The 47,989-nt window shown below is 41.3% G+C and carries 41 protein-coding genes, 1 pseudogene, 1 CRISPR repeat array and 1 other annotated feature; of the genes and pseudogenes, 30 read left to right on the forward strand and 12 right to left on the reverse strand.

Annotation, left to right across the window (positions count from 1 at the left end; translation table 11 throughout):
* The first annotated feature begins 598 nt into the window (after positions 1 to 598).
* The 15 genes from WMO75_RS10265 (at position 599) to WMO75_RS10335 (ending at position 17,640) form a co-directional block, all read left to right on the forward strand.
* Entirely contained in the window at positions 599 to 2,017 is a 1,419-nt protein-coding gene (locus tag WMO75_RS10265) for a GH25 family lysozyme (protein WP_349077983.1), read from the forward strand.
* Positions 2,018 to 2,113: 96 nt separating this feature from the next.
* On the forward strand, positions 2,114 to 2,728 hold the full coding sequence (locus tag WMO75_RS10270) for a metallophosphoesterase (RefSeq protein WP_291519677.1): 615 nt from the start codon (positions 2,114 to 2,116) through the stop codon (positions 2,726 to 2,728).
* The gene (locus WMO75_RS10275) at positions 2,716 to 2,913 is read left to right on the forward strand and encodes a hypothetical protein (protein WP_291580737.1); all 198 of its coding nucleotides are present in this window, start codon (positions 2,716 to 2,718) and stop codon (positions 2,911 to 2,913) included. Before WMO75_RS10270 ends, WMO75_RS10275 begins: the two co-directional genes overlap by 13 nt.
* Positions 2,852 to 3,370, forward strand: a complete 519-nt coding sequence (locus WMO75_RS10280; protein WP_291580740.1) for a PAS domain-containing protein — start codon at positions 2,852 to 2,854, stop codon at positions 3,368 to 3,370. The genes WMO75_RS10275 and WMO75_RS10280 overlap by 62 nt, the downstream gene beginning before the upstream one ends.
* A gap of 131 nt (positions 3,371 to 3,501) precedes the next feature.
* Positions 3,502 to 3,636 carry a hypothetical protein gene (locus tag WMO75_RS10285; protein WP_349077985.1) on the forward strand — a complete coding sequence of 45 codons (135 nt, stop codon included), beginning with the start codon at positions 3,502 to 3,504 and terminating at the stop codon, positions 3,634 to 3,636.
* A gap of 39 nt (positions 3,637 to 3,675) precedes the next feature.
* On the forward strand, positions 3,676 to 4,389 hold the full coding sequence (locus WMO75_RS10290) for a flavodoxin family protein (RefSeq protein WP_349077986.1): 714 nt from the start codon (positions 3,676 to 3,678) through the stop codon (positions 4,387 to 4,389).
* Between the two features lie 290 nt (positions 4,390 to 4,679).
* A complete protein-coding gene (gene cas6 / locus WMO75_RS10295) occupies positions 4,680 to 5,384 on the forward strand; it encodes a CRISPR-associated endoribonuclease Cas6 (RefSeq protein WP_303223746.1) in 705 nt (234 codons plus the stop codon).
* A 22-nt stretch (positions 5,385 to 5,406) separates the two neighbouring features.
* On the forward strand, positions 5,407 to 7,158 hold the full coding sequence (locus WMO75_RS10300) for a CRISPR-associated protein (RefSeq protein ID WP_349077987.1): 1,752 nt from the start codon (positions 5,407 to 5,409) through the stop codon (positions 7,156 to 7,158).
* Positions 7,151 to 8,065 (forward strand): type I CRISPR-associated protein Cas7, encoded by a 915-nt coding sequence (locus WMO75_RS10305; RefSeq protein WP_349077988.1) that lies wholly within the window; start codon positions 7,151 to 7,153, stop codon positions 8,063 to 8,065. The genes WMO75_RS10300 and WMO75_RS10305 overlap by 8 nt, the downstream gene beginning before the upstream one ends.
* Positions 8,066 to 8,068: 3 nt before the next feature.
* Positions 8,069 to 8,809, forward strand: coding sequence for a type I-B CRISPR-associated protein Cas5b (gene cas5b / locus WMO75_RS10310; protein WP_349077989.1), 741 nt, complete (start codon positions 8,069 to 8,071; stop codon positions 8,807 to 8,809).
* Between the two features lie 50 nt (positions 8,810 to 8,859).
* Entirely contained in the window at positions 8,860 to 11,424 is a 2,565-nt protein-coding gene (cas3, locus tag WMO75_RS10315; RefSeq protein WP_349077990.1) for a CRISPR-associated helicase Cas3', read from the forward strand.
* Between the two features lie 37 nt (positions 11,425 to 11,461).
* The gene (cas4, locus tag WMO75_RS10320; RefSeq protein WP_303223739.1) at positions 11,462 to 11,956 is read left to right on the forward strand and encodes a CRISPR-associated protein Cas4; all 495 of its coding nucleotides are present in this window, start codon (positions 11,462 to 11,464) and stop codon (positions 11,954 to 11,956) included.
* Between the two features lie 32 nt (positions 11,957 to 11,988).
* The gene (cas1b, locus tag WMO75_RS10325; protein WP_303223738.1) at positions 11,989 to 12,987 is read left to right on the forward strand and encodes a type I-B CRISPR-associated endonuclease Cas1b; all 999 of its coding nucleotides are present in this window, start codon (positions 11,989 to 11,991) and stop codon (positions 12,985 to 12,987) included.
* Positions 12,988 to 13,012: 25 nt separating this feature from the next.
* On the forward strand, positions 13,013 to 13,303 hold the full coding sequence (gene cas2, locus WMO75_RS10330) for a CRISPR-associated endonuclease Cas2 (protein WP_303223737.1): 291 nt from the start codon (positions 13,013 to 13,015) through the stop codon (positions 13,301 to 13,303).
* A gap of 233 nt (positions 13,304 to 13,536) precedes the next feature.
* A CRISPR array of direct repeats spans positions 13,537 to 17,073; the repeat unit is 30 nt; unit sequence GATAAAGAGTAACATGAGATGTATTGAAAC.
* Between the two features lie 87 nt (positions 17,074 to 17,160).
* Entirely contained in the window at positions 17,161 to 17,640 is a 480-nt protein-coding gene (locus WMO75_RS10335; RefSeq protein WP_173906579.1) for a DNA-deoxyinosine glycosylase, read from the forward strand.
* A gap of 61 nt (positions 17,641 to 17,701) precedes the next feature.
* On the opposite strand, the gene WMO75_RS10340 is transcribed toward WMO75_RS10335, so the two are convergent.
* Entirely contained in the window at positions 17,702 to 19,642 is a 1,941-nt protein-coding gene (locus WMO75_RS10340; protein WP_349077991.1) for a hybrid sensor histidine kinase/response regulator, read from the reverse strand.
* A 179-nt stretch (positions 19,643 to 19,821) separates the two neighbouring features.
* Between WMO75_RS10340 and WMO75_RS10345 the strand changes: the two are divergent.
* Together WMO75_RS10345 and WMO75_RS10350 are read left to right on the forward strand one after the other, a co-directional pair.
* Positions 19,822 to 20,043: pseudogene (locus tag WMO75_RS10345) on the forward strand (hydrolase); the annotation flags it as partial.
* A 197-nt stretch (positions 20,044 to 20,240) separates the two neighbouring features.
* On the forward strand, positions 20,241 to 21,611 hold the full coding sequence (locus tag WMO75_RS10350) for an MATE family efflux transporter (RefSeq protein ID WP_022215571.1): 1,371 nt from the start codon (positions 20,241 to 20,243) through the stop codon (positions 21,609 to 21,611).
* A 17-nt stretch (positions 21,612 to 21,628) separates the two neighbouring features.
* Here WMO75_RS10350 and WMO75_RS10355 read toward each other — a convergent pair whose 3' ends face one another.
* Positions 21,629 to 22,609 (reverse strand): restriction endonuclease, encoded by a 981-nt coding sequence (locus WMO75_RS10355; RefSeq protein ID WP_118698347.1) that lies wholly within the window; start codon positions 22,607 to 22,609, stop codon positions 21,629 to 21,631.
* A gap of 212 nt (positions 22,610 to 22,821) precedes the next feature.
* On the opposite strand from WMO75_RS10355, the gene WMO75_RS10360 reads away from it, so the two are divergent.
* Positions 22,822 to 23,898, forward strand: a complete 1,077-nt coding sequence (locus WMO75_RS10360; RefSeq protein ID WP_349077992.1) for an NAD(P)H-dependent flavin oxidoreductase — start codon at positions 22,822 to 22,824, stop codon at positions 23,896 to 23,898.
* Between the two features lie 92 nt (positions 23,899 to 23,990).
* Here the strand turns inward: WMO75_RS10360 and ilvN are convergent, their stop codons facing one another.
* Positions 23,991 to 24,500 carry an acetolactate synthase small subunit gene (gene ilvN / locus WMO75_RS10365; protein ID WP_022215574.1) on the reverse strand — a complete coding sequence of 170 codons (510 nt, stop codon included), beginning with the start codon at positions 24,498 to 24,500 and terminating at the stop codon, positions 23,991 to 23,993.
* A gap of 13 nt (positions 24,501 to 24,513) precedes the next feature.
* The gene (gene ilvB / locus WMO75_RS10370; RefSeq protein WP_022215575.1) at positions 24,514 to 26,232 is read right to left on the reverse strand and encodes a biosynthetic-type acetolactate synthase large subunit; all 1,719 of its coding nucleotides are present in this window, start codon (positions 26,230 to 26,232) and stop codon (positions 24,514 to 24,516) included.
* A gap of 66 nt (positions 26,233 to 26,298) precedes the next feature.
* Positions 26,299 to 26,544: a binding site (T-box leader), on the reverse strand.
* Between the two features lie 118 nt (positions 26,545 to 26,662).
* Here ilvB and WMO75_RS10375 point away from each other — a divergent pair.
* Entirely contained in the window at positions 26,663 to 27,574 is a 912-nt protein-coding gene (locus WMO75_RS10375) for a radical SAM protein (protein WP_349077993.1), read from the forward strand.
* Positions 27,575 to 28,915: a 23S rRNA (uracil(1939)-C(5))-methyltransferase RlmD gene (gene rlmD, locus WMO75_RS10380; protein WP_349077994.1), complete on the forward strand. Its 1,341-nt coding sequence runs from the start codon at positions 27,575 to 27,577 to the stop codon at positions 28,913 to 28,915. It begins immediately after the preceding gene.
* A 558-nt stretch (positions 28,916 to 29,473) separates the two neighbouring features.
* On the opposite strand, the gene WMO75_RS10385 is transcribed toward rlmD, so the two are convergent.
* The 3 genes from WMO75_RS10385 to WMO75_RS10395 form a co-directional block, all read right to left on the reverse strand.
* Complete coding sequence (locus WMO75_RS10385; protein ID WP_349077995.1) at positions 29,474 to 29,770, reverse strand: hypothetical protein; 297 nt, start codon at positions 29,768 to 29,770, stop codon at positions 29,474 to 29,476.
* 111 nt (positions 29,771 to 29,881) lie between these two features.
* Positions 29,882 to 30,679: a hypothetical protein gene (locus WMO75_RS10390; protein ID WP_349077996.1), complete on the reverse strand. Its 798-nt coding sequence runs from the start codon at positions 30,677 to 30,679 to the stop codon at positions 29,882 to 29,884.
* A 17-nt stretch (positions 30,680 to 30,696) separates the two neighbouring features.
* On the reverse strand, positions 30,697 to 33,459 hold the full coding sequence (locus tag WMO75_RS10395) for a DNA methyltransferase (RefSeq protein ID WP_349077997.1): 2,763 nt from the start codon (positions 33,457 to 33,459) through the stop codon (positions 30,697 to 30,699).
* 177 nt (positions 33,460 to 33,636) lie between these two features.
* Here WMO75_RS10395 and WMO75_RS10400 point away from each other — a divergent pair, with 177 nt between their 5' ends.
* The 5 genes from WMO75_RS10400 to WMO75_RS10420 all read left to right on the forward strand — a co-directional run bounded on the left by WMO75_RS10400 (position 33,637) and on the right by WMO75_RS10420 (position 37,202).
* Complete coding sequence (locus tag WMO75_RS10400; protein WP_349077998.1) at positions 33,637 to 33,909, forward strand: type II toxin-antitoxin system RelB/DinJ family antitoxin; 273 nt, start codon at positions 33,637 to 33,639, stop codon at positions 33,907 to 33,909.
* Positions 33,906 to 34,187, forward strand: coding sequence for a type II toxin-antitoxin system YafQ family toxin (locus tag WMO75_RS10405; protein WP_349078000.1), 282 nt, complete (start codon positions 33,906 to 33,908; stop codon positions 34,185 to 34,187). Before WMO75_RS10400 ends, WMO75_RS10405 begins: the two co-directional genes overlap by 4 nt.
* A gap of 228 nt (positions 34,188 to 34,415) precedes the next feature.
* Positions 34,416 to 35,447: a hypothetical protein gene (locus WMO75_RS10410; RefSeq protein WP_349078001.1), complete on the forward strand. Its 1,032-nt coding sequence runs from the start codon at positions 34,416 to 34,418 to the stop codon at positions 35,445 to 35,447.
* On the forward strand, positions 35,444 to 35,722 hold the full coding sequence (locus tag WMO75_RS10415) for a hypothetical protein (protein ID WP_349078002.1): 279 nt from the start codon (positions 35,444 to 35,446) through the stop codon (positions 35,720 to 35,722). Before WMO75_RS10410 ends, WMO75_RS10415 begins: the two co-directional genes overlap by 4 nt.
* 490 nt (positions 35,723 to 36,212) lie before the next feature.
* Positions 36,213 to 37,202: a RelA/SpoT-related domain-containing protein gene (locus WMO75_RS10420; protein ID WP_349078003.1), complete on the forward strand. Its 990-nt coding sequence runs from the start codon at positions 36,213 to 36,215 to the stop codon at positions 37,200 to 37,202.
* Between the two features lie 159 nt (positions 37,203 to 37,361).
* Here WMO75_RS10420 and WMO75_RS10425 read toward each other — a convergent pair whose 3' ends face one another.
* Positions 37,362 to 38,660, reverse strand: coding sequence for an HlyC/CorC family transporter (locus WMO75_RS10425; RefSeq protein ID WP_349078004.1), 1,299 nt, complete (start codon positions 38,658 to 38,660; stop codon positions 37,362 to 37,364).
* A gap of 163 nt (positions 38,661 to 38,823) precedes the next feature.
* Positions 38,824 to 39,696, reverse strand: a complete 873-nt coding sequence (locus tag WMO75_RS10430) for a phosphoribosylaminoimidazolesuccinocarboxamide synthase (RefSeq protein ID WP_022215580.1) — start codon at positions 39,694 to 39,696, stop codon at positions 38,824 to 38,826.
* A 247-nt stretch (positions 39,697 to 39,943) separates the two neighbouring features.
* On the opposite strand from WMO75_RS10430, the gene WMO75_RS10435 reads away from it, so the two are divergent.
* The 4 genes from WMO75_RS10435 to WMO75_RS10450 are packed head-to-tail and all read left to right on the forward strand — an operon-like array spanning position 39,944 to position 42,806.
* Entirely contained in the window at positions 39,944 to 40,324 is a 381-nt protein-coding gene (locus WMO75_RS10435; RefSeq protein ID WP_118251334.1) for a diacylglycerol kinase family protein, read from the forward strand.
* A gap of 34 nt (positions 40,325 to 40,358) precedes the next feature.
* A complete protein-coding gene (locus WMO75_RS10440) occupies positions 40,359 to 40,745 on the forward strand; it encodes a hypothetical protein (RefSeq protein WP_179978631.1) in 387 nt (128 codons plus the stop codon).
* Between the two features lie 21 nt (positions 40,746 to 40,766).
* A complete protein-coding gene (locus tag WMO75_RS10445; protein WP_349078005.1) occupies positions 40,767 to 42,365 on the forward strand; it encodes an ABC1 kinase family protein in 1,599 nt (532 codons plus the stop codon).
* Between the two features lie 21 nt (positions 42,366 to 42,386).
* Entirely contained in the window at positions 42,387 to 42,806 is a 420-nt protein-coding gene (locus WMO75_RS10450; protein ID WP_118251337.1) for a C-GCAxxG-C-C family protein, read from the forward strand.
* 131 nt (positions 42,807 to 42,937) lie between these two features.
* On the opposite strand, the gene WMO75_RS10455 is transcribed toward WMO75_RS10450, so the two are convergent.
* The gene (locus WMO75_RS10455; protein WP_349078006.1) at positions 42,938 to 44,701 is read right to left on the reverse strand and encodes an ABC transporter ATP-binding protein; all 1,764 of its coding nucleotides are present in this window, start codon (positions 44,699 to 44,701) and stop codon (positions 42,938 to 42,940) included.
* Complete coding sequence (locus WMO75_RS10460; protein WP_349078007.1) at positions 44,698 to 46,479, reverse strand: ABC transporter ATP-binding protein; 1,782 nt, start codon at positions 46,477 to 46,479, stop codon at positions 44,698 to 44,700. The genes WMO75_RS10455 and WMO75_RS10460 overlap by 4 nt, the downstream gene beginning before the upstream one ends.
* Before the next feature lie 116 nt (positions 46,480 to 46,595).
* Between WMO75_RS10460 and WMO75_RS10465 the strand changes: the two genes are divergently transcribed.
* Positions 46,596 to 47,267: a YkgJ family cysteine cluster protein gene (locus WMO75_RS10465; RefSeq protein ID WP_118698339.1), complete on the forward strand. Its 672-nt coding sequence runs from the start codon at positions 46,596 to 46,598 to the stop codon at positions 47,265 to 47,267.
* 26 nt (positions 47,268 to 47,293) lie between these two features.
* Here WMO75_RS10465 and folK read toward each other — a convergent pair.
* The coding region (gene folK / locus WMO75_RS10470; protein WP_349078008.1) for a 2-amino-4-hydroxy-6-hydroxymethyldihydropteridine diphosphokinase at positions 47,294 to 47,989 on the reverse strand (696 nt) is incomplete at its 5' end.

Here is a 47,989-nt window from a genome sequence, read left to right on the forward strand (position 1 = left end):
TAACTGAACCGCCGGATGCGGAACCGCATGTCCGGTGGTGTGAGAGGTCGGCGGCAAAAGCCGTCTCCTACTCGATCGAAATACCAACCATTGATTACGATGTCATCATCTACGATATAGGTCCACACGGTTGACGAAACATAGGTGATATTCGGCACAAGCTCAATGTTCGCCACATTGGTGGTATCAATGCGATACACCTGATAGGCCCAACCGAACCACGAGGTCCCACAGGCCCAGGACATCCGGTATCGCCTTTCATGCCACGAGGTCTGGCAGGTCCCTGTTCTCCTCTTGAACCCTGCTCTCCACGAGGTCCTTCTGGTCCCATAGGTCCGGGAGGACCCTGGATCGTTACGTAAGTGCCACAGGATCCGCTGCAGTTATTACAACAATTTCTGGATTTATTATTTGGACAGTTCATAACAAAATTCCCTGCATAAAATTTGTAGTTGCTTATATATTATGCAGAAGTGCCGCATATGAGAAAAATACAGCGAAATAAATGAAACAGTCTGAGAAGACCAGTAAAATCACAGTTTGGAGACAAATGGAATATGGATATAGAGAGAAGCTTTTGCCATAAGGAGACGCGGCTATGGAAATCAAAAGCATTGATGTATCAAGTTATCAGGGGAAGCCCGACTGGGCGAAAGTAAAGAAGGCGGGCATAAATTTTGCAATTCTTCGAATCCATCAGAAAAACGGACCAGATACAAGTTTTGAACATAATTATAAGGGATGCAGGGCGAATAAGATTGCTGTGGGTGGATACAAATACAGTTATGCTCTGACAGAAGCGCAGGCATTAAAAGAAGCAGAAGAAACACTCGCAGTCCTTGACGGGCGCGAACTGGATCTTCCGGTATTCTATGATCTGGAATGGGAGAAACAGAGAAAACTTGGAAAAGAGGCAGTCGAGAAGATTGCGGTGGTTTTTCTGGATCATATCAAAAAAGCAGGATACAGGGTCGGAATTTATTGTAATGTAGACTGGTATCAGAATGTTCTGAGTACAAAATTGAAATCCTATGACTTGTGGCTTGCCAGATACCCGGCAAATGATGATGGAACTGTGCAGACACGCCTTAAGCCGGAGCAGGGAATCGGCTGGCAGTATTCCAGCAAGGGAAAAGTTGCCGGGATCAGCGGAAACGTGGATATGGATCTGTTTTACAAAGATTATAAAGAAAAAGCAGAAGAGAAGAAAAAAACTACAGGAAATAAGTTGGAGAAACACATAAAACTTGGAAATTATTATGCCAACTATGGCGGTAAGAAACCGTATCTGGAAAAAAAGAGCAATGCATATCTGGATGATTTTACCAGAAATGCCGGTAGCAAAAACTATACGAAATTTGCCCGTGATGTCAATAACTGGGGACAGCCTGGATGCCAGGGGCAGCCGTGGTGTGCAGTTTATCAGTTCTGGAAACTGGTCAAAATATTTGGCCTGGCGAGGGCACTGCAGATCATGGGCGGTGGTTTTTATAACTGTCGGAGTGTGACGCGGCATGCGAAACAAAAAGGAACCTGGCATAGTACGCCGAAGAAGGGTGCGCTGGTCGTGTTCCGAAATGGGGCACATATTGGATCCATTACGAAATATGATGACATTTATATTTATACAAACGAGGGAAATACATCCAGTACACCAGGTGTTGTAGCCAATGGCGGGTCATGCCGCAATAAAAAATACAAACGTACAGATCCGGCGATTGACGGGTATGTATGGATTGATTATGGCACTGCCTCCGACCAGAGATCCACAGAAACAGCAATCCATCTTGACAAGACTCCAAAGTGGGTGGGAATGGTGAATACAGCAGAACTCAATGTGCGCTCCTGGGCAGGTACAGAGTATCCAAGGATCAAGAAGTATCCGCTTCTTGCACAGCACAATCTTGTTGACGTGTGCAATACGATCAAAGCCGACGACGGCACAGCCTGGTATTATGTTCGGATCGTGAACAAATATTATGGTTTCGTGGCGGCCCGTTACATTACAAAAGTGTAAAAAATGAAAGCCCTGAGATAATACTGATAGTAGGCAGAGCAGCTTTTTTCCTGTACAATGGGAAATAACACAGGAAGAAAGAGGGCGATAAGGATTATGAATATGTGGCTTATTTTGATGATCGTCCTGGCAGTTTTGTCTTTTGCAGGGATTTTGTATCTTGCGAACAGGATTGGGAAATTTGCATTTATCAGAAAAATAACAAAAGGCAAAAAAGGATTCAGCACACTGACAGGACTTCTGATTGCTGTAGTTTATACCGCAGTTATCTGGATGGCATGGGGTTCTATGAATGCTATTGTGTGTATTCTGCATCTGATCGTATTCTGGATGGTCAGCGAAGCGATTTTTGCCCTGATCACAAAGATACGCAAAAAGACATTTGCAAAATATTATGCCGGGATCGTGGCGATCGTTTTTACTGTATGTTATCTTGCAGCAGGCTGGTATCAGGCACATCATGTGTGGGAGAAGAAGTATGAGATACAGACAGATAAAGAAGTCAGGAATCTTAAGGTGGCAGTTTTTTCCGATTCACATACAGGAACGACATTTCATGGAGAAGGTTTTGCGGAACATATGAAGACCATTGAAGCACAGAATCCGGATGTTGTACTGATCGTTGGCGATTTTGTGGATGATGATACGACGAAGGAAGACAGGACAAGTCTGAGGATTATGCAGGAGGCCGTGAGACGATGGAAGAACTGACAGCTGATCTGGATCCGGACAAGTTTTCTATCGTTCTGGATCATCAGCCACAGGATTATGAGGCACAGGCAAAGGCGGGCGTTGATCTGGTGCTTTCCGGGCATACCCACGGCGTACAGACTGGTGAGGAAGCAGCTGGATATTATTACTTCTGCGATTCCGGGCGGCATAAAGATCAGCAATGATGATGAGAGTTATTCTTTCAAGTATGTTTCGGAGCAGTATGCAGCGATGCTTGGCTATACTGTGGAGGAATTTATGGAGGCATCGAATGGCTCTGTTGTCGGGATCGCACATCCGGATGATCTGGAAAGCGGCATTGCTGAGGCTCTGGAACAGTACAAAAAAGCAGATCATTATGAGATCACGTATCGAATGAGATGTAAGGATGGTTCCTGGAAATATATTGAAGATCATGACCACAAAGTTTTCGCGCCGGATGGTAAGATCGAGCACCGTAACCTGATTCTTGACAAGAATGAACTGGTGCAGAAGACGATCGAGCTGGAAAGTGAGAAGAAGGCAAATGCGGCCAAAACAGCCTTTCTTTCGAGAATGTCCCATGACATCCGCACACCACTGAATGGGATCATCGGGCTTCTTGAGATCGACCGCAGACAAAATAACTTCGACAGAACATGAACAGAAACGTCCTGAAAAGCAGGTGAACCTTGCAGGGGTCAAGGTGCTTCTGGCAGAGGATAACGAGCTGAACAGAGAAATCGCGAAAGTTCTTCTGGAGGATGAAAAGATGATCGTGACGGAAGTATGCAATGACTGCCAATGCTTTCACCGAGGACCGTCAGCAGACCAGGGAAGCAGGAATGAATGAACATATCGCCAAGCCCCTCGATGCAAAGCTGCTGATGAGGAAGATCATGGAGTATTGTAAGCGCAGGGATGCATAAAGTAGATAGAAGAGATATAACAGGAAAGGAAGCGATACTGTGAAAATTACAGTTATACATGGTCAGAACCATAAGGGGAATACGTATATGATTGCGCATGAACTTGCGGAAAAGATCGGCGGGGAGGTGACGGAATTTTTCCTGCCGCGTGATTTTGATGAACCATGTCTCGGATGCTGGACGTGTTTTAACAAGGACCTGACACATTGCCCGCATTATAAGAAGCTCAAGCCTCTTATGGATGCGATGGATGAGGCGGATGTAGTAATTCTGGCAAGCCCGGTATATGTGTATCATGCGACCGGGCAGATGATGTCCTTTCTGGATCATTTTGGTACGAGATGGATGGTGCACCGGCCGGATGCACGTGCCTTCCAGAAGCAGGGCGTGGCGATTGCGACAGCTGCCGGCGGTGGCATGGCGAGCACGACGAAGGATCTTTACCACAGTATGTTTTTCTGGGGCTATCCGCGGATCTACCGCATGGGATTTGCTGTCAGGGCAGCGAAGCCATCCGAGATCCCGGAAGATATCCAGAAGAAGATCCACCAGGAGACCGACCGGATGGCAGCAAAGATCCGAAAAAATCATGCCCCATTCAAACCAACACTCAAGACCCGCATGTGGTTTTCGATGATACGCTGGATGCACAAAGCATTCTGGAAGTTCGAGCCGGATTATGGCTACTGGGAAGAACATGGATGGCACGGTAAGAACAGGCCGTGGAAGGTGAAACGGAAGAAAAGAGGATAAATAAAAAATCCCTCTAACAGAAATTTAAGGAAGCTATTAGATAGCTGAAAATTTTCTGTTAGAGGGATTTTTTAATTTACATCATATGTTACGCTTAAATTAAAAAAACAAACATTTACATGTTTCAATACATATGAATATGTTACTCTTGATAAAAATTATTTTATTATAAATTGATAAATATTGCAAACAATTTTTGAAGCAATAAAAACCATTTAGCTTGTATAAATTGGAAAAATGGATTATCATATAAACAAACATATACATTGATAGATAATAGGGGGAGGATAATGAAAACAAAATTAAAAGTCTGCGAAATTCGAGTACGGGTGTATTTGCTAAAGGACATTCCTTTTAAAGAATTGCAGAATGTGCTGGCGAATTTTATAGATTCTGCGTTATGTCAGAATGAGAAGTTGATTTCTTTTCATGAAGAAAATAGATATAAATTCTATAGTATTGGGACTTTGTGGCCTGTAGAAAGAGGAATGACATATAAAAAAGATCAGATATATGCATTGACAGTCAGAACAACGGATGCTGAACTTGCGCGATATTTTTCAGATGTGTTGCGAAACCACTATACAAAGATAATAAAAGGTTTAACAGTAGAAAATCGTATTATTCCGAGAAAAAGAATAGGAGAATTGTTTGCGTTAAGCCCGGTTATTATAAAGTCAGATGAGGGGTACTGGAGAAGTCATATGAGTCTTGATGAATATGAAAAGAGACTATTTGCTAATACAGTAAAAAAATATAACTCTTTTACAGGAGAACAAATAGAGGAAGATTTTCCATTGTATACGAACATTACATTTTTAAATAAACATCCGATCGTTTGCGGATATAAAAATATTAGTTTATTGGGAGATAAATTAAGATTGCAAATAGCAGATGATGAAAAAAGCCAGGAACTTGCATATTTCATATTAGGGACCGGGCTTGGTGAAGCTAATAGCCGTGGGGCAGGATTTTGTAATTTTCGATGGATTTAAAGAAGATTAAAGGGGTGATTACGTGCTAAAAGACTGTCTTGAAGTATTTGAAAGACAAATGGAAAAGGTGAGAATAAAAGGCAGAGGAGAAGATTCTTTAATATTAGATTCTTATATTCCGGCAGATGGGTGCTACATTCTGGTAAATTCAAAAGGTGAAATAATCTGCCAGGTGGATTTAAAATTTAATAAAAAAACCAAACAAATGGAAGGAATTTCCGAACGACACTATGATAAATTATGCTTTTTTGATTATCATAGCCGTCTTGTGAGCATGGATAAGCCGGTAGATTCCAAAAAAGTTATCCATTCAAATAATTATCTTTCTTTTTGGGTGAAGCAGGAGAATCTAAGTAATGGTAAATTAAACGAGGAAGCAATCGACCGTTACTTTGATGTGCTGAGTAATCCAGAAAAAAAATATTCAAAATCCAAAGATAGACAAATGTATGAATATATAGCTGATCAACTTGTTGAAATTAATGAAGAAAAACTGGAACGTTGCCGAAACTGGATAAAAAAATATATTTTTAATCTTGAAGAACTGGGAATTTCTTTATCCGGAAAAAATTATTTAAAAATATTTTTCGAAGAAGACAGAGAATGTTATCTTCAGGAAGAACAGAGATATCTGATTACAAAAATTTTTAATAAAAATGATTATAACCAGGAAATTGATAAAAAAATCTGGGGATTGCCAAACGACAATTTGGGGATGAATCAGAAAAAACCATATATGGCACATAAGACAAGGAAAGTAGAATTACCTTATATGGTTACAGCACAAGAGGCAGTTTTGCAGAAAAAATTTTTTGATTATTTATATAATCAGGCAGCAGCTGGAAAAGTAAATATTTATATTGATCCAGAAAAAGGAGAAATCAGAGCTTTTTCCAAAGAAGAAAGAATGCAAATGGATTTCACAGGTTATTATCTGTATATACAAAAAGGAACAGAAGCGCAGATCATGCATCAGGATGTTATTGTGGATTATCGCTATCATTTGCGAAAACGCTTTCACTATATAAATGTATTTTACAGAGAAACAGAAGATGAAATTTATAAAGATTATGGAACAATGGAGCAAGTGGAGAATTTGCTTAACGAAATTTTATTTTCGAAATGGCTGGTTTCTAATTATTTTACTCCGGTGGATGAATTACAGATTTCTGGTGAGATAGCACGGAATTTAATATGTTCAAGAGACGGGATTTTTGCATGGCTCTATAAAAATGAAACACAGAATATATGTACGGTTTTATCTAAAGTGAGTATGAACTTGATAAAGGACTCTATAAGAAATGGTTACATTTCCAAAGCAGTGAAACAATTTAATTTAAAATGTTCACTGGAAGAATATTTTTCGGGAGGAGAGAAAATGAGTACAGATTATGAAGCAATCCAAAAAAAGTTGAGGAGAAAAATTCTAAGCAAAGAAACAGAAGTGATTGTGAGTGATGAAGAATATTATTATGCAGTTGGCCAGCTTGTGAATTATTTCATTTCACTCAGTAAAACAAAGGATAAAAAGCATTCTCTGGCAAATCCTTTTTTTAATATCAAAAATGATCAGGTATTGAAAGAGAAGCTGCGACAGTATTTTATGAAATATAATTATCAGCTAGATTGTGCGGAAACTCGATTTAATAATCTTTATGCAATGATATGCAATTATACAAATGCGGAAAAGATAGATCAAAATTCTATGATCGCGGGCTATATTAATAACAATATTTTACAGAAAAAAGACCAGGAGGAACGTGTAAATGAATAAAAGAGTATACGGAGTATTAGGGATTGTTTCTATTATGGCAAACTGGAACGCGGATTTTTCTGGTTATCCTAAGACGACTTCAGATGGACATGTATTTGGAAGTGACAAGGCACTGAAGTACCCAATGAAAAAAATGTGGGACAATGAGAGAAAAAAAGTTCTGTATATTAAGTCAATGAAGTTCAGTGAAAAAGATTCCTCTCTTGTGCCAAGAGCGCTGGCCGAGCGTTATGAGTATATTTTTGGCGAAAAAGTAGAAAAAGATTCAAAGAAAACGTTGGAAAATTTGTTTTCGGCAGTAGATGTAAAAAATTTTGGCGCGACCTTTGCAGAAGCAAAGAACAATATTTCTATTATGGGTGCAGTTCAATTTGGACAGGGATTTAATAAATATTCAGATACACAAGCAGAAGAACAGAATATATTATCTCCATTCAGAGACGATAAAAAAGATAAAGAGGCAAAAAATTCAACATTAGGAACCAAAATTACGAGTAATGAAGCACACTACTTCTATCCGTTTGTAATTAATCCGCTGGCATATAAAGAATTTCAGGAATTGGGAGTTACAAATGGATATACAGAGGAAGATTATCAGAATTTCAAAAGAACGGCATTGGTATCAGCTACGGCATTTGCTACAAATGCAAAAGAAGGATGCGAAAATGAATTTGCGCTTTTTGTTGAAACAGAATCTGACTTATATCTTCCGAATCTGACAGAATACATTTCTTTTGAGAAGGGAGAAAAAAATAAAATTAATCTGGAACAATGTGCAGAGTTTTTGCAGGAACTCGAGCAAAGGATCGAGAGTATTGAAATTTATTATAATCCTTATACAACGGAACTTGAGGGAGAAATTAAGGGGGCAAAGAAATTTAATATTATTACACAAAAAGAGGTGTGATGTATGCGTGCTTTGAAATTTACTCTCAGTGGAAGGAATGCCTTTTTTAAAAAGCCCGAAGTAAATACATATGGATATTTTACCTATGGTCAGATCCATAAGGTGGCGTTATTGGGGATTCTTGGAGCGATTGTGGGATATAAAGGTTATGGTCATGCTGGGATATATCCGGAGTTTTATGAGAGATTAAAAGACCTGAAAGTTTCTATTGTACCTCGGAATCCACAGGGATATATATCAAAAAAGGTGCAAATGTTTAATAATACGGTAGGATATGCGTCACAGGAACAGGGAGGCAATCTGATCGTAAGAGAGCAGTGGCTGGAAAATCCGATATGGGATATTTATATTTTTATGGACTGCGAAGAAGCAGATAAGATTGCTGAAATGATTCTGGAAAGAAAGTGTGTGTATATCCCTTATCTGGGGAAAAATGATCATTTGGCAGATATTTATAATGCAGAAATTGTAGAGTTGGAAAATGCACAATGTGAAAGCACAGTATTATCGTGTCTTTATCTTAAAAAAGATGGGAAATTTGAAATTGCTGATGAGGACGATGAAGATGACTATGATGACGATGAGGAAACTCCAGAATTTAAATATGAAGAGAAACTTCCGGTTGGAATAGACAGTCATATGAATTTATATGAATATGAAAATTTCTGTTATACAAATATAAAAGTCAGAATCGAAGAAAAGAAGATTTTTAAAACTGAAAATCGTATGCTTATATTTTATTAGACAGAATCCCGCAGGAATTGCGGGATTTTGTTGCAAGGGGGGGGATATTTATGAGTAGTGATTTTATTGATTTAAGAGAAGTGCAAAAGGAAACTGCACATTGCTATGCGCATAGAAAAGAAATAGCAGAACAGAAAGAAACATTAATAGAGCATACCATGTTATGTCAGAAATATTATAAGAAAATAATACAGGATAAACAGATACAAACTATTTTCAAAAAGTTTGAAGAACTATATTTTACGGATATGAGTCAAGAAGGAATCTGCTTTTTTGAAAAGATGAGAGATAATGTTATTTCTTTTCATGATATTGGAAAGATCAATCCGAGATTCCAGGAAAAGAACATGAAGAATTGCATGTTAAAGGGCAAGGCGAGACCACATAATAATGTAGGAAGTAAACACTCGATTTTGTCTGCTGTACTGTATCTGAATTATTTTCTTAATGAAGTTTCTAAGATAGAAAATCTGAAAGAACGAAAAATTTTAAGAGATTTTATTTATATTCATTCATTCCTGATTGCCAGACATCATGGAGTCCTTAACGATTTTCAAATATATTTGGATAGTTTTACAGAAACTGAAGGAAGCGCATTGGGATGGTATGCACAGCAATGGTTAAAAAAATGGATGGAAGAAGATGAAGGACAGAAAATAAAGAAAGTATATTTGAAAAAAGAGCAGAAGGGGCGTATGTTTGAACGACTTGCAGAGGACGACAGTTCTCAGCAGGTGTATTTATTTGGATATACGAGGTTATTATTTTCGCTTTTGGTAGCGGCTGATTATTATTCAACATCAGAATATATGAACAATGTGCAATTAAAAAAGTCTGGGCAGTTGAATGATATATCCAATATTATAGAAGCATATGAAAAAACAAAAATACAATTAAGTATTCGCAGCTATGAGAAAACAAAATATCCACAGAAAAAAGAAGTATTGATGAAAAGAAAAAAATCGGAGGTGATTAATGATTTAAGAACGGAAATGTTTTTAGATGCGGAAAAGACATTAAAAGAGCATATGAATGACCATCTTTTTTATTTGGAGGAGCCGACAGGAGCTGGAAAAAGTAATACTGCATTGAATTTGAGCTTTCAGATTGTAAAGTCAGGGAGGGACATTAATAAAATTTTTTATATTTATCCGTTTAATACTCTTGTGGATCAGAATATTGAAAGCATGAAAAAAATCTTTGGAGACAGAGAGGATATTATGGATCAGATTGCAGTGGTCAATTCACTGGTTCCTATGAAAGAAGAAAAGGATGAATATGAGGAAGGTGCCAAGAAACGATATCAAAAAATTCTTTTGGACAGGCAATTTCTGAACTATCCAATTATTTTATCTACGCATGTAACATTATTTAAAACTTTGTTTGGCAATGAGAAAGAGGATGTTTTTGCATTTTATCAGTTATGTAATTCCGTGATCGTATTGGATGAAATACAAAGCTATAAAAATGCACTGTGGAGTGAGATTATAACTTTCTTAAAGAGTTATGCGAAACTGCTTAATATTAAAATCATTATTATGTCAGCGACTCTTCCAAATCTGGAAATGCTGACAGATCATAAAGAAGATGCGGTCATTTTGATTTCTCAGAAAGATAGATATTTTAAACATCCTGTTTTTGCAGAACGGGTTATTCCGGATTATAGTTTGTTAAAAGTGAAGATGACGTTAGAACTTTTGTGTAAGCATGTGCAGAAACAAGCATTACAAGAAAAGAAAATATTAATAGAATTTATCAGCAAAAAAAGTGCAGAAAACTTTTACAGGATGATAGTTGATACAGTGGATTGTGAAGTTTTGTTTATGAGTGGAGATAGCAGTATCTGGGAGAGGCAGAAGATAATTGAAAAACTTTCACATTTAAAATCGGTAATTCTTGTAGCAACACAGGTAATAGAAGCGGGCGTTGATATTGATATGGACATTGGATATAAAGACTGTTCAAAGCTAGACAGTGAAGAACAGTTTATGGGTAGGATCAACCGTTCCTGCAAAAGCGAGGGAATTGTATATTTCTTTAATTTGGATTCTGTCAGAACTGTTTATAGAGATGGAGATATTCGGATTGATGAAGATTTTACTGTTTTGCGGCCAGATATGCAGGAGATTTTAAAAACAAAAAGTTTTGAGGATTATTACGAAGAAATTCTGGAGATTGAAAAGCGCAAGAAGAATGGCGAAAATGAAAACAATCTGGAAAATTTTTTTAGAGAAGAAGTAGGAAAACTTAATTACCCGGAAGTTTCAAAAAAGATGCGTTTGATAGATGATCAAAGGGAAATGATGAATGTATTTCTTTCAAGAAACCTGATATTGCCAAATGGGGAAGAAGTGTGTGGAGACGAGATCTGGCAAGAATATGAATCATTATTACACGATCAGGAGATGGATTACAGCGAGCAGCGTGTCAGACTTCATGAGACGAAATGTAAGATGAATATGTTTGTTTATCAGATTGAAAAAGGAAGTACATTTCCTTGGGATGAGTATGAGCAGATTGGAGATATGTATTTTATAAAGAATGGAGATGATTATTTTGAAAATGGAATTTTGAACAGAGAAAAACTGGGAAGTGGAGGGGAAATGTTTTTTTAACAGTAAAAGAGTGGTTGAGCCACGAAGGAGGGATTAAATGCTGATAAATGGAACTCTGATGAACTATTATTTCCATTGCAAAAGACAATGCTATTTGCATGGGAATCGTTTAAACCTGGAAGATAACAGTGAACAGGTGAAAATTGGAAAAGCAATTCATGAAGAAAAGGCAGCGGAAAGTAAAAATACAGAACTGGCAATAGACAATATACGATTGGATAAGTTGACTAGAGATTATCTGACAGAAATAAAGAAATCTGATGCGGATGTAGAAGCTGCACGTTGGCAGCTCTTATATTATCTGAAGGTATTAAAGACAAAAGGAATTATAAGAAAGGGACGTCTTGAATTTGTAGAGAAAAATAAAACGGATAAAAAAACTGTTTACGTAGAACTTACGGAAGATAATGAAAAACAGCTGGAAGTCTATATAAAAGAAATAGAAAATCTCATACAACAAGATAACGTTCCAGAATGTCTCAATAAGCCTAAGTGTAAAAAGTGTGCATATTATGAATATTGTTATGTATAAGGAATAAATATCAGGAATGTGAGGGTGAAAATATGGGAAGTACAAGATATATTATGTCAATGGGTGAACTTACAAGAAAAGATAATTCCTTATGTTTTCGGAAGGATGGCAGAAATGTGTACATACCAATTGAAAATACAAGAGAAATTTATTGTTTAAATGAAGTGAGTATTAATACTAAGTTGCTGGATTTTTTATCGCAGAATCATGTGATGGTACATTTCTTTAATTATTACGGCGGCTACAGTGGAACTTTTTATCCGAGAGATCAGTATTTGAGTGGAAGATTGGTAGTAAAACAGGCAGAAAAATACAGTGTGGATCGTATGGATATAGCCCGTAAAATTGTTCGTGGAATAGGCATAAACATTTATGAAGTTCTTTACCATTACTATAAGCATGATAAAAAAGAAGTGAAAGAAACTCTGGATTGGATTCGTATAGTATTTTTTAAACAGGTTATGAGTGCAGAAAATGTAAAAGAACTGATGGCTTACGAAGGTGAAGTCTGGATACGTTTTTATCATGATTTTCAGTATTTTTTGCCAGAAGATTTTGTTATGAATAAACGAGTAAAACGTCCGCCGGATAATCCAATGAATGCTCTGGTATCGTTTGGAAATACTCTACTGTATACCAAGACAATAGCAGCAATTTATCAAACACATTTAGATCAGAGAATCAGTTTTTTACATGAACCATCAGAGGGAAGATTTTCACTGAGTTTGGATTTGAGTGAGGTATTTAAACCAGTTATTGTTTTCAGGACAATTTTTGATCTTGTAAATAATAGAAAATTGCAGGTAGAAAAACATTTTGAGAAAAAAGTGAATTACTGTATGCTGAATGAAGAAGGTAGAAAAATATTTATAGAAGCATTTGAGAAACGGCTGGAAAGTGTATTTCTTCATCCGAAATTGAAAAGAAAAGTTTCTTATCGGACTGCATTGAAATTAGATTGTTATAAGTTGATTAAAAATATATTAGAAAGAAAAGAATTTGTTCCATTTTCGCTTAAGGAAGGGATGTAGTGGACTATAAAAATGGAGAATGCCTATGAAAAAACAGTTAAATTATAATTATGCTTTTTTATTTTATGATGTTGGTGAAAAACGAGTGCAAAAAGTATTTAAAGTTTGTAAGAAATATTTGTCTCATTTTCAGAAATCAGTTTTCAGAGGAGATATGACACCTTCTAAATTTATCCAGTTAAGAAACGAACTGAATGGGGTAATTGATAAGGAAGAAGATTTTGTCTGTATTATAAAATTAATGAATGATAATGTGTTTGGCGAAGAAGTGATTGGAAATAAGAAGAAAGATAGTGGTGAGAATCTGATCTTGTAACAAAGAGATTTCCCTGTTGTTCTAAAAGAATGGCAGGGGAATCTGAGGGAAAAACATGAAAATTACCAGGCGGATTTTTGTGTAAAAGCCGGAAAGTGTTGAAAATACTGGAAGTATGCACGAATTAATCCCAAAATAAAGAATTGTCTAAGCGCCTGGTAAAAATCTTGCAATGCATTGTATTTTGCAGTATTATAAAAATGTTAGGTGTGAGAAATGCTGTAAAGTAGAGGGATAAAGAGTAACATGAGATGTATTGAAACGTAATAGTATTTCTAAAATCTTCGTTTGTGTTCCACGATAAAGAGTAACATGAGATGTATTGAAACGTGTCTGCTTCCGAATTATTGAAATGCTTTTATCTTGATAAAGAGTAACATGAGATGTATTGAAACAAATAACGGTCTGCCAGATCTTTCCTGCTCTTTGACGATAAAGAGTAACATGAGATGTATTGAAACTCTGCTGCCGTCACATGCCCGTGGCCTGCATATCGATAAAGAGTAACATGAGATGTATTGAAACATGTCCCAGAGCCTCCAATAGTGATAGTGTGAGTAGATAAAGAGTAACATGAGATGTATTGAAACATCTTAACGATATAACCAATTTCCTTTTCTTTGTCGATAAAGAGTAACATGAGATGTATTGAAACTTGACTTCCGAGATGCAGGGCTTCCAGCACGTAGATAAAGAGTAACATGAGATGTATTGAAACTAGCCCTTTTCATAGCCTTTTTCATATCCACTTTCGATAAAGAGTAACATGAGATGTATTGAAACAATAAGACCGTAGTCTGATCTTTGAATGCCTCCCGGATAAAGAGTAACATGAGATGTATTGAAACTTACCGGAATTGTCAATCGTGTCTTTCGTTCCTTCGATAAAGAGTAACATGAGATGTATTGAAACCCATGGACGGTTGTCGCAAGGACGTATCCACATTGATAAAGAGTAACATGAGATGTATTGAAACATTTTAAATATTTTATTTGGAAGGAGAGCGGCATAAGATAAAGAGTAACATGAGATGTATTGAAACCGTTCCTCCCCAGAGCAATCTGGCAGGCTGTACCGATAAAGAGTAACATGAGATGTATTGAAACATGTTGGGCGGCGATTATGACAGTTCCGAATTCGAGATAAAGAGTAACATGAGATGTATTGAAACTCGAAATCTAATCTGCGATTTCCATTGAGAGAAAGAGATAAAGAGTAACATGAGATGTATTGAAACTAATTTCCGTCAAGGACCTTAGCCATGTTGGTATCGATAAAGAGTAACATGAGATGTATTGAAACATATTCCGATACGAAGATTATTACTCCTACAAGATAAAGAGTAACATGAGATGTATTGAAACATCCTGACAAATCCGGTGTACATCGGGAAAATAGATAAAGAGTAACATGAGATGTATTGAAACATCGGAAGATATTTGTTTTCTTCTAACACAGAATCAAGATAAAGAGTAACATGAGATGTATTGAAACGGAAATCCTCGCTCTGTGGGAGCATCTTGAAATCCCGATAAAGAGTAACATGAGATGTATTGAAACTTACTTTCGATCAAGTTAATCAGATGTTCAACTAGATAAAGAGTAACATGAGATGTATTGAAACAGCCAATATCTTGTTTGTCACCATTCGGTTATCCGATAAAGAGTAACATGAGATGTATTGAAACTCCGTTGAGCATACCGACTTGCAAAGTCGCTAATAGGATAAAGAGTAACATGAGATGTATTGAAACTGCTGGAAGTGCCAATGACATACACCGGCCGCTGGATAAAGAGTAACATGAGATGTATTGAAACACAAAGACCGCAACAAAAGCAGTCAAAACGCCGTCGATAAAGAGTAACATGAGATGTATTGAAACCTTTACAAACCATTGAAAATCGCGTCAACCTTTACGATAAAGAGTAACATGAGATGTATTGAAACCGAATGTGATACGGAGAACGGCACACCAACACAATGATAAAGAGTAACATGAGATGTATTGAAACGTTACCGGGCTGGTAAGATCCCATCCCGATGTTGGATAAAGAGTAACATGAGATGTATTGAAACATGGTATAGAATCTGTCTCCATTTACAGCTGTCAGATAAAGAGTAATATGAGATGTATTGAAACGAGGCTACGGCCAAGGCAGTGCAGAGAATCCCCGAGATAAAGAGTAACATGAGATGTATTGAAACGCACTTGTCAGACACGCATTGATCGCCTGGTGTCCTGATAAAGAGTAACATGAGATGTATTGAAACGGATATGCTATCCCTTTTTCATCCAGATCATGTCTGATAAAGAGTAACATGAGATGTATTGAAACCATTGGTTGATATACAACGCCTGAGCCGCATTTGCGATAAAGAGTAACATGAGATGTATTGAAACCTTCAAATTCTGAAAAAACACCTTTTGTCATGGTGATAAAGAGTAACATGAGATGTATTGAAACGAATCTGGAGGAAGTGCAACAACAACCTCTTCCAGATAAAGAGTAACATGAGATGTATTGAAACACGGTAAAGCCATCTTCATAGGCTTTCTGTTCTATGGATAAAGAGTAACATGAGACGTATTGAAACCCAACAAATGCTGCTCCTTCCAATGTCTTATGGCGATAAAGAGTAACATGAGATGTATTGAAACGCCAGACGAGCCAACATTATTTGGAGAGGAGTAAAGATAAAGAGTAACATGAGATGTATTGAAACTCCGGTACGGTGAAACCTCCGTCCTCGTCGTTCCCGATAAAGAGTAACATGAGATGTATTGAAACCTCTGTATCTGGAAATGCAGGTGGTCTCGCTGGAAGGATAAAGAGTAACATGAGATGTATTGAAACTTGGCCGGATAGCGGGCGATCCAGAAATCGTATTTTGATAAAGAGTAACATGAGATGTATTGAAACACCCGTTTGGCTTCAATCTTCTTAGCAGTCCAGATAGATAAAGAGTAACATGAGATGTATTGAAACAATATTTGTCTGTTCTTTCTATCATTTTGTAAGAGGATAAAGAGTAACATGAGATGTATTGAAACATTACAGGATTAACAAGGCTTTTGAATGTATCTTCCGATAAAGAGTAACATGAGATGTATTGAAACTTGTGTTCTGGAGAGCACAAGTGTTGGTAGCAAGGTGATAAAGAGTAACATGAGATGTATTGAAACGTATGGGAAGATTGAAATTCAGCCCCCTGTTTTGGATAAAGAGTAACATGAGATGTATTGAAACTGATACCGGGAATCCGTCAGTACTTCCGGCGGATCGATAAAGAGTAACATGAGATGTATTGAAACATATACTGCATATCAACACTACACCAACACCACACGATAAAGAGTAACATGAGATGTATTGAAACCTGATTTTTATATATCTACTAAAACCTTGTATATTAGATAAAGAGTAACATGAGATGTATTGAAACATATCTTGTTTCTACCTTAAAAGAGAGGTGTGCGGATAAAGAGTAACATGAGATGTATTGAAACACGTCAATAATTGTGTAGCATCCACTTGCTAGTTTGATAAAGAGTAACATGAGATGTATTGAAACGAAGTGATGATGAAAATGCAATTGAGGCATTGGAAGATAAAGAGTAACATGAGATGTATTGAAACTCCTACATTCACCATGTTTTCAAGCACCACATAGATGATAAAGAGTAACATGAGATGTATTGAAATCTTGCGACTTGCAACGTAACGTTGGCGCATTACAGATAAAGAGTAACATGTGATGTATGAAGGAAATATGGTTATTTGGGCATGTTGTATCTAGGGAGAATGGACAACAGGCCGTGGAAGGTGAAACGGAAGAAAAGAGGATAAAGAAATTATGGAACATACAATAGACCCTGTATACGACGAACACTCACGGATATTGATACTTGGGAGTTTTCCGTCAGTGAAGTCCAGGGAGCAGAAGTTTTTTTACGGACATAAGCAGAACCGGTTCTGGAAAGTGCTTGCAGGGATTCTGGGATGTGAGGTGCCGCAGACGATAGAAGAAAAGAAAACAATGCTCCTTGAGCATCATATTGCCGTGTGGGATGTGATCCAGAGCTGTGAGATCGAGGGCTCTTCCGATGCGAGCATCCGCGATGTGGTCCCAAATGATCTGTCCGAAATACTGGACACTGCTGACATCCAGGCAATCTATACGAATGGCGGCAAGGCGTACGAGCTGTACTGTAAATATATTTACCCGGTAAATGGCATCGAGGCACATAAGCTTCCGTCAACCAGCCCTGCCAATGCAGGCTATTCCCTGGACCGGCTCAAAGAAGCCTGGTCACAGATTAGTGAGTTTAAATAAAAAAGCAAACAAAATCCCCATCCAATGTCAGCCTGATACTGACTGGATGGGGATTTCTGACTTAATTTTCTTTTTTGGTTCGTATATGTTTTTCCAATACAGGAATCAGGACATTCATATCAACAGGTTTGGCGACATGGTCGTTCATTCCGACAAAGAGCGCTTTCTGACGGTCTTCGGCAAAAGCATTGGCAGTCATGGCAATGATCGGAATGCTGGAACGGAATGGATCCTCTAATTGTCGGATCTTGCGGGTGGCGTCATATCCGTTCATGACGGGCATCTGAATATCCATGAGGATCAGATCATAAAAATCAGGTGCTGCTTTCTCAAGTTTTTCCACACAGGCAACGCCGTTGCTGACACGGTCGACAAGCAGACCTTCTTCACTGAGAAGTTCGATGGCGATCTCAGCATTCAGATCATTATCCTCAGCAAGAAGGATCCTTTTTCCTGCAAGAGTTTTCTGTGGGTGGTCGGATGAGGATTTCCTTGGCTCAGCCTCTTCTTTGCGTGCAGTGCGGCATGGAATACAGATCGTAAAAGTGGAGCCTTTTCCCGGACTGCTCTGGATCTCGATCATTCCATGCATCAGGTCTACCAGATTTTTTACGATACCCATGCCAAGACCGGTGCCTTCGATACCGCTTATGGTAGAAGAATGTTCACGTGAAAAGGATTCAAAAATATGTGCCTGGAATTCCTCGGACATACCGATACCATTGTCAGCAATAGAGATTTCCATGTAACACCAGTCGGCATCTTCATGCGGCTTCTGAGTAAGACAGCAGTCGATTTTTCCATTCTGCCCGGTGTATTTGATGGCATTGCTGATAACATTGAGTACAATCTCGGACAGATGGGAACTGTCAATATAGACATAAGGATTTGCAACCTGCTTATGTACGGTAATAGTCTGGTGCTTTTCCTGAACTGCCGTATTGAACATGACGATGCAGGAGTCAAAACTTTCTTCAATGTTGCAGATGCTTTCTTCGAGAACGATCTGGTTGTTTTCAATCCGGGCAATCTCCAGGATGTTGTCAATGATGGAGAGCATTTTTTGTCCGCAGGTGCGGATGTCGGAAAGATACTCGCTTAATTTGTCTGGTTCATGCAGATGATTCCGGGAAAGCTCTGCGTAGCCGATGATCGCATTCATAGGAGTCCGGATGTCGTGTGACATATTAAAGAGGAATGCGGACTTTGCCTTGTTTGCAGCTTCGGCGGCAGCGGCAGATTTCCTGAGGAGCATCTGCTGTTCCCTGTCCTTCGCCCTCTGGTTCTGCAGAATGTGATAAACACAGACAAGCAGAAGCAGTGCAACGATGGCTGCGGCGATTGCGATCTGGAGAGAATTCCGGCTGCTTTTGCTCAGAAAAGTATAGGCAGATTCCATGTCCATTTCGATGCAGAGTGCGCCGATGATCTCGTTGGAGCCATCGGTTGCCTTGACGGGATAGCATGCTGTGAAGATATGTCCCCATGTGGTGTCAATGATCTCCTGCGAATAAATGGTTTTGCCTGACAGTGCAGAATTAATGTAGGGAATCATTTCATCCTCTATGTAGGTTCCCGGATAAGCAAAATCAGAGGTATCAAGATCGAGGCCATCGACCAGATAGATCAGTTTTCCCTCAGAGTTGCGTTTGGCAGTGTAGAGATATCGGGTGGAATTCAGGCTTCGGATCTGGTTCAAAGTAGTTTGAAGTGTCTGATACCGCTCAGAGGACATATTATCAACCGTGTTGATGTCCGTAAAGTCGTCCCTGGTAAAAGTGTTGGAAACAAGTTTGTGGATGGCATCGGAACAAGTGATATTCTGGTCAACGTTTGCCTCCAGAGTGCTGGTACTGTAGCTTTTTTGCAGTAGAAAAGTATAAACTGCGATAAGAAATACAGCCAGCAGAAATAAAAAGATATAATTGGACAGATGATGGATCTGCTTTGGACCAGAAGATGTGGGAGCAGAATCCTTGTCTGCATGTCTGGGCTTGCTCATGAAAATACCTCATTTCAGTTTTACAAAAGGGGAAGATGATACGAAATTCCACAGATGTTTTATTTTTATTATAACAGGACAGAAACAATCCTGTAAACAGGAAAACACAAAATTGACTTCAACATAGTAAAGTAGTATATTAATAGAAATTAAAATGTGTAGCAGGAGGAATTTTTATTATGGAACATATTGCAAGAGAAGACGCACTGGCATTACTTAAGAAATACAACAAGGATCCATTTCACATTCAGCATGCCTATACTGTGGAAGCAGTCATGAAATGGTATGCAAAAGAACTCGGCTATGGTGAGGATGCAGAATACTGGGGAATCGTGGGACTTCTCCATGATATTGATTTTGAACAGTATCCGGAAGAACATTGCTTAAGAGCACCGGAACTTCCGAAGCTTCTGACCATGACTCTTGAGGCGATGGCGACCTGCGAAGATGAGATCCAGGCAGAGATGCGAAGCGAAGAGTAAAACTGACAAAAAACAGACAGAAATATTTTCAAAAATAATCAAAAAAACGGGTTTACGAATACCAAAAAGCAGTATATAATATGCATTCGATTAAAGAAAAAATAAGGAGTGTAGAGATGAAATCAGCACAGAATGATATGACTGTCGGAAATCCGATGAAGATTATTTTTGGCTTTACCCTGCCGATTTTTATCGGTAATGTATTTCAGCAGTTTTACAATATGGCAGATGCTGTGATCGTTGGTAAGTTTGTCGGAAACAAGGCTCTGGCGGCGGTCGGTAGCACGGGAACGATCATGTTTCTGATCTATGGTTTTGTCGTGGGAATGACGGCTGGTTTTACTGTCCTCACGGCGCAGAAATTCGGAGCCGGTGATATGAAGGGCATGCGAAAGACAGTAGCGGGAGCAGGGATTCTTTCTTTTGTAGTCGGAGCACTTCTGACGATACTGTTTATGGTATTTATGAAACCGCTTCTGATCCTTATGAATACGCCATCGGATATTTTTGCGGACGCATATTCGTACATAATGATCGTCAGCGGCGGAATCCTGGCACAGATGCTTTATAATCTTCTGTCCAGTATCCTCAGGGCGCTTGGAAACAGTAAGCTTCCGCTTGTATTTCTTATTATAAGCGCACTTTTGAACATTGTCCTGGATCTTGTGTTTATCGTAGGATTCGGGATGGGCGCGAAGGGAGCCGCAGTTGCGACGGTTATTGCACAGGGCGTTTCCGGAATCCTCTGCCTGTTTTATATCATTGCGAAGATTCCGATTCTTCATTTGAAGCGTGAAGATCTGGATGTTGGAAGTACGATCTACAAAAACCAGCTTCGGATCGGAGTTCCGATGGCACTGCAGTATTCGATCACAGCGATCGGTACCATGATGGTGCAGTCTTCCTTAAATATCCTCGGATCAACACTGGTTGCAGCGTACACGGCAGCAGGCAAGATCGAGCAGGTGGTAACACAGGCATATGTGGCAATGGGAACGACGATGGCAACTTATGCAGCCCAGAATATGGGCGCCGGTTCTGTGAAGCGTATCCGTGAAGGATTCAAGGCATGTACGGTTATTGGTGTTGTATATTCCTTCGTGGCAGCAGGATTTATCATGACTGTCGGCAAATATATGACCTATCTTTTTGTATCAGAAGATGTTGATATTATTATGAATTCCGTAGATATTTATCTGAAATGTATCGGGATTTTCTTTATTCCGCTGGCAGTGGTAAATATTTACCGAAATGGTATTCAGGGACTTGGCTATGGACTCCTTCCGATGATGGCGGGTGTCGCAGAGCTGATCGGACGAGGCGTTGTAGCAGTGATCGCCGGGGCAAAGAGAAGCTATCCGGGTGTCTGTCTGGCAGGTCCGGCAGCCTGGGTGCTTGCGGGCGGCCTTCTGATCGTGATGTATTATTTTATCATGAATGTAAATATGAGAAAGATCTTTGGCACAAATGGCAAAGACCACAAATAAAAAAATCAGGACAGTTTTCAGTCGGAACTGTCCTGATTTTTTTTGTTCTTTTTGGGGATGCGGTGCAGATAAAACTGAGAATTGTTGATTCTCTGAAGGCGGTAGTGGTCTTTCATGGAGCGGTTCATTTCTTTTTCGAGGAGAGCAAGATCTTTGGCAGAGCATTCGTCTATATGATAAAGAAATTTTTCTCCGTAGTCGGCTTCCTCAGAGGACAGAAACTGCACTTTGGAGCGAAGCCCCTGAGAGAGAAGTCTGGTGTAGGCTTTGCCGGTATTCTGGTTTGATAAAGCCCTCTGATGGTCAGTGGAATCCTGGCCGTCGCTGTCAGAGCTTTTTTGCCGCTGCAAAAAAATGGCATGTCCGGAGAGAAGGACTGCCGGGAGCAAAAATACCGGAAGAACCTCAGAAGGAAGGATCTTTGCTGCCCCGGAAAACAGAAGCAGGAAAAACAGGATCAGATACAAAGCTCCGGAAAGCAGGTTCAGTGACAAAAAACGCCATCCGAAGATACCCAAAAGGGAGGCAGTGACCGCCAGAAAAACATCCAGATAGTTCAGAAGAGACGGTTTTGGATACTGAAAAATCTGCATGGAAGCACCCGCAGCAATTCCTGCCAGAAGAAAAAGAAACAGAAAAGCATGGATCAGTTTGCGGAATTTTCCTGTTTCTCTGCCAGGTGAACAATGCTCCCATAATTCTACTTCCAGTTTATCGGCGAGTTCTCTTGCAGCTTTTGTGAAGGTATGGTTTGTCATGACCACAGCACGGTCACAGTCATAGAAGCGAGCCCCGCTGTATGCTTCCTGTACCGCCTTGTTTCCGACTGGAGCAGAATAATATTTACACTGTATGCCGTATTTCACCCCTGATTTGTATGCGATCACATCAATCCCCTGGTCGCCGCTTGGTGGTGTAACGCTTACTTTGCGATAGCCCTTGGTTTTGAGAAATGCCGCGCAGCGGTGTTCAAATTCAAATCCATCCTGATAGTTCATAAAAAACTTCCTCTTTGTCAGTCTGTATAGTATGAAGCTATTTTAGTAAAAAGAGTCTGATTTGTCCAATGATTTTTAATAAAAACATAAGTAGTAATAAAAACTATATAAACTAGAAAAAGATTCAGCAATACATTGACATCACAATTACGAAAGAGTATACTATCAAATAGTTTGATAATCAAAATAAATGATAGATGGGAGAAATCAGGATGAATACAGATAAAAGTACACTCAAAGAACTTCGCATTGGAGAAAAGACGGCGCAGATTCCGATCATCCAGGGCGGCATGGGAGTCGGGATCAGCCGGAGCAGGCTCGCCGGAGCAGTTGCGCGAGAGGGCGGTGTTGGTGTGATCTCGACGGCACAGATTGGATATGATGAAGAGGGATTTGAGCAAGATCAGGCGAGATGTAACCGTATGGCGATAGAGAAGCATGTAAAGAAAGCAAAAGAGATCGCAGGCGGCAGAGGACTTGTCGGGGTCAATATCATGGTGGCATTGAAGCATTATGAGGAACATGTCCGGGAATCGGTGAAAGCAGGCGCAGATGTGATCATCAGCGGAGCGGGACTTCCGATGGATCTTCCGAAACTGGTGAGTGAAGAATCAGGAACGAAGATCGCACCAATCGTTTCTTCCAGGCGTGCGGCGAATCTGATCCTCAAAATGTGGGCACACAGATACGACAGGACAGCAGATTTTATTGTGATCGAAGGACCGAAAGCAGGGGGACATCTTGGATTTTCCAGGGAGCAGCTGGCAGATATAAATGCGTTGGATTTTGATGAAGAAATCTGCAGGATCATCGAATGCAAAAAGGAATACGAAGAGAAATTTGACAGAAAGATTCCGGTGATCGTTGCGGGAGGGGTTTTTGACCGGGCAGATATTGATCATGTGATGGAACTCGGCGCAGATGGTGTGCAGATCGCAAGCAGATTTGTGGCAACAGAGGAGTGTGATGCTTCTGAGGCATACAAGAGAGCATACATTGAGGCGGAGACATCTGATATCCAGATCGTGCAGAGCCCGGTGGGAATGCCGGGGCGTGCGCTTCGAAATGAATTTATCCGGCACCTGGAAGCAGGAAGAGAGCCGATCCGTAAATGCTACAATTGTCTGGAAAAATGTGACCCGCGCAAAGTCCCGTACTGCATCACAAAAGCACTGATCGAGGCGGTGAAAGGAAATCTTGATAAGGGTCTGATCTTCTGTGGAGCGAATGTCGGAAGGATCCATGAGATGACGACCGTTCATGAACTGATGCAGGAACTGGCATATTAAAAAAGTTAAACAGTGTAAAAAACAGGCAGCATTTGATCTTGTACAGTAACCGGTCATAAAAGACGGGGACAAGATCAGTGCTGCCTGTTAATTTATCGTTCCATCATGCTGATGGACTCAATTCCGACACTTCCGCCGCGAACAACTTCGATGTATTTGAATTCTTCTTTGATCAATTTGACAACGGCATCGTTTTTGGTTGCAGTCTGGACAAACTCAAGAAGAAGGCTGTCTTTGCCATAATCGATGACTCTTGCCTTGAAGGTCTCTGCGATCTGGAAAAGTTCCACCTTGTCTGCTGCGGAGCATTTCTTGACTTTGATGTAAAGAATCTCTTTCATGCGGACGAAGATATCTGTAAAGTCAATGACTTTGATGACTTCGACCATGCGGTTTAACTGCTTTTTGATCTGTTCAAATGTTTCGTCGTCGCTGACAGTTGCGATCGTCATTCTGGAGATTGTAGGATCCTCAGTGGTTCCAACGGTAAGACTGTCCAGGTTATAGGACTTTCCGGAAAAAAGCCCGGAGATCTTGGAGAGTACACCTACCTGGTTTTCTACATAGAGAGAGATCCATCTTGTTTTCATTCCTTTATCCATATCCTGATACCTCCTAACAATCCATGATCATATCTGCAAGTGTTCCGCCTGGTTTGATCATAGGATAGACCATTTCTTCCGGATCGATCAGAAACTCGATGATCGTAGGTCTTTTCTTATTTTTCTTTGCTTCTTCAAAAGCAGCGGCGATTTCTTCACGCTTGGAAACACGAATGCCTTTGGCACCGTAACTTTCGGCGAGTTTGACGAAGTCCGGTGTGTATTCCGGATATTCTTCACCGTCAGTACGGCGAGAGAGGGCACCGGCTCTTAAGTTGGTCATTGCGTAACGTTTGCCGTAGAATAATTTCTGCCACTGGCGTACCATTCCAAGGTAAGTGTTGTTGAAGATACAGCAGATGATCGGTAATTCTTCCAGAACTGCAGTTGCGAGTTCCTGAATGTTCATCTGTACACCGCCGTCACCGGAGATGGAGATGACAGGAGTATCCGGATTTCCGATCTGTGCACCGATCGCGCCAGGAAGGCCATAGCCCATGGTGCCGAGACCGCCGGACATGATGAGCTGACGTTTCTCAGTGATATCGACAAACTGAGAAGTAAGCATCTGGTGCTGTCCAACGTCGGTGACGATGATCGCGTCATCAAACTGTTCGTTGATCGCTGCAAAAATATCAAGAGGTCCCATAAGCGGGCGATTTTTCATGGTAAGTGGATGTTCGTTCTTCCATCCTTCGATTTCGGAAAGCCATTTTTTGGTACCGCAGTCGGTAACGTATTCAGCCATTTTTGTGATCGCTTCTTTGGCATCGGCAACGATCGGAACATCTACGTGGATGTTTCTGGAAATAGATGCAGTATCAATATCAATGTGAACGATCTGTGCGTTCGGTGCAAACTCGTGGAGCTTGCCGGTGATACGGTCGTTGAAACGGGTTCCGATGGAGAACAGGAGATCACAGTTGCTGACTGCCATGTTTGCAGCATAGGAACCGTGCATTCCAAGGTTTCCGATGAATAACGGGTGCTTTGTGGAGATCGCGCCACGTCCCATGACAGTTGTAACGACTGGAACCTGTGTTTTCTCAACTACAGTGGTAAAAATCTCGTTTGCATGAGCGATATTTACACCGCCGCCTGCGAGGAACAGAGGTTTCTTGGCTTTCTGAAGCATCTTGAGAGCTTTTTTGAGCTGACCCATGTGAACGCTGGTGTTTGGTTTGTAGCCGCGGATATTTACGCTCTTAGGATATTCTGCGCTTCCGAGTTCTGCCATGACATCCTTAGGAAGGTCGATAAGAACAGGTCCCGGACGGCCGGTTCTTGCGATATAAAAAGCTTCTTTGATGATGCGGCCGAGATCCTCACGGTTGCGGACGGTCACGCCGTATTTGGTGATGCTGCGGGTGATCCCTACGATGTCAACTTCCTGGAAAGCGTCGTTTCCGATCAGATGTCTGGCAACCTGGCCGGTAAAACATACGAGAGGAACGCTGTCATAGTTGGCAGTTGCAAGTCCGGTGACAAGGTTGGTAGCACCAGGACCGCTGGTTACAAGACATACGCCGACTTTGCCGGTAGTTCTTGCATAGGCATCTGCTTCATGGACAAGTGCCTGTTCATGGCGCGGAAGGATAATGTCGATCCCGTTCTGTCTGTATAATTCGTCACTGATATCGATGGTGCATGCACCAGGATATCCGAATAAAGTTTCAACACCTTCTTCTTTTAAGGCTTTTACTAAAAGCTTGTTTCCTGAAATCTGTTTCAAATAAAACCCCTCCTTTGATAAAAAAGATTCTGATACCATAAAAAAAGTCCCAAGCATATAATATATGCTCAGGACGGATAAATCCGTGGTACCACCTGATTTCAGAGAATACTCTCTCTCTGCCAGTACATGATCATACTGCTTTCCTGTAACGTGGAAACTACGTTGAAGCCTACTGTATGATCCAGATAAGATCATGGTTCAGTTCACTGCTCGGGGACTACTTCCATAATTCTGTCACGAAGGTTCACACCAGCCACCTTCTCTCTGGGCATACTGAAATCATGTACTGCTTCCCGTCACTGCATTTAAAGATATTTGAAAATTTATGATAATTATACGGGAAGCAACAGAATTTGTCAACGAATAACTTGGATTTTGGGTTCTTTTTTGGTAGAATAGGGGGAGTTAAAAAGAAAGAAGAAATTTTATGCAGGAAGAATTACAGACAATGCTGAAGGACTGCCATCTCTGTCCGAGAAACTGCGGCGTGGATCGCCTGGCGGGCCAGAAGGGATTCTGCGGCGTGGATGCAGGGATCATGGTAGCACGGGCCGCCCTTCATATGTGGGAAGAACCGTGTATTTCAGGAAAAGAAGGCTCCGGGGCGGTGTTTTTTTCCGGCTGTTCCCTGGGATGTGCGTTCTGCCAGAACCGGACGATTTCCAAAGGGCAGAGCGGTAAGGTGATCACAGTGGAGTACCTTGCAGAACTTTTTCTGGATCTGCAGGCACAGAAGGCAAACAATATCAATCTGGTGACGGCGGGACATTTTCTGCCGCAGGTGCGGGAAGCACTGATCCTTGCGAAAGAGCAGGGGCTTACGATCCCGGTGGTGTACAACAGCAGTGGATATGAAAAAGCCGAGATGCTGCGGTATCTGGAGGGGCTGGTCGATATTTATCTTCCGGATCTTAAATATCTGGAGGCTGACCTTGCGGGGAAATATTCACATGCAAAGGATTATCCGGAAGTTGCTATGAAAGCACTGGAGGAAATGGTGCGTCAGGTCGGAACGCCGGAGTTTGACGAGCGGGGAATGATGAAAAAAGGTGTGATCGTGCGTCATCTGCTTTTGCCGGGACATGTACGGAATTCCAAAAAGGTACTGGAATATTTATATGGGACTTATGGTGACCAGATCTATATCAGCCTGATGAGCCAGTACACGCCGATGCCGGCGATGAAAGACGATCCGCAGTTATCCAGAAAAGTTACGGACAGAGAGTATGACCGTCTGCTCGACCATGCGATCTCTCTTGGAGTGACGAATTGTTTTATCCAGGAGGGTGAGACGGCAAAAGAAAGTTTTATACCGGAATTCAACGGAGAAGGAGTATAAATGACATCAGAAAAGAAATTCAAAAACAATAAGAAAAATTACAAGGCAAAGCCTGCCGGAAAACAGAAACAGTGGACAGGTAAGAAAGAATCTGTAAAATACACAGAAAAGAAAAAAACGGATTTTAAGAAAAATACTGCTCCAAAGGGAGAACAGAAGAAAGCTGCACCAAAGAAAACAGAAGCAAAGAAGCCGGCCACGAAATCACTCTGTCCAGTGCATGGCAAATGCGGTGGATGTCAGCTACTTGACATGCCGTATGAGCAGCAGTTAAAGAGAAAACAGACAGAGGTTGCGAAACTTCTGAAGCCATACTGTCAGGTGGAGAAGATTATAGGAATGGATGATCCGTTCCATTACAGAAACAAAGTTCATGCCGTTTTCGGTCATAAGAAAGACGGTACCGTGATCTCAGGAATCTATCAGGAGGGAACGCATTTTATTGTGCCGGTTGATGAATGTCTGATCGAGGATCAGAGAGCAGATGCGATCATCCGTGATATCCGCGGGCTGCTGAAATCTTTCAAGATCAAAACTTATAATGAAGACACGGGATACGGTCTGTTTCGTCATGTGCTGATCCGTACCGGCTATCACAGCGGACAGATCATGGTAGTTCTGGTACTCGGTTCTCCGATCCTGCCGTCCAAGAACAACTTCGTCAAGGCACTCCGCAAGCTTCATCCGGAGATCACAACGATCGTTCTAAACGTAAACGGACAGAAGACAAGCATGGTCCTTGGCGAGAAAGAAACTGTTCTTTATGGAAAGGGATATATCGAAGATGAACTCTGCGGAAAGACTTTCCGTATTTCCTCCAAGTCCTTCTATCAGGTCAACCCGGTCCAGACAGAGAAACTGTACGGCAAGGCAATCGAACTGGCAGGACTTACCGGTAAAGAACGTGTGATCGATGCATACTGCGGAATCGGAACCATCGGTCTGATCGCCAGCGACAAGGCAAAAGAAGTCATCAGTGTGGAGCTGAACTTCGATGCCGTGCGTGACGCGATCGCAAATGCAAAACGCAATGGAATCAAAAATGTCCGTTTCTACAACAACGACGCCGGTGTTTTCATGCGCCAGATGGCAGATGCCGGAGAAAGTGCAGATGTTGTCTTCATGGACCCGCCGAGAAGCGGAAGCGACGAGAAGTTCCTCTCTTCCGTGATCACCCTGCACCCAAAGAAGATCGTCTACGTCTCCTGCGACCCGACAACCCTCGCACGAGACCTCAAATACCTCACCAAACACGGCTACAAAGCCCGCCGCGCCATCCCAGTAGACATGTTCCCAGCGACCGAGCATTGCGAGAATTGTGCGTTGCTTGAGAGAAAATAAAAAGTTTTAACGCCAAGTTTCACTAGAATATTGAATATAACTGTGCAGGATTAAAAAGTGGCATAGAAAGCATTGAAAATCTACTATTTTTTAGGATTTTCAATGCTTTTTCTATGTAGCAATGGTTGAAAAGAGTAAATTTTAAGTTCCGCTAAGTTTTTTAGACTTTTTTGTAGCAAATTATCCTGATTGAAAAAGAGTTAATCGCTGAGGTCTTTATAGAGAGAAATAGCTTTATGAGCTTAACAAGGATAATGAGAAAGTGTTACCACTGGTGACACAATTGAGTTTGGTTGTGAAAGCAATATTAGTATCATGATTTTGACCGCCCATAGATTGGACTAAATATGCCAAAGGATAGTTTGATGGATGGCTTAAAAAATTTATGGATGACTGTATCATTACAAAAGTTATTTATACAGAAGATCTATAGGTAAGGTAGCTCTTACAGTAACCAAAAAGAAGCGATTGAATAATCTCCGCTGAAATTGGATTTTAGGAGAAATATTCATTTATTTAGACGACTAGCTTAACAGAAAAAGACCCGGAAAATCCGGGTCAGGGTTTTTGGTCTTCTAATAAAATTTTAAGTTTGTCAAGCTTTTCCTTAGAGATAAAAGCTCTTGCTGTATAATATTTAGTGTAATCATTATGACTTTTTACGTCGCCAACACCACAATAAGAGTATGCCTCTGACTGGGCAATGTTAAATACTCCTACTTCTTCTAAGTACTTTACGGCAACGTCAATTTCATTATTTGTATAATTTTCAAATCCGGTTATTGAATCATCAGGAAGGTTGCCGAGATGGTTAGCTGCATAGTTGACTACATTCATTACAAGTTCCTTGTTCATTTTAATGTCCTTTCTTTAAGACTTGGTTAATGTCTGCTTCTCCCGTATTTTTACGGTTTCATCTTCTGTAGTCAAGTTTATGTTACAATAAATTTTATGTTTTGGCAAGATTTAAAAATTTTGTCTGTCTATAAGTTCCTGTTGTTGTTGAGGTAATAGTGGTACTAACCAGAAAACAACCCCTTCTATTCTATGTACAAATTCGTCAGAAAGGATTGCTTCGCAAGCCATTTTTAGAGCACGCTCATTAACTTTTTCTTGAGGATGAGCTAATAAATTTCTGTAGCATTTGATTTGCTTCCAGGTATCATAATAACCGATGAGGCGCTTTACTTTCGGGTGCACATAATTTCCGAAATAATTAATAGCATTTGGATCATAATTTTCAAATAAGCCTTTAAAGAGATTGATTTCTTTAGTGTTATACTCAGTTTGTAGCCAGTTTTTTAAATCATTATCTGTTTTTATATAGTCAGGAATTTTGAAGTAATCCGATACTTGTAAAGTATCCATAGAGAAAAGTTGAAGCTGATTTTTTATTTTAGTGCAATCTGAGGATATAGATAAAAATATAACTTTATTTATATTATTTTCAGAAAAATGCGCTAGTAAAATATGCTTAAATTTACCTTCAATATAAGCGGATGTAGCGGAAAGAATTATATGAGCTAATCCATGCTTTTCCAACTGATTCAGAGAATCGTATTTAGAGAATATATCACGAATTTGATACAAATCACATAAAAGAATTCTCAGAAATTCAATTGTTGGCGCACCCCATAGAGAATAATTTGTAGTAAGAGGATCCTTTTGAAAGCCAAACCAAGCTTTCTTTTTCTTTTCTTCGATGGACATTGTAGACCAGTAATTTTCAGATTCCTCTAAGGTTTGAAATACCGGATACCTCATAGACACCTCCGTTATATTTATTTAGATACTATTTTCTGGTACATTTTCATGAGTTCTGCTACGCATGCGGATTCAGATCTGAAAGCTGGTGAGCTTTTGGTAAATCCGTAAGCTTCAAGGACAGCTATGTTATTGTAATTATGAGCAATTCTCAAATCGGCAGGCATAATGTTATCATCATACAAATCGGATAAACAGCTATCTGGATAAGTAGCACGGGCATTTAAAATTCCCTGAGCAGTCTCTTCTATTTTCCTTTTTTGCTCTGGAGTAGGAGTAGGCCACGGAAAGTTGTTGTAGACGATATCTTTTGAATACCTGAAGTCACTTTTCAGTCTACCGCATACAGCTCTCATCCAGCACATGTGAACATTTGAATTTAAAACTCCAAAATGATACAGAGAAGCTTCTGGAATTGTCTGAACTTGATTTGTAGGTATTACATTTCCGTCAAGATAATCCATAGGAATATATCGACGTCTTTCGGACGAAACCATAGGTAGTGCTATATATTTATCAGGATTATTTGTATCTCTGAAAGTGGCAGGTGTATCAGCTAATTTTTGCGTTCCTTTATCTTTCATGTTTAAGCGATTTTGACGGCATTGCTCTACTCGCTTATATATTTGCGGATATTTCTTTATTTCAGCTGGTGATGCTCCCACAAGCCAAAGTACATATCGTTCTTCGCCGTGAAGTAATTCACGGCCTCCAATTAGTCTTTTTACGTACTGCATACAATTTTTAAATTTTGGAAGATCTTCTTTTTCAATTTTTAAAGCATCACCATCAAGTGGTACATTTCCATTTTTCATTTTTGGAACGTCACATATAGGACTGGAATGATTTTCAAGAAAAATATTCGGACCATCCATAAGGTAACCATTGATATTATCTACAAGGAAGTAATTTATTCCGTCATATAGCTTTTTCTGTTCTTTTACGAGAGAATCTTTTACACTAAAACCGACAATAACGCAATGTACGTGAGCTTTAAGGGAGGCTTCACTATCCCAGCGAAAAGTTTTATGTGCAAAATCAATACATATATTGTAATTCTGCATTAATTCTTTCCATAAGGCTGTAACTTGTTCCCCTTGAGTGATTGAATTAGTTGAAACTAGTGCGCATTTAATATGTGTGTTCTGGATATAGTCAGCAGCCTTTTTATACCAGCATGCAACATAATCTATGTCTTTGTATGTAAAAAATTTAGCCACATCTTTTGTTTGCTCAGGTGATCTATAGCGTCGTCCAACAAAAGGTGGATTTCCTAAAATATACGAGAGCCTTGTTTTATCTATAATGTTATTCCAATCTATTCTCAGAGAGTTTGCCTCGACTATATAAGCATTTGTTTTTAATGGAAGAAAATTTAAATTCATATGTACGATACCTTCAGTTTCTTCCATCATCTGCGATTCTGCGATCCATAAGGCTGCTTTTGCAACGGTAACGGCAAAATCATTAATCTCGATTCCGTAAAACTGACTAATAGAAACTTGGATAGGAGAATAGTTAGAAAAACCTAAGGATACCTGATTACCCTGAAGCTCTTTTAAAATCTGATTTTCAAGTTTCCTTAAGCAAATATAGCTTTCAGTAAGAAAGTTTCCGGATCCAGCAGCGGGATCAAGAAATACAAGTGATGATAATTTTTTCTGAAAAGTTTGAAGCTTTTGCTTTTTCAGTCGATCCGTTGCGAGTGATAAAATACTGTCAAGTTCAGCTTTTAATTCGTCCAGAAATAAAGGATCTATAACTTTATGTATATTTTCTATGCTGGTGTAATGCATTCCACCTTTTCGTCGAGTATCAGGATTTAAGGTACTTTCAAACACAGCGCCAAAAATAGTAGGAGATATCTTTGACCAATCAAAATTTTCAGAAGCATTTATTAATAAAAGATTTCTAATTTCGTCTGTAAAGGGTGGAATTTCAATATCTTCGTTTTCGAAAAGACCACCGTTTACATATGGAAATTCTGCAAGTATCGGGTTATCATCTTTTAAGTAAGGGTCTCGATCTTCTGGTTTCTGATCAAGAATTTTAAATAATTCTATAACAGCCTTCCGGGTCTCTCTTGCACTAAAATTCATCAAATAATCGTGAAACTGTCCATGTCTTTTAAAAACTCCAGCGTCTTCAGCGTAAAGGCAGAAAACAAATCTAACACATAAGACATTAAGGCTTTTCATCGAGTGTGCGTTTTCAGGATTTTTGTATTGTTTTGCAAGGGCGTTGTATAAGAGTCCTACAATATCGCCTGCGGCTATAGAAAGATCCATTTCTTTTTTTAAGACTATATTTTCCTTGTAGGCTAAAATCTGAAGTAAATAGTATTCTTTTTCAAGATTTTCTAGTTTTACAACAATAGGATCTCCGCCAGGCTTTTCCATATTGTAAATATGGAATTCTTTAAAATTGCAAGTAATTACCCAGCGTGGATGTTTTGATACAGGTAATTCGATAATATACCTTTTTGCCTGTTGGTATGGTGTAAGGACAGATCCGTCAGACTGCTTATTAGCCTTCCACAGATTAACGTCGCGTCCCTTTTGCTCTATTAAAATTTTTGCTTCTGGAATGTAGGCGTCTATAAAGTTTGTATGTTCCAGTTTGACCTTTTCTTCAAATTCAATATGTTGCTCAGGTTTTTCCATTCCGAAAACGTCGCGTAATAAAGAAAGCCAGAATTTCTGACTTTCACCTTTTTCGTATCCTTTATCTTTCCAATATACGGCGAATTCCTTTGCTGCTTTTCTTTGGATATTTTTCACATAAAAACCCCCTTTTATACTACTATATCATAGATCATCGGAAAAAGTCGAATAAAATTGATTACCTTATAATATCCCTAAAATTCTATTAATTAAAATTTCAAACATAATGTAATGACAAAATGTTGACATAAAACGAACTTTTGAGTATATTATACTTATAAGGAGGTGCTTTATATGGCAACAACAAATTTAAATATTCGAACAGATAAAGCAATCAAAGATCAGGCAGAAGCAATTTTTAATGAACTCGGGCTGAATATGACAACAGCTATAAATATGTTCTTGAGAACAACTATCCGTGAGAATGGCATTCCGTTTGACTTAAAATTGGATACACCGAATGAAATAACGGCTTCTGCTATTGAAGAAGGAAGAAGGCTTATGGCTAATTCTTCTGCTCCGCGCTATTCCAGTATGGATGAGCTTAAGGCGGCATTGGAAGTATGAAGTATGAGGTACAGTTTACCAATCAGTTTAAGAAAGATGTAAAGCTTGCAAAAAAGCAAAATAAAAATCTTGATAAACTGTTTGAAGTCATTGATATTCTTGCAAATGGCGGCACATTGGATGCCAGATATAGAGATCACGATCTCACAGGTAATTATAAAGGTACGCGTGAGTGCCATATTGAGCCAGACTGGCTTCTTATTTATGAAATTCGGAACAATATATTGGTTCTGATGCTTTATCGACTCGGCACACACTCAGAACTGTTCAAAAAATAAATTATGAAACAAAAACATCCATATAGAAATGGAAATTGATGGAATATAAACAGTACAGGAGATTCTGAGATTGAATGCCGGATGGAATCGGAAATTTAGCATTGCTTTGAGTGCAAGGATTACGAATGCTCGGCTGGCAGTCATATTTTCTATGTTAAAGGATATATTAACGAATATCCTGCTGGAGTGTACAATTTTGAAAAAATTAATGTGATGGAGGATTAATGCATGAGCAATAATAGGATTCCTGAAAATCATGAATCTAGTAATCTTTATTATTTGGAGCAGAAAAAACGTGAAGCAGTTCAAATTAATTTCGACAATAAAAAGTATTTTCAAAACCTTCATATTGTTGAATTACAGCCATACACACCAGATAAGTATTATGATACGCAAAAAGATTGGAGTGAAATGGAAGCGTTTAAAGAGCAAAAGAAAAAGTATACCAACCAGAATGCAGGGATTTCGTTTACTTTAAGAGTAAAATCATTTTTCAATAATGTGGCAAAAACTGAATTGGAAATAAAGAAAAAACAGGCTGATGTTATGTACGAAGCAGATAAAAAAATCGCATTAGAGTACTACAATAAAAGAGCCGCGCGGTTTTATGAGAAACGCAAACAGCAGCATGATGATATAAATAAACTTCATGAAATGATGCAGTACGGTAATGTAGAGCAGGTTATTGCATATTTTACATTTGTTCTTCAGCAGGATAATTACTCTACAGATGTTGATAATCAGTTTCATGTTGATATAGCTGACATGCGGTATGAACCAAAAAGTAAAAAGCTTTGTTTTGCATATCGGATCCCAAATAAGGAAGAAATTTTGACTTTTTCCTCTTTTTTATATGATCCAGAATCCGATTCTATTCAGCCAAAACCAATTGATGCAAAACATCAGTTGATTCAGAGAAAGCATATTATGCATCGTGTTTTGCTAAGGTCATTGATAATGGTGTACGAATCTGATAAATATAGTCTTGTAGATGATGTTGAAATCATTGGCTTTTTTAAATATTATGATCCGTCATATGGAACAAATAGACGTAAAGATGTCATAAACTTTCATATGAGTAGAGACGAGTATGTGCAAACGGATTTTGAAAAAGTGAATGTGGAGGCATTATTTTCTGCCAGATTAAAAATAAAAGAGTCTGCTGGGATTTATGTGAAAAAGGAAGAAGAGATTTTTGATATATACACAGTTAAAGGGAAAGTTAATTCTAACGCTAAGATTAGAAAACGACAAAAATGACTATTGGAAGAAAGTTTGTTAATGAGTTGTTTTCCAAAATTGACATAGCTTGTCGGGATGATAGGATGCGAACTTGTTATATGCAGGCATATAGGGCATATGTTAATTTCAAGGGGATTTCTAATGCAGATATTCGTAAAATATTTGCATTAGGAGAAAAAGAAAAGTCAAAAGCTTCAAGAATTATTGCAAATGCAATAGAATATGGTTATATTAAAGTAATGAATCCGGATACTGCACCAAGATATAAAAAGTATATTCCATATTGGGCATAATTTAAGTTTCGCTAAGTTTCACTCATGCAGGTGGATGAGAAAAATTTAATAAAAAAATATGGAAAAAGCACTGAAAACTGTTGGATTATTGGTTTTGTAGTGCTTTTTCTTTTGCTAAAGAGGAAAAATGAAGAGAATTTAAGTTTCGCTAAGGTTCACTAATTTTTCAAGACAAAAGGTCATTCGTTGATAAGGCTACATTCGTACTGAGAAAAGCGAAGCAAGCTTATGTATTGAGAAAGTGTCAACACTGTTGACACAATTGAGTTTGAGCATGAAAGAAATCAGCAGAAAAGCCACAGGAAGTAAAAATAGATTTATCGAACAGGCATAAGTAAATCATATTGGACAATAAGGCTATCAAATCTGGTCGAAATTTGGTATACTGTATGAAAATAAAACAGGCAGAAACAGAGCTGCCTGAGGATGAAACAGCTATAAAGGCAGGAAAGAAAATCCAACGTCTGATAAAACAGAAGGGGCACAAACTATGATCACACTAAACGATTACCTATATTCAGGAGATACGCTCCTGCGGATCCTTCATAATTATTCGGGGGATCTCCGTAAGGATGCGAGGAAGAATAAAAATGAGATCGATCTGGCGCATTGTAATTTTTTGCTGCAGATCACGGAGCTTCTGGAGCACAATGATTTCCTTACTGCGCAGTCACAGAAGATCCGGGAATTTTATAAGTATATGGCGAGGGAATATCCGTTTTTGGCGTTTACGTTCAAGGGCAGGATCAAGTCTCTGATCCGTGCGGAGGAGAAGTTCAACGGTTATATTGTAGAATATATTTATGATTATCATATGGAACATGGAACTTATCCGTCGGTTTCCGAGATCAAAAACCGTCTGACCTGTTTTCGAGATCTGATCGCTTACCGTATTGTGATCTCTATGCCGAGGTGTCATCTGAAGAGTGAACAGGACAGGGAAAAAGTAGAAGAGAAGTATCTCTATGAAATTGCAAATGCACTTCCGGCCTTTCTGGAAGAACGTGGATTTACGGTAGAATCAGCGCGAGGGATCATGGAAAGTCCGTCAGAACTTCTGAACGATGAGGTCCGTCCATATTATCGCGATTATGTTGCGGGAAAAACACCGCAGGATTATCGTTCGCTACATATTACGTTGTATGATAACAGCTCCAGATGCTTTATGGAAGTTCAGCTCCGAACGAAGTCTATGGACGATGTGGCTGAGATCGGGCCGGCGAACCATCTTGGTTATGAGAAGGGACAGGATGAGGCGAGAGCCAGGAGAGATGCAATCCCGGAGGGAGAGTGCATTTATTTTGATGAGGCGTATGAAAGAGGAATGCGCCTTCAGAAACTGGAACTTTCGAAGCTTGATGTCAATATGTTTGCAGCAGTGAACAACAGCCTGATCAATGACGGATGCGGTCTGTACAGAGGAAGACTGATTCTTCCGTACGAGCACCTGTCACGGTTCCAGAACGATCTGATCGATTAAAAAAAACAGCAGACGTGCTGCTGATAACTCTCGAATTGCAATACAATAAGAAAAGCCCGTTTCCGGCAGGATCAAATATGATTGCCGGAGCGGGCTTTATTGCATGGTATAATCGGAGAAACACTGACAGAGCGTCTGCCGATTTGAGCATTATGATAATCAGGATTCTTTATTTTCGTCAGATTCCTCTGCATCCTCAACGGTTGGTTCCGGAAGATAAACGTGAACCCGTTCGATACGGTTCTTGTCAAGCTTGTCGACAACCAGTCTGACATTGTCAGCGGTGACAACTTCATCGCCATCCTCCGGGAGCCGGTCGAGATGTTCGATGATCAGACCGCCGAGAGAATCATAATCCTCGGAAGTAAATTCCGTGTGAAGATGATCGTTGACATCGTCAAGGCTCATGGAGCCCTCAACAATATATTCCTGATCGGAAATTTTCTTGATGAGTTCGTCTTCGTTCTCGTCGTATTCGTCGTGGATCTCACCGACGATCTCCTCAAGGATATCCTCGAGGGTGATAAGACCGGTCATCTCGCCGTATTCGTCAAGAACGATAGCGATATTAAAAGTAGATTCCCTCATTTCCACGAGAAGATCAGAGATATCCTTGTATTCATAGGTAAAATGCGGCTTACGGAGAAAGTTCCTGATATCAAAAGGATCATCCTGATTATAAAGAAGAAGGTCCTTCATATTGATGATACCAACGATATTGTCCTGTGTGTCCTCATAGACTGGAAGACGGGTAAATCTGTCTGTACGGAAAATATCGATCAGTTCTTCGTAAGTATTGTTTACGTTGGCAAAAGTTACATTGACACGGGGAACCATGATGTCCTTGGCATCTGCATCTCCGAGATCGAAAACGTTGTAGATCATTTTTTTTTCGTCGGATTCAATGACACCATCCTCGTGGCTGACATCCACGATGGTACGGAGCTCTTCCTCGGTCATGGCTTTGTTGACAGCATCCGGATCTACATGCAGGATGTACAGGAAAAATCTGGATATCAGATTGATCACAAAGATCACGGGTGTCATGAGAGTCATCAGAAAATGAATGACAGTGATATAACGCAGGGTAAGCTTTTCGGAATTAAGTGTTGCATAGTTTTTTGGTGTGATCTCTCCGAATACCAGGATCGCAACTGTCAGTGCCAGCGTTGCAATGCTGACCATGTAGCCTCCCAGGTGATATGCAAGTGTAGTTGCAAGCGATGATGCATATACGTTTACGATGTTGTTACCAATCAGGATCGCGCTGAGCATCTTGGGGGTCTTGTTCTCCAGAATGTCCAGGGCAAGAGCTGCTCGTTTGTTGCCGTCATCTGACAGGGTACGAAGCCGGATCCTGTTTACAGACATCAATGCTGTCTCAATAGAAGAGAAGAAAGCAGAGAGCGCCAGCAAAACAGCAAGTACGATAAATTGGTAAGTGTCACGTATGTCCACTTTAAATGTTCACTCCTTTGGTGTTTTGATAGAATAAATACCTTAATGGTAAAAATATGCATATATTATATACTGTTTTCATAGCTTTGGCAAGTTTTTATAAAAGAGCAAGAACGCAAAAAACTGCCCAGCCTGTCAGAGGTGGGCAGTTATAAGGCATAGATTATGCAAGTTCTTTGCCGGTCAGCATCTTGTATGCCTGGAGATATTTGGCGATAGTCTTGTCAACGATCTCCTGCGGAAGTGTCCAGTCATTTCCCGGATGGGAGGTCAGCCAGTCACGTGCGAACTGTTTGTCGAAGGATGGCTGTCCATGTCCTGGTTCATAGCCTTCTAATGGCCAGAAACGGGAGCTGTCAGGAGTGAGCATCTCATCACCGATCACCATGTTTCCGTCCTCGTCGAGACCGAATTCGAATTTGGTATCTGCGATGATGATTCCCTTGCTCAGTGCATATTCTGCACATTTTTTATATAATGCGATGGTATTGTCACGAAGTTTTTCTGCAAGCTCGCGTCCTCTGCCCGGGAAGTATTTCTCCAGGTGGTCAATGCTCTGCTCGAAGGAGATGTTCTCGTCGTGGTCACCGATCTCAGCCTTGGTGGATGGTGTGTAGATCGGTTCAGGCAGCTTGTCGGATTCCTTTAAACCTTCCGGAAGTTTGATACCACAGACAGTGCCGTTTTCTTTGTAGCTTGCCCAGCCGCTTCCGGTGATATAGCCACGGACGATACACTCGATCGGGAGCATGTTGAGCTTACGGCACATCATGGATTTGCCTTCGTATTTCTCCTGCTGGAAAAATTCCGGCATATCCTTTACATCGACAGAAATCATATGGTTGGGCAGAATATCCTCTGTCAGATCGAACCAGAATTTGGACATCTGTGTCAGTACAGTGCCTTTTTTGGTGACTTCATTGTTCAGGATCACATCGAAACAACTGATACGGTCGGTGGCAACCATGATCAGGCTGTCGCCATTGTCATAAATCTCACGTACTTTACCTTCTTTGATTGGTTTTAATTCCTGCATCTTCTCATACCTCGTCATTTGGTTTTTTGATTGGAAATTTTACAGTAGTAAAGTATCACTTTTTATGCCGGACTGTCAAGAGAGATTTTGACAAGCATGTGATTAAATGCAAAAAATATATATTAATGTGAAAATTTGCACAGAACTATGGTTGTTTTAGGACAATTCTGTTATAATATAACTAAACGAATTGCGCAGCTTGCTGCGGAACAATCCGTATATAGAAGACAAAAGGCAGGTGAGCAGAATGGCAGGCAGAAAGAAGGATCCGCTGCACAAGAGCTTTAGTTATGCTTTTGAAGGGATTTTTACTTGCATCAGAAATGAAAGAAATATGAAGATACATATTGCAGTCGCGGCTCTTGTCGTGATCGCCGGATGGATCCTGGGACTTTCGATCACAGAATGGTGCATCTGTCTTGGGCTGTTCGGGCTTGTGATGGCACTGGAACTGGTCAACACAGCAGTTGAGGCTGTGGTAGATCTCGTGACCACCGAGCGTCATCCGCTTGCAAAGATCGCCAAGGATACGGCAGCAGGAGCAGTCCTGATCGCAGCGATCATGGCAGCGATCGTCGGACTTCTGATCTTTGTACCGAAAGGGCTTTTGTTTCTGAAGCAGCTTTAAAAATGATAAGATTTTATGAAAGGAGATATATATTATGGAATTAGGAGACGGACTTAAAAAACTTTTACTCGCAGGCGTAGGTACTGTTGCAGTGACAGCAGAGAAATCCAAGGAGATCCTGGACGAGCTGGTTAAGAAAGGTGAACTTACCGTAGAGCAGGGCAAGGTTCTGAATCAGGAACTGAAACACAACATCAAAGAAACAATCAAGACCAAGACAACACCTGCACCGAAAGCACCGAAGGAAGACATCAAGGATACCCTTGCCAAACTTTCACCGGAGCAGCTTGCAGAACTCAAAGAGCAGATCCTCAAGATGGAAGCACCAAAGGCAGAGGAAGCACCAAAAACCGAAGAAGCTCCAAAGGAAGAAGCTCCTGCAGCAGCTGAAGAGCCGGCACAGGAAACAACGGAAGAATAAACAACAGAAACGGAGCAGCAAATGAGCAGACCAGACAATGAAGCAGAGCAGAAAGACGGCTACGGAGAGCGCCTCAAAGAAATCACCGCTGTTCTGAAGAAACATTCTATCACGCGAGGTGTCTCTCCGGAGAAACTTCGTCTTATACTGGAAGATCTGGGCCCAACTTATATCAAGTTGGGTCAGCTTATGTCACTTCGTTCAGACATCCTTCCCAAGCGTTACTGCGATGAGCTGATGAAACTGTGTTCCGATGTACCGCCGATGCCTTTTTCGGAGGTGATCGAGGTTTTGGAAGAGTCGATGGGATGTCCCTGGCAGGCAGAGTTCAAAGAGATCCAGGAGCGACCACTCGGTTCCGCCTCCATTGCACAGGTTCACCGGGCAACGCTCAAAACAGGCGAGGAAGTTGTCGTCAAAGTACAGCGCAAGGGAATCTACGAGACGATGGCAAGGGACATTGGCCTGATGCACAAGGCAGTGCGGCTGATGCCGCCGGTCAGCATCAAGGGTGCCGTTGACCTGAACATGGTCTTAAGCGAACTGTGGACAGTGACACAGGAGGAGATGAACTTCCTGACAGAAGCCGCCAACATTTCCGAGTTTGCCAAAAAGAACAAGGGCGTTGCCTTTGTAAAAACGCCGATCCTGTATCGGGAATATACAACGACGCATGTACTGGTCATGGAATATATTGACGGGATCGCGATCAACGATAAAGAAAAACTTCTGCAGAACGGCTATGACCTGAATGAAATCGGAAGCAAATTTGTGGACAACTTCATCAAGCAGGTGATCGAGGATGGCTTTTTCCATGCGGATCCTCATCCTGGCAATGTGCGGATCCGGGGCGGCAAGATCGTCTGGATCGATATGGGAATGATGGGAAGGCTCACGGAGAGAGACAGAGAACTGATCAGCCAGGCTGTGGAAGGCGTGGCACTGAATGATATCGGAAAGATCCAGAATGCAGTTCTGGCACTTGGAGAATTCAAGGGCAAACCCGACCACAGCAAGCTCTATCAGGATATCCAGGATCTGATGGAGAAATATGGAACTGCAGATATCGGAAATATCGATCTTGCAGAGGTCATGGTAGATCTCATGGAGGTCATGAAGGAAAACAAGATCATGATGCCTCACGGACTTACCATGCTGGCGCGGGGTCTGACTCATGTAGAAGGAGTCCTTGCAGACATCAGTCCGGAGATCAATATGGTCCAGATTGCGGCAGCCCGCATCAAAGAAGAATTTTTTGGCGAGGGAAACTGGAAGAGGGAGCTCAGGGCAAATACCAAAAACATCTATCGGTCCTTCAAGAAATCCATCGAAGTTCCGTCGCTTGCGGCAGATTTTCTGCAGGGCTGTATGAAGGGACAGACGAAGATCAATCTGGATCTCCATGTGGCAGATGATCTTTCCAGACTGCTCCGAAGGCTGGTGCGAAATATCGTTATGGGACTGTGGGTGATGGCACTTCTGATCAGTTCCAGCATTATCTGTACGACAGATATGAAGCCAAAGCTGTGGGGGATCCCGGCGTTGGGAGCACTGGGGTATATCAGTGCGTTTATCATTGTGATGTATGTGTTTTTGAAACACTTTTTTTCAAAAAAATAATACCAGGAGGAATTTTTTTAAATGAGTACAAAAGCAGAACAGGCGATCGCATTTCACGATCAGGGATATAACTGTGCACAGGCAGTTGCATGTTCATTCTGTGAGGAGTTTGGAGTGGACAGAGAAGAGATGTTCAAGATCGCAGAAGGATTTGGTTTCGGAATGGGGATCATGGATATGTGCGGTGCGCTGTCAGGAATGATGATGGTGATTGGACTGCAGAACAGTGTGGGAGATCCGGAGAAAGGCAAGATGACCAAGGGCGATACCTACAAGAAAGCCAAAGCCTACATCAACAAATTTGCAGAGCAGAACGGCTCCTATCTCTGCCGTGACCTCAAAGGCGTAGAGACCGGCAAAATTCTCCGTGCCTGCCCGGACTGCATCCGCGATGCAGTTGCCCTGACAGAAGAATATCTGGCATCACAGAAAGAGAAATAATAATATCAATAACAAACAAAAATCCTGCCACAGCAGAGAGGAATACCTTTCTGGTCCGGCAGGATTTTTTGATATTGCATATTGAGGAAACATCGGCGGTGCATTCATTGATCTTTACGAAAGATCCAGGATCATTCAGCAACTTTGACAAACTGGCTGTTATAAAGATTCTGGTAAAATCCGCCTTTCGCCATCAGTTCTTCGTGAGAGCCCTGTTCGATGATGCTTCCGTCTTTCATGACGAGGATCTCGTCTGCATTTCGGATCGTGGACAGACGGTGTGCAACGATGAAGCTGGTACGACCCTCCATCAGACGATCAAACGCTTCCTGAACCATGAGTTCGGTTCGTGTATCGATGCTTGATGTTGCTTCATCCAGGATCAGCATAGGCGGCAGGCAGAGCATGACACGGGTGATGCACAGAAGCTGCTTCTCACCCTGGCTTAAGCTGTCTTCCTTGAGCATGGTATCAAGTTTGTCCGGGAGACGGCGGATGAATTCCCAGCTGTGGGAACGCTTTGCTGCCTCGATGATCTCTTCGTCAGTGGCATCTGGTTTGCCGATGTTGATATTGTCACGGACAGTACCGTTTTTGATCCAGGTTTCCTGAAGGACCATACCGAAGCTGCTTCGTAAGGAATGGCGGGAGATCTCGTTGATCGGATGTCCGTCGATGGAAATGGTTCCTCCGGTCACATCATAAAATCTCATCAGCAGGTTGATAAAAGTAGTTTTACCGCATCCGGTCGGTCCGACGATCGCGATACGTTTACCAGGCTCTGCATGGAGATTGAAGTCTTCGATAAGCTTCTTGTCCGGAACATAGCGGAAGCTGACATTGTCGATATCGACTTCACCTTTAACATCGGAAATCGTTTCCTCAGGATCTTTGCTTTCCGGTTCTTCTTCCAGAAGTGCGAAGATTCTGGTGGCGCAGGCAAGTGCGTTCTGAAGTTCTGTGATAACGGAACTGATATCATTGAATGGTTTCATGTACTGGTTCGCATAGGAGAGCAGTACAGAAAGTCCGCCGACAGTCAGAACACCGCCAGGAATCATAAAGGCACCGACCAGAGCTACACCTGCGTAGATGACGTTGTTTACGAAACGGGTAGACGGGTTGGTCAGACTGCTGTAGAAGACAGCTTTCTGGCTGCATTCCTTTAATTCCTGGTTGATCTCGGCAAAGCGGGCAGAGGATTTGTCCTCGTAACCAAATGCCTGAACGATCTTCTGGTTTCCAATCATTTCCTCGATGAGAGCAGTCTGACGGCCGCGGGCATCACTCTGTTTCCGGAACATATGGAAAGAACGTGAGGAAATGAATTTTGCCACAAAGAAGCTGAGTGGTGTCAGGACAATGACCATCAGTGTGATCCAGAAGTTCTTGGAGAACATGAAGATCAGAGTACCGATGATCGTCACGATACCGGAAAAAAGCTGTGTAAATCCAAGCAGAAGACCGTCGGAAAGGATATCCGTATCCGCAATGACACGACTGATGATATCTCCTGTACTGTGTCCGTCCAGATAGGAAAGCGGAAGCTTCTGGATGTGACGGATCGCTTTGGCACGGATGTCCTGCACGGTACGGAAAGTCATACGGTTGTTGATGATGTTCATGATCCAGGTAGCAAGACTGGATACAACGACCATGACAAGGATCCTGGAAAGGTAATACCACATCCTCTGGAAGTTTACCTGATGTTCTGCAACGACCTGGTCGATCGCGTCACCAAACAGTACCGGCACGTAGAGCTGAAGGACTACGGAGACTGCAGCAAGGATGATACTGAGAATCAGGAGCAGACGGTATCTTCCGATGAAACGGAGTACCTTCCACAAAGTTTCTGTGCTGTTTGCATTTGACGGCTGTTTGTTTTTTGTACTCATGATAAGGTCACCTCCGCAGCATTGCCGGAAACGGCAGTTTTTGAAGAATCATATTTTGCCCGTTCTTCAGGGAACTGGGAGAAGTAGATCGCTCGGTAGATCTCGCAGGAGCGGATCAGGTCATCATGAATGCCTTTGCCGACAAGCTCACCATCGTTCAGAACGAGGATCAGGTCTGCCTGACGGATGCTGGCAGCTCGCTGAGATACCAGGAAGGTGGTGACATTGCCGCTCAACTGATGCAGGGATTTACGAAGTGCTGCATCTGTCGCAAAGTCAAGTGCACTGGCACTGTCGTCCAGGATCAGGAATTCTGGTTTCTTGACAACGGCACGCGCGATGGTGAGACGCTGTTTCTGTCCTCCGGAAAGGTTGCGACCATTTTGTTCCAGTTTGAAATCAAGCTGACCATCCTTGCCTTCGACGATCTCACGCGCCTGGGCTGTTGTGAGTGCATCCCAGATCTCTGCATCTGTGGCATCGTCGCGTCCCCATTTCATGTTTTCGCGGATCGTTCCTTTAAAGAGGGCTGCACGCTGTGGTACAACACCGATCTTTTCACGGAGATCCTGCTGGCTGTAACTGCGGATATCCTGTCCATCAATACGGACAGTACCCTGTGTCGCATCATAAAAACGTGCGATCAGATTGACAAGTGTGGATTTACCGCTTCCGGTACCGCCGATGATACCAACTGTCTGGCCTTTTTTGACAGAGAAGCTGATATCGGAAAGGCTTGGTTCGCTGGAACCTGCATAGGCAAAAGTAACGTTCTCGAATTCGAGGGCATTTTTGCCGGAAGTCTGAGCAGCGGAAGCTGCCGGGTACTCCATGGAAGTTTTTACTTTGAGGATATCTGCCACACGGCCTGCACAGGCTGCGGATTTGTTGAGGGTGATGATCAGGGAAGCCAGTTTGATAAGCTCGACGATCATCTGTGCCATATAGTTGTAGAGCGCTACGACCTCACCCTGCTGCATGTTTCCAAGGTTTACCTGGAGACCGGCGTTGCTGATCAGGATGACAGTCGCGATGTTGATGAGTACGTAAGTCACCGGATTGAGAAGGGCAGAAAGTCTGCCGACGAATTCATTTAATTTAGTGAGCTGTTCGTTGCTCTCGTCAAATTCCTGTACGGATTCTTTTTCGCGGCAGAATGCACGGATGACGCGTACACCGGTGAGGTTTTCTCTGGTCAGTCTTGTGACGGTATCCAGACGGCTCTGTACCTTGCGGAAAAGCGGGATACTGAGATACATGATCACAAAAACAACCAGAAACAGGAATGGGATCGCAACGGCGAAGACCAGGGCACAGCGGAAGTTGATGGTGAATGCCATGACCATGGAGCCGAGTACGATAAACGGGCTTCGAAGAAGAAGACGAAGTCCCATATTTACACCATTCTGTACCTGGTTGATATCGTCGGTAAGACGGGTAATCAGAGTGTCTGTTCCGAGGGTGTCGAGTTCCGTGTAAGAAAGTTTCTGTACATGGTCATAGACAGCCTGACGGAGTTCTGTGGCAAATCCAACGCTGGCCTTTGCAGCAAAAAACTGGGCTGTGATGCTGACTGTAAGTCCGGCAGCAGCCATCAGGACAAGGATAAAAAACCGTTCGATAATGTAATGACGGTCATTTCCTGCGATACCCACATCGATGATCTGGGCGATGACTACCGGAACAAGCAGGTCAAACACAACTTCCAGAAATTTGAAGAAAGGTGCAAAGATGCTTTCTTTCTTGTAGTTTCTCAGGTAGATTGCGAGAGATCGCATTTTGTGTTTCCTCCATTTTTCTTGATGATTGACAATCCCTATTATAGTCCTGTATCATAAGGCTTGCAACGATTAAAAACAATATTTACTTATTATAGAAGAAAAGGGGTAGAAATATGCGGCGTGAGGTAACTCTGGAAGAGATTTCAGATGGAAGATTATATGATGCAAATGATATGGTAAAGGCAGACTGTCAGGATTGTAAGGGATGCTGCGACTGCTGCAAGGGAATGGGAGATTCTGTGATCCTGGATCCGTATGATGTCTGTCGTCTGTCAAGAGGACTTGGAAAACAGCCACAGGAACTGATCGGGATAGTTCTGGAACTTGGCGTATCTGACGGAAATATCCTTCCACATCTGATGATGAAGGGAAAAGAAGAGAGCTGTGTGTTCTTAAATGAAGAGGGCAGATGTTCTGTGCATGCGATCCGTCCGGGATTCTGCCGCCTGTTTCCACTTGGAAGATATTATACAGAAGATGGCTTTAAGTATATCATCCAGATCCATGAATGTGCGAAGAAAAACCGCTCCAAGATCAAAGTAAAGAAATGGATCGACACACCGGATCTTAAGCAGTACGAGAAATTTGTCTGGGACTGGCATCAGTTCCTTTTGGATGTGCAGGAAGTTTTTTATCAGACAGAGGACACGGAACTGATCAGAAACCTGAATATGTATGTGATCAGCCGTTTCTATACGAAACCGTATGAAGAATCACAGGACTTCTATGCACAGTTCTACGAACGTCTGAAAGAAGCAAAAAACCTTCTGAGCCTTGGAGTATGACTCTGGACTCAGAAGGTCTGAAAGCTTTATTTAGCGAGAAGTTCATCGAGAAGCTGGTGGATGGTTTTGTTCAGTACCGGATGACGGTAGTATGGTGCGATCTCATCCATCGGTTTCAGCACAAAATCACGGTTTTGCATGTCGATATGCGGAATGTGAAGATCCGGAGTGTCGATGATCTCATTGTCATAAAAGAGAATGTCAAGATCCAGGGTACGTGGCCCCCAGTGGATCAGGCGTTCGCGGTTGGCTTCTGCCTCCAGTTCATGAAGTCTGTCGAGCAGTTCTTCCGGAGTCAGGAGTGTACGGAGTCTCAGGACTCCATTCAGAAATTCATCCTGTTCTACACCACCGTAAGGTTCTGTGACCAGATATTTGGACACAGCTTCCACTTCGCAGCCTGGTGTATCTTTGAGTCCCTGGATCCCGTTATCCAGGTATTTCTTTTTGTCCCCGAGGTTGGAGCCGAAAGCTACATAGGCAGTGTGCCAGCTTCTGGTGATCTCAACGGCAACGGTATCGAGCGGAAGCCCTACAGGAGCCCATGGTTTCTCGATGCGGAGTGTGATCTTTTTTAATAAGGGCAGTTCCGAAAGGAGCATCTGGCAGAGATTTTCGGCGAGAGCTTCGAGAAGTTTGTAGGTGTGCTCTTTGGCGAACTTCGTGATCATGTGGCTGACTTCTCCGTAATGGATGGAGGCTGTCAGCTCATCGGTCAGGCC

It is taken from the genome of Blautia intestinihominis, assembly GCF_040096655.1.
Lineage (GTDB): Bacteria > Bacillota > Clostridia > Lachnospirales > Lachnospiraceae > Blautia_A > Blautia_A intestinihominis.

What these genes read in the sequence shown, in the direction of transcription:
- WMO75_RS10455 (WP_349078006.1), bottom strand. Translation starts at nt 44,701, where the DNA reads ATGAGTACAAAAAACAAACAGCCGTCAAATGCAAACAGCACAGAAACT.
- WMO75_RS10410 (WP_349078001.1), top strand. Translation starts at nt 34,416, where the DNA reads ATGAGCAATAATAGGATTCCTGAAAATCATGAATCTAGTAATCTTTAT.
- WMO75_RS10430 (WP_022215580.1), bottom strand. Translation starts at nt 39,696, where the DNA reads ATGCAGGAATTAAAACCAATCAAAGAAGGTAAAGTACGTGAGATTTAT.
- WMO75_RS10270 (WP_291519677.1), top strand. Translation starts at nt 2,114, where the DNA reads ATGAATATGTGGCTTATTTTGATGATCGTCCTGGCAGTTTTGTCTTTT.
- WMO75_RS10400 (WP_349077998.1), top strand. Translation starts at nt 33,637, where the DNA reads ATGGCAACAACAAATTTAAATATTCGAACAGATAAAGCAATCAAAGAT.
- WMO75_RS10355 (WP_118698347.1), bottom strand. Translation starts at nt 22,609, where the DNA reads ATGAACTATCAGGATGGATTTGAATTTGAACACCGCTGCGCGGCATTT.
- cas5b (WP_349077989.1), top strand. Translation starts at nt 8,069, where the DNA reads ATGCGTGCTTTGAAATTTACTCTCAGTGGAAGGAATGCCTTTTTTAAA.
- WMO75_RS10360 (WP_349077992.1), top strand. Translation starts at nt 22,822, where the DNA reads ATGAATACAGATAAAAGTACACTCAAAGAACTTCGCATTGGAGAAAAG.
- WMO75_RS10350 (WP_022215571.1), top strand. Translation starts at nt 20,241, where the DNA reads ATGAAATCAGCACAGAATGATATGACTGTCGGAAATCCGATGAAGATT.
- WMO75_RS10415 (WP_349078002.1), top strand. Translation starts at nt 35,444, where the DNA reads ATGACTATTGGAAGAAAGTTTGTTAATGAGTTGTTTTCCAAAATTGAC.
- WMO75_RS10465 (WP_118698339.1), top strand. Translation starts at nt 46,596, where the DNA reads ATGCGGCGTGAGGTAACTCTGGAAGAGATTTCAGATGGAAGATTATAT.
- WMO75_RS10375 (WP_349077993.1), top strand. Translation starts at nt 26,663, where the DNA reads ATGCAGGAAGAATTACAGACAATGCTGAAGGACTGCCATCTCTGTCCG.
- cas4 (WP_303223739.1), top strand. Translation starts at nt 11,462, where the DNA reads ATGCTGATAAATGGAACTCTGATGAACTATTATTTCCATTGCAAAAGA.
- WMO75_RS10275 (WP_291580737.1), top strand. Translation starts at nt 2,716, where the DNA reads ATGGAAGAACTGACAGCTGATCTGGATCCGGACAAGTTTTCTATCGTT.
- cas3 (WP_349077990.1), top strand. Translation starts at nt 8,860, where the DNA reads ATGAGTAGTGATTTTATTGATTTAAGAGAAGTGCAAAAGGAAACTGCA.
- WMO75_RS10440 (WP_179978631.1), top strand. Translation starts at nt 40,359, where the DNA reads ATGGAATTAGGAGACGGACTTAAAAAACTTTTACTCGCAGGCGTAGGT.
- cas1b (WP_303223738.1), top strand. Translation starts at nt 11,989, where the DNA reads ATGGGAAGTACAAGATATATTATGTCAATGGGTGAACTTACAAGAAAA.
- WMO75_RS10405 (WP_349078000.1), top strand. Translation starts at nt 33,906, where the DNA reads ATGAAGTATGAGGTACAGTTTACCAATCAGTTTAAGAAAGATGTAAAG.
- WMO75_RS10265 (WP_349077983.1), top strand. Translation starts at nt 599, where the DNA reads ATGGAAATCAAAAGCATTGATGTATCAAGTTATCAGGGGAAGCCCGAC.
- WMO75_RS10305 (WP_349077988.1), top strand. Translation starts at nt 7,151, where the DNA reads ATGAATAAAAGAGTATACGGAGTATTAGGGATTGTTTCTATTATGGCA.
- WMO75_RS10445 (WP_349078005.1), top strand. Translation starts at nt 40,767, where the DNA reads ATGAGCAGACCAGACAATGAAGCAGAGCAGAAAGACGGCTACGGAGAG.
- cas6 (WP_303223746.1), top strand. Translation starts at nt 4,680, where the DNA reads ATGAAAACAAAATTAAAAGTCTGCGAAATTCGAGTACGGGTGTATTTG.
- WMO75_RS10420 (WP_349078003.1), top strand. Translation starts at nt 36,213, where the DNA reads ATGATCACACTAAACGATTACCTATATTCAGGAGATACGCTCCTGCGG.
- WMO75_RS10435 (WP_118251334.1), top strand. Translation starts at nt 39,944, where the DNA reads ATGGCAGGCAGAAAGAAGGATCCGCTGCACAAGAGCTTTAGTTATGCT.
- WMO75_RS10385 (WP_349077995.1), bottom strand. Translation starts at nt 29,770, where the DNA reads ATGAACAAGGAACTTGTAATGAATGTAGTCAACTATGCAGCTAACCAT.
- WMO75_RS10460 (WP_349078007.1), bottom strand. Translation starts at nt 46,479, where the DNA reads ATGCGATCTCTCGCAATCTACCTGAGAAACTACAAGAAAGAAAGCATC.
- WMO75_RS10285 (WP_349077985.1), top strand. Translation starts at nt 3,502, where the DNA reads ATGACTGCCAATGCTTTCACCGAGGACCGTCAGCAGACCAGGGAAGCA.
- WMO75_RS10450 (WP_118251337.1), top strand. Translation starts at nt 42,387, where the DNA reads ATGAGTACAAAAGCAGAACAGGCGATCGCATTTCACGATCAGGGATAT.
- ilvN (WP_022215574.1), bottom strand. Translation starts at nt 24,500, where the DNA reads ATGGATAAAGGAATGAAAACAAGATGGATCTCTCTCTATGTAGAAAAC.
- WMO75_RS10340 (WP_349077991.1), bottom strand. Translation starts at nt 19,642, where the DNA reads ATGAGCAAGCCCAGACATGCAGACAAGGATTCTGCTCCCACATCTTCT.
- cas2 (WP_303223737.1), top strand. Translation starts at nt 13,013, where the DNA reads ATGAAAAAACAGTTAAATTATAATTATGCTTTTTTATTTTATGATGTT.
- rlmD (WP_349077994.1), top strand. Translation starts at nt 27,575, where the DNA reads ATGACATCAGAAAAGAAATTCAAAAACAATAAGAAAAATTACAAGGCA.
- WMO75_RS10390 (WP_349077996.1), bottom strand. Translation starts at nt 30,679, where the DNA reads ATGAGGTATCCGGTATTTCAAACCTTAGAGGAATCTGAAAATTACTGG.
- WMO75_RS10335 (WP_173906579.1), top strand. Translation starts at nt 17,161, where the DNA reads ATGGAACATACAATAGACCCTGTATACGACGAACACTCACGGATATTG.